General features: G+C 38.7%; 51 protein-coding genes and 1 pseudogene (2 of these 52 cut by a window edge). 43 read left to right on the plus strand and 9 right to left on the minus strand.

Annotation, left to right across the window (positions count from 1 at the left end):
- Nucleotides 1-1743: the final stretch of a DNA-directed RNA polymerase subunit beta' gene (rpoC, locus tag AB3I00_RS09145; RefSeq protein ID WP_002295965.1), read on the plus strand. Its footprint begins 1911 nt before the window's first position; 1743 of the gene's 3654 nt are visible here — the last part of the coding sequence; its start codon lies off the left edge, out of view; its stop codon occupies nt 1741-1743.
- Nucleotides 1744-1921: 178 nt separating this feature from the next.
- Here the strand turns inward: rpoC and AB3I00_RS09150 are convergent, their stop codons facing one another.
- Nucleotides 1922-3076 carry a hypothetical protein gene (locus AB3I00_RS09150; RefSeq protein ID WP_368025084.1) on the minus strand — a complete coding sequence of 385 codons (1155 nt, stop codon included), beginning with the start codon at nt 3074-3076 and terminating at the stop codon, nt 1922-1924.
- A 288-nt stretch (nt 3077-3364) separates the two neighbouring features.
- On the opposite strand from AB3I00_RS09150, the gene msrA reads away from it, so the two are divergent.
- Complete coding sequence (gene msrA, locus AB3I00_RS09155; protein ID WP_002373839.1) at nt 3365-3892, plus strand: peptide-methionine (S)-S-oxide reductase MsrA; 528 nt, start codon at nt 3365-3367, stop codon at nt 3890-3892.
- 71 nt (nt 3893-3963) lie between these two features.
- On the opposite strand, the gene AB3I00_RS09160 is transcribed toward msrA, so the two are convergent.
- Nucleotides 3964-4650 carry a prepilin peptidase gene (locus AB3I00_RS09160; RefSeq protein ID WP_368025085.1) on the minus strand — a complete coding sequence of 229 codons (687 nt, stop codon included), beginning with the start codon at nt 4648-4650 and terminating at the stop codon, nt 3964-3966.
- 79 nt (nt 4651-4729) lie between these two features.
- Here AB3I00_RS09160 and AB3I00_RS09165 point away from each other — a divergent pair, with 79 nt between their 5' ends.
- From AB3I00_RS09165 to AB3I00_RS09185, 5 genes are all read left to right on the plus strand, one after another.
- Complete coding sequence (locus AB3I00_RS09165) at nt 4730-6268, plus strand: gluconokinase (RefSeq protein WP_086286388.1); 1539 nt, start codon at nt 4730-4732, stop codon at nt 6266-6268.
- Nucleotides 6269-6387: 119 nt separating this feature from the next.
- Nucleotides 6388-6855, plus strand: a complete 468-nt coding sequence (locus AB3I00_RS09170) for a DNA starvation/stationary phase protection protein (RefSeq protein ID WP_002310545.1) — start codon at nt 6388-6390, stop codon at nt 6853-6855.
- Nucleotides 6856-7129: 274 nt separating this feature from the next.
- The gene (gene rplM, locus AB3I00_RS09175; protein ID WP_002323724.1) at nt 7130-7558 is read left to right on the plus strand and encodes a 50S ribosomal protein L13; all 429 of its coding nucleotides are present in this window, start codon (nt 7130-7132) and stop codon (nt 7556-7558) included.
- A 15-nt stretch (nt 7559-7573) separates the two neighbouring features.
- Complete coding sequence (rpsI, locus tag AB3I00_RS09180; RefSeq protein WP_002287505.1) at nt 7574-7966, plus strand: 30S ribosomal protein S9; 393 nt, start codon at nt 7574-7576, stop codon at nt 7964-7966.
- A gap of 289 nt (nt 7967-8255) precedes the next feature.
- Nucleotides 8256-9005: an AraC family transcriptional regulator gene (locus tag AB3I00_RS09185; RefSeq protein ID WP_160769826.1), complete on the plus strand. Its 750-nt coding sequence runs from the start codon at nt 8256-8258 to the stop codon at nt 9003-9005.
- Between the two features lie 39 nt (nt 9006-9044).
- Here the strand turns inward: AB3I00_RS09185 and AB3I00_RS09190 are convergent, their stop codons facing one another.
- On the minus strand, nt 9045-9533 hold the full coding sequence (locus tag AB3I00_RS09190) for a hypothetical protein (protein ID WP_070770515.1): 489 nt from the start codon (nt 9531-9533) through the stop codon (nt 9045-9047).
- A 211-nt stretch (nt 9534-9744) separates the two neighbouring features.
- On the opposite strand from AB3I00_RS09190, the gene AB3I00_RS09195 reads away from it, so the two are divergent.
- Nucleotides 9745-11874 (plus strand): hypothetical protein, encoded by a 2130-nt coding sequence (locus tag AB3I00_RS09195; protein WP_368025086.1) that lies wholly within the window; start codon nt 9745-9747, stop codon nt 11872-11874.
- A 279-nt stretch (nt 11875-12153) separates the two neighbouring features.
- On the opposite strand, the gene AB3I00_RS09200 is transcribed toward AB3I00_RS09195, so the two are convergent.
- Nucleotides 12154-13080 carry a transcriptional regulator gene (locus tag AB3I00_RS09200; protein WP_368025087.1) on the minus strand — a complete coding sequence of 309 codons (927 nt, stop codon included), beginning with the start codon at nt 13078-13080 and terminating at the stop codon, nt 12154-12156.
- A 92-nt stretch (nt 13081-13172) separates the two neighbouring features.
- On the opposite strand from AB3I00_RS09200, the gene AB3I00_RS09205 reads away from it, so the two are divergent.
- The 10 genes from AB3I00_RS09205 to AB3I00_RS09250 all read left to right on the plus strand — a co-directional run bounded on the left by AB3I00_RS09205 (nt 13173) and on the right by AB3I00_RS09250 (nt 24561).
- Nucleotides 13173-14516, plus strand: a complete 1344-nt coding sequence (locus AB3I00_RS09205; RefSeq protein WP_368025088.1) for an MFS transporter — start codon at nt 13173-13175, stop codon at nt 14514-14516.
- A gap of 162 nt (nt 14517-14678) precedes the next feature.
- Nucleotides 14679-15596, plus strand: coding sequence for an ATP-binding cassette domain-containing protein (locus AB3I00_RS09210; RefSeq protein WP_368025089.1), 918 nt, complete (start codon nt 14679-14681; stop codon nt 15594-15596).
- Nucleotides 15589-16371: an ABC transporter permease subunit gene (locus tag AB3I00_RS09215; RefSeq protein ID WP_368025090.1), complete on the plus strand. Its 783-nt coding sequence runs from the start codon at nt 15589-15591 to the stop codon at nt 16369-16371. The genes AB3I00_RS09210 and AB3I00_RS09215 overlap by 8 nt, the downstream gene beginning before the upstream one ends.
- Nucleotides 16372-17052 carry a response regulator transcription factor gene (locus AB3I00_RS09220; protein ID WP_368025091.1) on the plus strand — a complete coding sequence of 227 codons (681 nt, stop codon included), beginning with the start codon at nt 16372-16374 and terminating at the stop codon, nt 17050-17052. It begins immediately after the preceding gene.
- The gene (locus tag AB3I00_RS09225; protein WP_368025092.1) at nt 17045-17941 is read left to right on the plus strand and encodes a sensor histidine kinase; all 897 of its coding nucleotides are present in this window, start codon (nt 17045-17047) and stop codon (nt 17939-17941) included. The genes AB3I00_RS09220 and AB3I00_RS09225 overlap by 8 nt, the downstream gene beginning before the upstream one ends.
- A 196-nt stretch (nt 17942-18137) precedes the next feature.
- Nucleotides 18138-19787, plus strand: coding sequence for a DNA mismatch repair protein MutS (locus AB3I00_RS09230; protein WP_368025093.1), 1650 nt, complete (start codon nt 18138-18140; stop codon nt 19785-19787).
- Nucleotides 19788-20102: 315 nt separating this feature from the next.
- Nucleotides 20103-21038: an ABC transporter ATP-binding protein gene (locus AB3I00_RS09235; RefSeq protein ID WP_002315841.1), complete on the plus strand. Its 936-nt coding sequence runs from the start codon at nt 20103-20105 to the stop codon at nt 21036-21038.
- A complete protein-coding gene (locus AB3I00_RS09240; protein ID WP_002287492.1) occupies nt 21031-21801 on the plus strand; it encodes an ABC transporter permease in 771 nt (256 codons plus the stop codon). Before AB3I00_RS09235 ends, AB3I00_RS09240 begins: the two co-directional genes overlap by 8 nt.
- Nucleotides 21802-22215: 414 nt before the next feature.
- Entirely contained in the window at nt 22216-23199 is a 984-nt protein-coding gene (locus AB3I00_RS09245) for a tRNA-dihydrouridine synthase (RefSeq protein ID WP_086286397.1), read from the plus strand.
- Between the two features lie 324 nt (nt 23200-23523).
- Entirely contained in the window at nt 23524-24561 is a 1038-nt protein-coding gene (locus tag AB3I00_RS09250) for a zinc-binding alcohol dehydrogenase family protein (protein WP_368025094.1), read from the plus strand.
- Between the two features lie 85 nt (nt 24562-24646).
- Here the strand turns inward: AB3I00_RS09250 and AB3I00_RS09255 are convergent, their stop codons facing one another.
- Together AB3I00_RS09255 and AB3I00_RS09260 are read right to left on the minus strand one after the other, a co-directional pair.
- Entirely contained in the window at nt 24647-24970 is a 324-nt protein-coding gene (locus AB3I00_RS09255) for an AzlD domain-containing protein (RefSeq protein WP_002332245.1), read from the minus strand.
- Nucleotides 24957-25664, minus strand: a complete 708-nt coding sequence (locus AB3I00_RS09260; RefSeq protein WP_002332246.1) for an AzlC family ABC transporter permease — start codon at nt 25662-25664, stop codon at nt 24957-24959. Before AB3I00_RS09260 ends, AB3I00_RS09255 begins: the two co-directional genes overlap by 14 nt.
- Nucleotides 25665-26123: 459 nt before the next feature.
- Here AB3I00_RS09260 and AB3I00_RS09265 point away from each other — a divergent pair, with 459 nt between their 5' ends.
- The 16 genes from AB3I00_RS09265 to AB3I00_RS09340 all read left to right on the plus strand — a co-directional run bounded on the left by AB3I00_RS09265 (nt 26124) and on the right by AB3I00_RS09340 (nt 44011).
- Nucleotides 26124-27011 (plus strand): transcriptional regulator, encoded by an 888-nt coding sequence (locus tag AB3I00_RS09265; protein WP_002329812.1) that lies wholly within the window; start codon nt 26124-26126, stop codon nt 27009-27011.
- Between the two features lie 558 nt (nt 27012-27569).
- Nucleotides 27570-27863 (plus strand): WXG100 family type VII secretion target, encoded by a 294-nt coding sequence (locus AB3I00_RS09270; protein ID WP_002315847.1) that lies wholly within the window; start codon nt 27570-27572, stop codon nt 27861-27863.
- A gap of 179 nt (nt 27864-28042) precedes the next feature.
- Nucleotides 28043-31441 carry a type VII secretion protein EsaA gene (esaA, locus tag AB3I00_RS09275; protein ID WP_368025095.1) on the plus strand — a complete coding sequence of 1133 codons (3399 nt, stop codon included), beginning with the start codon at nt 28043-28045 and terminating at the stop codon, nt 31439-31441.
- On the plus strand, nt 31438-31947 hold the full coding sequence (locus AB3I00_RS09280) for a hypothetical protein (protein ID WP_070770500.1): 510 nt from the start codon (nt 31438-31440) through the stop codon (nt 31945-31947). Before esaA ends, AB3I00_RS09280 begins: the two co-directional genes overlap by 4 nt.
- A gap of 1 nt (nt 31948) precedes the next feature.
- Nucleotides 31949-32227 (plus strand): EsaB/YukD family protein, encoded by a 279-nt coding sequence (locus AB3I00_RS09285; protein WP_002320467.1) that lies wholly within the window; start codon nt 31949-31951, stop codon nt 32225-32227.
- A complete protein-coding gene (essB, locus tag AB3I00_RS09290; protein WP_368025096.1) occupies nt 32224-33354 on the plus strand; it encodes a type VII secretion protein EssB in 1131 nt (376 codons plus the stop codon). The genes AB3I00_RS09285 and essB overlap by 4 nt, the downstream gene beginning before the upstream one ends.
- On the plus strand, nt 33335-37765 hold the full coding sequence (gene essC / locus AB3I00_RS09295; protein WP_368025097.1) for a type VII secretion protein EssC: 4431 nt from the start codon (nt 33335-33337) through the stop codon (nt 37763-37765). The genes essB and essC overlap by 20 nt, the downstream gene beginning before the upstream one ends.
- Entirely contained in the window at nt 37765-38187 is a 423-nt protein-coding gene (locus AB3I00_RS09300) for a DUF4176 domain-containing protein (RefSeq protein ID WP_083314633.1), read from the plus strand. Before essC ends, AB3I00_RS09300 begins: the two co-directional genes overlap by 1 nt.
- 3 nt (nt 38188-38190) lie before the next feature.
- The gene (locus AB3I00_RS09305; RefSeq protein WP_368025098.1) at nt 38191-38445 is read left to right on the plus strand and encodes a hypothetical protein; all 255 of its coding nucleotides are present in this window, start codon (nt 38191-38193) and stop codon (nt 38443-38445) included.
- 12 nt (nt 38446-38457) lie between these two features.
- A complete protein-coding gene (locus tag AB3I00_RS09310) occupies nt 38458-38820 on the plus strand; it encodes a hypothetical protein (RefSeq protein WP_065772571.1) in 363 nt (120 codons plus the stop codon).
- Nucleotides 38811-40205, plus strand: coding sequence for a T7SS effector LXG polymorphic toxin (locus AB3I00_RS09315; protein WP_368025099.1), 1395 nt, complete (start codon nt 38811-38813; stop codon nt 40203-40205). The genes AB3I00_RS09310 and AB3I00_RS09315 overlap by 10 nt, the downstream gene beginning before the upstream one ends.
- Nucleotides 40181-40879 carry a hypothetical protein gene (locus tag AB3I00_RS09320; RefSeq protein ID WP_368025100.1) on the plus strand — a complete coding sequence of 233 codons (699 nt, stop codon included), beginning with the start codon at nt 40181-40183 and terminating at the stop codon, nt 40877-40879. Before AB3I00_RS09315 ends, AB3I00_RS09320 begins: the two co-directional genes overlap by 25 nt.
- Before the next feature lies 1 nt (nt 40880).
- Nucleotides 40881-41207: a DUF4176 domain-containing protein gene (locus tag AB3I00_RS09325; RefSeq protein WP_368025101.1), complete on the plus strand. Its 327-nt coding sequence runs from the start codon at nt 40881-40883 to the stop codon at nt 41205-41207.
- A 41-nt stretch (nt 41208-41248) separates the two neighbouring features.
- On the plus strand, nt 41249-42787 hold the full coding sequence (locus tag AB3I00_RS09330; RefSeq protein ID WP_368025102.1) for a T7SS effector LXG polymorphic toxin: 1539 nt from the start codon (nt 41249-41251) through the stop codon (nt 42785-42787).
- Nucleotides 42788-42792: 5 nt separating this feature from the next.
- The gene (locus tag AB3I00_RS09335; RefSeq protein ID WP_242423128.1) at nt 42793-43686 is read left to right on the plus strand and encodes a DUF4176 domain-containing protein; all 894 of its coding nucleotides are present in this window, start codon (nt 42793-42795) and stop codon (nt 43684-43686) included.
- Nucleotides 43679-44011 (plus strand): DUF4176 domain-containing protein, encoded by a 333-nt coding sequence (locus tag AB3I00_RS09340; RefSeq protein ID WP_368025103.1) that lies wholly within the window; start codon nt 43679-43681, stop codon nt 44009-44011. Before AB3I00_RS09335 ends, AB3I00_RS09340 begins: the two co-directional genes overlap by 8 nt.
- A 295-nt stretch (nt 44012-44306) precedes the next feature.
- On the opposite strand, the gene AB3I00_RS09345 is transcribed toward AB3I00_RS09340, so the two are convergent.
- Nucleotides 44307-45467 carry an ROK family protein gene (locus AB3I00_RS09345; RefSeq protein WP_368025104.1) on the minus strand — a complete coding sequence of 387 codons (1161 nt, stop codon included), beginning with the start codon at nt 45465-45467 and terminating at the stop codon, nt 44307-44309.
- Nucleotides 45468-45688: 221 nt separating this feature from the next.
- On the opposite strand from AB3I00_RS09345, the gene xylA reads away from it, so the two are divergent.
- The 6 genes from xylA (at nt 45689) to xylB (ending at nt 53240) form a co-directional block, all read left to right on the plus strand.
- Nucleotides 45689-46996, plus strand: a complete 1308-nt coding sequence (gene xylA / locus AB3I00_RS09350; protein WP_252707305.1) for a xylose isomerase — start codon at nt 45689-45691, stop codon at nt 46994-46996.
- Nucleotides 46997-47009: 13 nt separating this feature from the next.
- Nucleotides 47010-48620 (plus strand): glycoside hydrolase family 43 protein, encoded by a 1611-nt coding sequence (locus tag AB3I00_RS09355; protein ID WP_368025105.1) that lies wholly within the window; start codon nt 47010-47012, stop codon nt 48618-48620.
- On the plus strand, nt 48617-49915 hold the full coding sequence (locus tag AB3I00_RS09360) for an ABC transporter substrate-binding protein (RefSeq protein WP_368025106.1): 1299 nt from the start codon (nt 48617-48619) through the stop codon (nt 49913-49915). The genes AB3I00_RS09355 and AB3I00_RS09360 overlap by 4 nt, the downstream gene beginning before the upstream one ends.
- Before the next feature lie 40 nt (nt 49916-49955).
- Complete coding sequence (locus tag AB3I00_RS09365; protein ID WP_368025107.1) at nt 49956-50870, plus strand: carbohydrate ABC transporter permease; 915 nt, start codon at nt 49956-49958, stop codon at nt 50868-50870.
- Nucleotides 50863-51696, plus strand: coding sequence for a carbohydrate ABC transporter permease (locus AB3I00_RS09370; protein ID WP_002315855.1), 834 nt, complete (start codon nt 50863-50865; stop codon nt 51694-51696). The genes AB3I00_RS09365 and AB3I00_RS09370 overlap by 8 nt, the downstream gene beginning before the upstream one ends.
- 62 nt (nt 51697-51758) lie before the next feature.
- On the plus strand, nt 51759-53240 hold the full coding sequence (gene xylB / locus AB3I00_RS09375) for a xylulokinase (RefSeq protein WP_368025108.1): 1482 nt from the start codon (nt 51759-51761) through the stop codon (nt 53238-53240).
- A 709-nt stretch (nt 53241-53949) separates the two neighbouring features.
- On the opposite strand, the pseudogene AB3I00_RS09380 reads toward xylB, so the two are convergent.
- Nucleotides 53950-54774: pseudogene (locus tag AB3I00_RS09380) on the minus strand (SWIM zinc finger domain-containing protein); the annotation flags it as partial.
- A 599-nt stretch (nt 54775-55373) separates the two neighbouring features.
- Here AB3I00_RS09380 and AB3I00_RS09385 point away from each other — a divergent pair.
- On the plus strand, nt 55374-56237 hold the full coding sequence (locus AB3I00_RS09385) for an AraC family transcriptional regulator (protein WP_002315858.1): 864 nt from the start codon (nt 55374-55376) through the stop codon (nt 56235-56237).
- A 98-nt stretch (nt 56238-56335) separates the two neighbouring features.
- Nucleotides 56336-56818, plus strand: coding sequence for a GyrI-like domain-containing protein (locus AB3I00_RS09390; protein ID WP_368025109.1), 483 nt, complete (start codon nt 56336-56338; stop codon nt 56816-56818).
- Nucleotides 56819-57078: 260 nt separating this feature from the next.
- On the opposite strand, the gene AB3I00_RS09395 is transcribed toward AB3I00_RS09390, so the two are convergent.
- Entirely contained in the window at nt 57079-57546 is a 468-nt protein-coding gene (locus AB3I00_RS09395; protein WP_002314309.1) for an Rrf2 family transcriptional regulator, read from the minus strand.
- A 122-nt stretch (nt 57547-57668) separates the two neighbouring features.
- On the opposite strand from AB3I00_RS09395, the gene AB3I00_RS09400 reads away from it, so the two are divergent.
- On the plus strand, nt 57669-57671 hold the beginning of the coding sequence (locus AB3I00_RS09400) for an SDR family oxidoreductase (protein ID WP_368025110.1). It continues 849 nt past the right edge of the window; only the first 3 of its 852 coding nucleotides appear in the window; the start codon lies at nt 57669-57671; its stop codon lies beyond the right edge, outside the window.

Genomic DNA, 57671 nt, shown 5'->3' on the forward strand with positions numbered 1-57671 from the left:
AAGATGCTTGACCGTATGAAAGACTTAGGGTACAAACATTCAACACATGCCGGTATCACAGTAGGGATCGCTGACATCAGTGTACTGAATGAAAAACAAGAAATCATTGAAAATGCCCATAAACAAGTTGAAACTATTACAAAACAATTCCGTCGTGGTCTGATTACAGATGACGAGCGTTATGAACGTGTCATTGCTGTTTGGAACGCTGCAAAAGACAGCATCCAACAAAAACTGATGGAAGGTTTGGAAGCGAAAAACCCAATCTTCATGATGTCTGATTCTGGAGCTCGTGGGAACATTTCCAACTTTACACAGCTTGCCGGAATGCGTGGTTTGATGGCCGCTCCTAATGGTCGAATCATGGAATTGCCAATCATTTCGAACTTCCGTGAAGGACTATCCGTTTTGGAAATGTTTATCTCAACTCACGGGGCTCGTAAAGGGATGACCGATACAGCCTTGAAGACTGCCGATTCAGGTTACTTGACTCGTCGTCTGGTTGACGTGGCCCAAGATGTAATCATCCGTGAAGAAGATTGCGGGACTGACCGAGGTCTTGAGATCCAAGCAATCCGTGAAGGAAATGAAATCATCGAATCATTAGAAGATCGTTTAGTGGGACGTTACACTCGTAAAGAAGTACGTCATCCTGAAACAAATGAATTGATCATCGCAGGAAACCAATTGATTTCCGAAGACATCGCAAAACAAATCGTTGATGCAGGTGTCGAAACAGTGACGATCCGTTCTGTCTTCACATGTAATACAAAACATGGTGTCTGCAAACATTGTTACGGACGCAACCTTGCAACTGGCTCTGACGTTGAAGTCGGCGAAGCAGTTGGTACGATCGCCGCTCAATCAATCGGTGAACCTGGTACTCAGTTGACGATGCGTACATTCCATACGGGTGGGGTTGCCGGAGACGATATCACTCAAGGTCTTCCTCGTGTCCAAGAAATCTTTGAAGCACGTAATCCGAAAGGGCAAGCAGTGATCACAGAAGTAACAGGGGATGTCATCGATATCTCAGAAGATCCTGCAACACGTACCAAAGAAGTAACAATCAAAGGAAAAACAGATACACGTACGTATACTGTTCCTTATACAGCACGTATGAAAGTAGCAGAAGGCGATATGATCCACCGTGGTGCACCATTGACAGAAGGATCAATCGATCCAAAACAATTGTTGCAAGTCCGCGATGTATTATCTGTTGAAAACTACTTGCTTCGTGAAGTACAACGTGTTTACCGTATGCAAGGGGTAGAAATCGGCGACAAGCATATCGAAGTAATGGTTCGTCAAATGCTGCGTAAAGTTCGTGTAATGGATCCAGGTGATACAGATATCTTGCCAGGTACATTATTAGACATCGCAGACTTTAAAGATCAAAACTACAATACGCTAGTCTCAGGAGGCGTTCCTGCAACTTCTCGACCAGTCTTGCTAGGTATCACAAAAGCATCATTAGAAACAAATAGTTTCTTATCTGCTGCATCATTCCAAGAAACAACTCGTGTCTTGACGGATGCTGCGATCCGCGGTAAGAAAGATCCTCTTCTTGGTTTGAAAGAAAATGTTATTATCGGTAAGATCATCCCAGCTGGTACTGGTATGCAACGTTACCGTGACATGGAACCAAAAGAAGTCGGTGTAGCAAGTGAAAATGTCTACAGTATTTCAGATATTGAAGCGCAAATGGCTGCAGAAGACGCAATGAACAATCAAACAAAATAGAGGTTGTGAAATCAGCGTTTTGACCTGAGTATTAGAGAAATAAACGAAAAAATAGTTCCTCATATTTTGCCGTTTGTTGAGCTAATACCGAGGGTCAGCTGATTGAACACCGTTTATTCGGAAAAAGGGCGTGTGACAAGTTTTTTGTTACACGCCCTTTTTGCTTATATGAAGTAGTTTACCTCTCATCTGTTTGGTTAGAAGAAAGAGTGGGAGATGATCTTGAAGCTACAGGTTTTGCTATGTCAGCTAACTGTTTACTGCGTTTCAGTTTTTGTTCTATTTCTTTTACTGTAGTTAGGGATACGCCAAAAAACGTTGCCACATGTTTTTGTTTAGTATAGGGTATTGTTAATGCTTCTTCGATTTGATTACGTAATTTTTGTGGTATCCTTTGATTTTTTTCTCTGGAAATTTTTCCGAATTTCCCATGAAAAAGCTGATGGGTCATTTTTTCATCATAGTCTTCTTCAAAATGTTTTTGGTATATATTATTTACTGTAGAGTTGGACACGCCAAAAAATGCGGCTATCTGCCTTTGACTAAGATTAGGCAATGTTAATGCATGTGTGATCTGTTCGCGTAATTTCTGTGATAAACCCCTTTTTTCTCTTTTTCTGGAAACTTCGCCGAATTCCTTGTATAAGACTTGATATGTATGATTTTGAGCATCACCTTCTGCAAGTTGTTTGAGGTATATATTGCTTACTAAACATGAGGATACGCCAAAAAATGTGGCAATTTGACTTTGTTTAATATCAGGCATTGTTAATGCGTGTTCGATTTGATTACGCAATTCTTGTGATAGTCTCTTATTCTTTCCTTCTCTAGAAGGAATAGGACCAAATGTCTCATACAAAAGCTGATAAGCGTTATTTCCAACATTTCCTTCTACTAGATTGCTCGTTTTTTGTCTATCCACAACAAAGGAAGGCCCTGGCTCAGTAGGCGAGATGGACTCTTCGTTCGTTTGTTGATGGAAGATTGGATCGGGCAATGGTTCATCAATAAATTGTCGCTCCTCTCTTGTGAGAGACTCGTGCTCCATTAAGTTATGGAAACGATAATCTTCCCCAAAGATGTCAATAGGTGGAGATGAAAATGACTCCTCAAATGGCGAATGTTCAGGTGAATTTGGAATGACTGAAGCTAGTTCATTAACGAGTTGCTTCTCATCTTCTAGGAGAGTTAGAGCATCATTCTTTGAATGAGAATCTAATTCGTGGGAAGTTACAGGGGGCGTTTTTATTTTTTTGTTCGCTTTAGTTAATAGTTCATCAAATGCAATAAAGTCAGTGGATGTATCTGAATGTTTTCTTTTTGCTTTAGGCATAGTTATCCCTCCGATAACATGGATTTGTTTATTCGCATGAAAAAATAAAGGTACATAATTTTGGAATAAGCATACCATATAAAACTTATACACAACGTGGCTGAAAAGACAACTTTTTCTTGCCTGTGGAAAAAATGATTCAATACAATTGTTATAGTTATCCACAGCCAATTGAAAAAGAAGGGAAATGAAGAAAAACCTGCTAAAATACCGGGAGGGGGTAAAAACAAGCAAAATAATTTTAATTATCTATAAAACAGGTATGATGAGAAAAAAGGGGGATTTTATATGACAAAAAAAGCAGTTTTCGCAGGCGGATGCTTTTGGTGTATGGTCAAACCATTCGAAGAGCAACCAGGGATCATTTCTGTGACATCCGGTTATACAGGCGGGCATGTACCAAATCCAACTTACGAACAAGTAACAACAGGCACAACAGGGCATACAGAAGCCGTAGAGATCGAATATGACCCAGAAGTTATTTCTTATGATCAGTTGGTGGAAATCTATTGGCAGCAAACCGATCCGACTGACGCGTTAGGACAGTTCGCTGATCGTGGTGATTCTTATCGACCAGTGATCTACTATAGTGATGAAGAAGAACGAAGCATTGCAGAGCGTTCAAAACAAGCATTGCAAGACAGCGGGCGATTCGATAAGCCGATCGTGACAAAAATCGAACCAAGAAGCGAATTTTATCCTGCAGAAGATTACCATCAGGATTATTACAAGAAAAACAAGCTCCATTACAATCTTTATCGAGAAGGTTCTGGACGTGCCGGTTTCATTCGTCGACATTGGGGAGGCAAGAAATAAGAAGCCGAAAAAGCTACTTTTGGAACACCGTATATCAGAGGTTGTGACAAGTCGTTTGTCACAACCTTTTTTCAATACCTAAGATGAAGGACGATCAGCAAGGCACTACTCAAAAAAGGAATGAAAGGCAGCTTTTCCAACTTTTTTTTATGACAGATAAAGTAAACAGAAAAAAAGGATATTCCAAATAGGCTAGCCAGAAACAAGACCCGAAGCAACTCTTCCAGAGGCAAGCCCCCACTCCAAGAAAGCACCAACAGAGTATCGCCAGCTCCGAGATAGGATTGACCATAGCGAAGGCATGCACCGCCTACGATGAACGTTAACAGCACACTTTGCCATTGGAAAACGCCGGCCTGCAACCAAAAAATCCATAAGACTGCCCAGGAGCAGAATAGCGTGTGAGAATGGACCATGAAGTAAAACAAGTCCATCAACGAAAATAGCAAAGCCGAAAGCACCCAAATGAACGTCGAAAAATTTCTTGCGGAAGAAAAAGTAAAGAACCAGACAAAAAGACCACCACATAAGACTTCTGCCAACAAATAGTAGAAGGGCAACCGACACCGGCAATAGCGGCAGCGAAAACGTTGGACGATGATCGAGAGAATCGGAATCAATTCATACCAAGAAAGCGAATGACAGCATTTGACACAATGGGATCTAGGATAAATAATAGAGTGACCTAACGGAATCCGCTGGGCGGTTAAACATAAAAATGACCCGATACAGCAACCAATGATAAAATAAAGTAACACGCCATCTCCCCCTTTTCAAAACCAAGATACGCAAGCTTAAACTAAATTTTTGTACATACATAAAATTTGAGGTGAAAAAATGAACGTTTCAATCGGATTAGATATCGGAACCACACAAACCAAAGCAGTTGCTTTCACAGATGAAGCCCAAGAAGCAGCATCCGCTTATTTTCGCTACCCTTTGATCCAAGAAACACAAGGGATGGCAGAACAAGATCAGGAATTGATCTTTCAAGGCGTCTGCACCGTTATAAAAGAAGTAATTAAACAGTTGCCTTCAGACACGACCATTCAATTTGTCTCCTTCTCCTCTGCAATGCATAGCCTGATATTGTTGGATGAAGAGAAAACACCGTTATCTCGAATGATCACTTGGGCAGATAACCGAGCAGCGGACGAAGCAGAAAAATTGAAATATACCGTGCTTGGCAAAGAATTTTATCGGCAAACTGGGACACCGATTCATCCAATGACACCATTGAACAAAATCAAGTGGCTGCAAAACAGCCAACCTGAATTATTCAAAAAAACTGCTTATTTTGTCGGTATCAAAGACTATATCTTTTATAGATTGTTTGGAGAACTCATCAGCGATTACGGAACAGCTTCAGGAACTGGATACTTTGACATCCATGAATTCCAATGGGCAGAAGAAGTGCTTGACTACTTGGGCATTCGAACAGAACAATTGCCGCAAGTGTTTCCTTCCACCTATCAAGTAACAGGTCTACCGTCAGAAACAGCAGCAGAACTAGGTTTGCCAAATGATATATCATTTGTTTTGGGAGGGGCAGACGGGCCGCTTTCTAATCTAGGGTTAGGTGCTTTTGGTGATACGATCGCCGCTTTGACCGTAGGAACGAGCGGAGCACTTCGTTTTATTACTACTCAGCCTCAGTTCCATCCAGAAATGGAGACGTTTTGTTATGTTCTGGATCAGAAACATTGGGTAGTAGGAGGAGCGACTAGCAATGGTGCTGGCATCTTTGATTGGGCAGGGCATACATTTTTACAGGAAGTCGTTCAATCTGCTAAAGAAAAAGGAGAAAATCCATATGATGCACTGCTTTCGGCTATTGCTTTTGTGCCAGCGGGTGCCAATGGTCTGATTTTTCATCCCTATTTGCTTGGCGAGCGAGCACCGCTTTGGGACGCAGATGCGTTTGGCAGTTTTATCGGCTTACAGCGGCAACATACAGAAAAAGAAATGATGAAGGCGATTCTAGAAGGAATCTGTCTCAATCTTTATCGGATTTTAAAAGGAGTTTGCCAAGAAAATCAGCTCACAGAGATCCGTGCTACAGGCGGGTTTGCTCAATCTCCGATTTTTCGTCAGATGATGGCTGATGTACTGGGGTATCCGCTTGTTTTCCCTACTGTCACAGAAGCATCCGCATTAGGAGCTGTGATTTTAGGCTGGCGAAGCATCGGAAAGATTCAAAGTATCAGTGAAGCACAGGAATTGATAGAATTGAAAGAGCAAGTCGGAGTACAAGAAAACGATCATAAAAAATATCAGAAAATCTATCCATTATTTGTTTCGACACAAAAGCATTTAGCACAGACTTATCAGCAATTTGCTGAACTGCGAGAAGAATTAGCTGATTCTGAAAAATGATTGGCTTTACGGATAAAAAAGCGAAATGAAAATCGTTCTCAGGTAAATGATTTTGTTGTACTTTTCATTGAAAGTCTACTATTATTTTAAGTGTAAGAAAATGTTAGGAGGCAAGAAAGATGAAATTCCAACAAACCAAAGAAGTATTAAATCAATTAGTTGCAGATCTAAGCCAAATGTCTGTTGTTGTTCACCAAACACATTGGTACATGAGAGGACCAGGTTTCCTTACATTGCACCCAATGATGGATGAGTTCATGGACGATTTGAACGCTCAGTTAGATGAAGTATCCGAACGCTTGATCACATTAGACGGTTCACCTTATTCTACATTGCGTGAATTTGCAGATAACACGAAAATCCCTGATGAAGTAGGACGTTGGGACCGCACGATTCCTGAACGTTTGGAAACACTTGTTGCAGGCTACCGTTATCTAGCAGATCTTTACCAAAAAGGAATCGAAGTTTCTGGAGAAGAAGGCGACGATCCAACACAAGATATCTTTATCGAATTCAAAACAGCCACAGAAAAACGTATCTGGATGATCCAAGCTCATCTAGGCAAGGCGCCAGAGATCGACGCGTAAGCGCGAAACTTATCCTTTTATATAGAAGAAACCGCGGAACAGCATCGTTTCGCGGTTTTTTTATATTAGAAAACGACCCTTTTATATAAAAGAAAGAAAAAGAAGTAAAGTTTCATATAAATTTTTCAATCAAGCAGAAAAACGTTGACATTGACTAGATTAGCGGGTAATATGTTAAATGGTATTGTTTGCCCCACAAAGAGCCCCGGAAACTCGAAGTGTATGTCAAACATCAGAACTTAAATTGGAGGAAAATAACGTGCGTACAACATATATGGCCAAACCAGGCGAAGTAGAACGTAAATGGTATGTAGTAGACGCAACTGATGTTCCATTGGGACGTCTTTCAACAGTTGTTGCATCTGTACTACGTGGTAAAAATAAACCAACTTTCACACCTCATTTGGATACTGGCGATTTCGTCATCGTCATCAATGCAGACAAAGTGAAATTAACAGGTAAAAAAGCGACTGACAAAATTTATTACCGTCACAGCAACTACCCAGGAGGATTGAAATCAATCACTGCTGGCGAATTGCGTGCTAAAAATTCTCGTCGTTTGATCGAAACTTCTGTAAAAGGTATGCTTCCTAAAAACACTTTAGGCCGCAAACAATTTACAAAATTGAACGTATACGGTGGAGCAGAACATCCACATGCAGCACAACAACCAGAAGTTTTAGACATCACAAACTTAATCTAATAGGAGGGAATTTCATTGGCACAAGTTCAATATATCGGCACAGGCCGTCGTAAAAACGCAGTTGCTCGCGTACGTCTAGTACCAGGAACTGGCAAAATTACTGTAAATAAAAAAGATGTTGAAGAATACATTCCACATGCTGACTTGCGTGAAGTAATCAATCAACCTTTCGCTGTTACTGAAACAAAAGGCGCATATGACGTATTTGTTAACGTAAACGGCGGAGGATACGCTGGACAATCAGGAGCTATCCGTCATGGTATCGCTCGTGCATTGCTAGAAGTTGATCCTGACTTCCGTTTAGCTCTTAAACGTGCTGGGTTACTTACTCGTGACGCACGTATGGTCGAACGTAAAAAACCAGGTCTTAAAAAAGCTCGTAAAGCTTCTCAGTTCTCAAAACGTTAATATCGTTCGAGCAAAACACACCTTCTATTTGGAAGGTGTGTTTTTTTTGATTATGAAAAAATACAGAGCGAGGCGTAAGCAGAGTAAAGTAGTTTTATTTAATGGATGCGACTTCATTTGCTTATGAGTACTAGTTCAATTCTATCACTACAAGGCACTTTCAAAATTTGGAGAGTGTCAACTAATAGAAATAAAAAATGTATGTATTTTTTGCCAAAGTCAATTTTTCCTCTTTACTATGATATGATTTGATTGGTATATGATTGAAGTGGACAAGAAAGGAGTACAAATGTTTATCAATAGTGTAAATGATGCTGTTTTTTCTTGCCAAGCGTGTGTGAATGTCTATGTGTTAAAGTTGTCTAGAACTTATTTTATTCCTGTTGATGTTTTATTTATAGACCAGAGAAACAGAGCATGGGAATTAAAAAAGAAGTACTTTGAAAAGCAGATAAAATCTAAAGTGAAACAAAGGCAATTGATTGTTGCATTCAATGAAATAATTGATAAGGTGATTTTAAGAAGAGAGAAGCAACATTTTCAGTTCTCACTATCCAATCAACATTTTTTAATACGGGTAGAAAAAATAGAGGATAAAGAACATTTGATTATTTTAGGTCCTTTCTGTACGAGTGAAACTATTCAGTCCCATATAGTTCTACGTAAATGTATTCGTAAACTAAGAAAATTCTATTCCAAAAAGGTCAATAAATATCTGTACTTAGTGATAGATGAAATATTGGCTACTGAGAATTTCTATAGACATTCTTTAGGATTTTGGGCGAAGAAAATTGGGTATGATTATTCGTATTTAAGTAGAGAATTCAAGAAATATGTTGGCTGCTCATATAGTTATTATCGAGAAAAGTATAGAATTGAACATGCAAAGAATGACTTACTTATGACTCAGTTATCTATCGAAGAAATTTCTAACTTTTTAGGTTTTTATGATTCAAGTCATTTTTATAATAGTTTTTTTAAAGAAGAAAGAACTTCACCAACTTTTTTTAGAAATCGATATAAAAAATTAAATAAATAAAGGCTGGAATATTAATCCAGCCTTTATTTATTGTGTTGATTAAAAAATATAGTAAGAAGGAGCATGTCTTAAATTATTTGAACCTGTAACGCGTGCAGTACGAGTTTGTCCGGCATTACCAGTGACATGATTAGCTTTAATCACTGTTCCATTTGAGTTTAGTAGCACGGCTGAAACTCGATAACGACGTGTACGATGATGAATAGTTGAGTTTAGTCTTACGTTTCCCCAAGCAACAAAAGGAAAACCATCTGTTGAAATTGTCCAAAAGCCCCAAGGGAAATGAGTTTGTCGTCTAGATAAAGGATCATCTGTGCTATTGCTTTTTTCTAACAAAATTTCATTTGAAACATCAAGAACTCTTCCGTTTTCATCAAAAACAATGCTTCCGCTATTTGGAAATGACTCTGTTATTGGCATTGTTAGTGCATCATTTTGAAATCCAACTTCATCAGCATTTACTGATACAGGCATAGCAAGGGGCAAGAGAGTAATTGCAACAAATGATACAGAAAAAATTTTTCTCATAATGCAGAGCACCTCTTTCTTTTTGTGGAAATAGATTATTCCCACATTTAAAATACTATGAGGTTAGTCATATTTTCTATGTAATATCATGACTATATACCTATATCTATTTGTAATAATATGACTTCTTAACAAACATAGATTGTTGAATGTTTAGTGTCCATCTATACTTTTAATTGACTAACTACGTTAAAAACAAGGAGTTTTGCCGATGACTAATATAGTATTGAAAAAAATCGTTTTGCTGTTGTCTATACTCTCAAGTCTTGCATTAGCTGTTGCCATTAGGAATGTGAATAGGGAAGAAGATTTCCAAAAAAAGGTAAACACGGCCGAGTATTTTACACCGTTCAGATTTCCAGAATTTATCGTAGATCCTCAGCAAGAAACTAGGGTTCTAGAAATACTTGAATCAGTCTCAGAAAAATTGAATGTAAACTATATGGCAAAAGTTTCATTCTATGGTGTGAGAGACCATACCTTTTCTGAAACAGGAGAAATCTCTTTTGATCGTTTAGGTGAAACACATACATTTTTTCTTTCCAAGCAAACAGAAACACATCTTTTGAACAATTTTTACATAGAGCCTCAAATAATCAGTGAAAAAAATTATTTTGCATCTGACTTAGAAAAATATCCAGATGCGGAATATTTAGAAAATAGACAACTGAAAAACGAAGATTTTTTTATACTACCGATACAAATGGCTGAGGTGCTAAATCCAGCTGATTTTTTTGTGGAAACGAAAGATCAAAAAACTCTAGATAGTTTCCTATCAAAATTATCTGATGAATACAATCTCTCCTTTGAGACAGCGTACGAACCCACATCTTTTCAATATGAGAATGACATAGAAACATTTGCGCCATCTCGAACATTAGAAGCATCTACTTTTGTGATATTTACTCTTTTCTATAGCCTTTCCTTGATTTTATGGATACTAGAGAACAATAGACACATTGCGATCTATCGTTTAAATGGTTTAACTAGTAGAAAAATTTTAAAAAGATTATTATTAAAAGAATTAGTCATCCTTTTTCTCTTGAATCTATTGATAGCTTTCTTCTTTGTTCTACATTCAGTGAATCATTTGTTTGTTCTAGTGCAACTGTTCTTGCTTATTTTTAGTCTAATCATTTCTTTTTTTGTGATTGATTTACTAGGCAATCTTTCATTGAATAAGCAACTAAATCGCCAAACTTTTGGTAAAGGATTCTTTTATACTATCTATTCTGTCAAAATGTTGATTTTATTTTTTAGTGTGGTACAACTTGTTCCGTTAGCTGAATATGCTCGCACATTCGTTACACCAGAAGCAGTACCTGAAGAAATAAAAAATCATGCCGTTTTCTATCCAAGACTTGGTGGCAATGAAGCGACTTTGACAGATCTTTCTCAAGATATGAGAGGATTAGATAAAACAAAGTTGCTTTCGCAACTGTTGGATGATGGAGCAATCGAGGTTGATACAAGTGCTTATTTTGAAGAAGAGAATCCTTTGATCCATCAATCTATTTATGTAAATACAAACTATTTAGACAAGTATCCGCTCATCAGCATAACAAATCAGCCTATCCAAATTGATAAAAATGAGGATCGAGAAATCATATTAATCCCAGAACGAATGATGCCCGATTTTGTTCAACTTCGTTCTTGGTTTTTGAATGAAACAAATCCTGATAGACGAACAAAAAAAGAAGAGGATGTTTTGTTTTATACCATCCAAGATGAACAAGAAATCTTTGCCTTTGACCAAGAACAGGCAATCATCATCAATCAGCCGAATATCATCCATGTATTCACTTTGAACAATCTACCCATTTCTCATAGAAATATTCTGACAGGAAATAGTTTTGCTGAACCATTAAAAATTCCATTGATTGGGACTGCACAAGAAACCTATGATAGATATCTTCCGTTATTGAAGGAAGCAGGATTGGAAGACAACTTTCCTTTTTTGATCCCAATGGAACAGTTAAGGAAAACAGAATTGCAGTTGATTTATTTGTGGGACATAAGACAAAGGATAACTGATTTATCGATTACTATTTTATTGGTTATTGTTTTGATTACCTATTCCACACTGAGCTATTTCCGCCTTTATCGGCAAAAATTTGTTGTTTGGCGGTTAAATGGTGTTTCTTTTTTCAAAACTTATAGAAGAATTTTTCTGTTGTTTGGCTTACAATATCTTTTGTTTTTTATCTATGTAGCTGTCCATTCATTTAGAATAACGGATGTCTTTATTTTTTCGTTATACATACTAATCGAATGTATTGTGCTGTTGTCTACATTTTTTTTAATCGAGAAAAAACAGAACAGATTATGTGAAAGTAAATGATTTTTTAGTTTCACAAGTAAAAATACCTTTTTCACTGTCTTTGGAAAAGTCAAACATGGTGGTTGTGACAGAAGTGGTCAGCTTCAAGAAATAAGAAGGAATTTACGAAAATTGCTTCTCATGTTTGATAAATATTGTGACTTGTGACCGAGGAGTTGGCAGAAGAACGCCGTTTATTCGGAAGAAGGGGTTGTGACAAAAGTCTTGTCACAACCCCTCTTATTTTGCAGCTAATGTCAAATTTTCAAACAGCATATATTATTTTTCATAGGTCCGTTTTTAAGGATGAGTGCTTTTCTTTTCCTTTTGCTTTTTATATACTCTGGCTCTTTTGACGTGTTCTGCGGTGATTCGAGGGTAGGCCATACGTACTTCTTCATCTAGGAAGCAAAGATCACAGATTGTCTGGATTCGTTGGGTCTCTGAACGAATGAAATCATCGTCTTCTCGAAAAACAGCAGCAATCAATTCAAGTTGAGAAAGACGCAATGTGATGACTAAGCGTCCTTGTAAACTCGGATGTTCTTTCACTAAAGTTTGGAGGTCGGGAACTAAAGACAATGCTTCTTCATATCTATCAAAGAGTAGCTGGATCAAGGCATAGTTAAGTAGATGATTGGCATATTTAAAAGACCAGTCTTCTTCAAAATCACGGTAGTTCTGATAATTCTTTTTAAAGCGTGAGAGGAATAAAGGGCGGATATCATCTGCCAACATTGGCAAAATGATGCTTGCGTTATTCATTTCCTTTAGCGTCCACGTCTCCATCTGCATCAAATAATCTTCCATGAACTTCATTTCTTCGGTATTGACTTCGCTTGTCTGTGCATCGATTCGATCAATAGTAGCGAGTAAGTGGATGAGGTACGCATAAAAACGTTCTTCTTTTTTCTTACTATCTTTGTACTTCAAATAAAACTTAGGTTCTTTTTCCACATGTTGGAATCGTTGGGTTTCTTCTGCTATTTCTTTTAAGAAACTTTTCTGTCCGCGATATTTTTCTCCATAATGTAAAAAGAAAAATTCATCGGGGTTTTCTAATTCTAAATTATCGAGAACGGATAAAAAATCCTCTAAAGCTAGATTTACTTCCCCCCGTTCAAAACGATAAGCAAAGGTCCGTCCAACGATTCCTCCATACACTTCCTTCATCAGCAACCCTTTGTCTATCCTAATGCGATGCGCTGTCAATCCATATTTCTCCATATACTTCCCTCTTTTATGTTCATTATAGTGAACATAATAACATAAAAAATTGGTCTGCTGATAGGATGAAAAAAACGAAGGGAGCATGGAGCATGAATACACTCACTCTTGAACAGCAATCAAAGAAACAAGTTATGAAAGCAGCAATTTCTTCTCTTATCGGGACATTTGGTTCTTCTATCTTTACATTTGGACTTAGTCTGATGCTACTTGAAAAAACCGGGTTAGCTATTTCATTTGTTTTAGCATCTGTCATTCAGCCAATACTTGCCATTTTTCTAACACCCATCGTTGGACCCATCGTGGATCGATACGATCGTAAAAAAGTGATCATCATCAGCCAGCTTGTAACGTTAGTTATTTTAGCCATATACGGTTTATATTGGGGGCTGTCTGCTCATCCGCAAAAGGGGATCCTTTTGCAATCAATCTTGCTGATTATTGTATTGAAAGCCACCGACCAATTTACTTATACTGCACAACAGGCGGCAAAACCTGATCTAGTATTGTCGGATGATTTGATGAAACTTGCCAGTTACTTGAGCATGGCTACGAGTATCTCGAGTCTACTAACAGGAGTTTTAGGTGCGGTACTTTATACACTTCTTCCATTCTGGCTTTTTGTTTTTATCGAGATACTGACTGAGATCATGACGTTATTCATTACATTGACAATGGATTTTTGCCTTGTTCATTCACAAGAAGACCAACTGAAGAGAGCTACCGAATCAGATAAAGGTTCTTTTCTTGAAGGGTTGCGTTACATCAAACATCAAAAATATCTTATCTATTCGTTGGTTTTTGCTTTACTGATGAATTTTTTCAGTTCCATCATCAATGTAGGGCTGCCCATCATCATGCTTCGTACTTTGAAGGTATCTAATGTTCTTTATGGGTTGACTGAAACATTCTTTTTTGTCGGGATGTTAGTAAGTGCCTGGTTAGCAGGAAAAATAAAAGATCCATCGGCTCCTCTTGAACGATCTCGTAAGCTTTCTTATGGCTATGCAGTTGGTTATGTAGGCATTAGTTTAATGGTTCTTTTGGTCCACGGAGAGATTCTTGCAGTTATCATTGATGGCTTGCTTCTTTTTGCGATTGCTATCGTGAACAATCTGATGAATATCCCAACTATGGTCTGGCTTCAGCGAGAAGTTCCAACGCATATACAAGGACGTCTGATGTCAACGATAACAACGATTACCATGGTGGCCAGTCCACTTGGATTAGCACTGTTTGGTGCGCTCTTTGATTGGCAGACAACGCAACCACGTCTGCGAGATAGTCTGATTTTTCTGGGAGGGAGTCTTGCTATAGTTATCCTTATAACTGGTCTGGTAAAATTACTCAAGCTTGATCTGAAAGAAGCAAAAATTTTCAGTGAAGAGGAATACAGAGAAACGACTTTGGTCGAAAAGAAAGAATCAGGAAACTGATACAAGCGTATAACAAACTGCCTGATAATAGGAAAGACACGTATTGTCAGATTGTTTTTTTGACATTCAATTGGAAAATTTACACTTTCTTTATACATTTCTGGCTGCTTTCTTTATACCCGTCAACTATACTTCACTTATCAATAAGAAAGAAGGATAAGTATGGATTTTGGAAATGAAACGGTCTTGAAAGCAACTGGTATAACCAAAAAATACGGTGCTGCCAAAGCATTAGATAAAGTATCAATCGAAATCAAACGTGGAATGATCTATGGATTGATTGGGGAAAATGGAGCGGGGAAGTCTACCTTTATGAGAACTATTATGGGTTTGATCTCGATTGATGAAGGTTCGATCGAATTATTTGGAACGACGGATTTGCAGGCAGCAAGACGACGTATGGGTCAATCGATTGAAACCCCTGCTCTTTATCCAGAATTAACTGCAAGAGATAACCTACGTATCCAAGCAGCGAACGGCGGTGTGTCGGATAGAGAAATCGAAGACCTGCTGAAAATGATGCGATTGGAAAATACAGGGAAAAAGAAAGCAAAGAATTTCTCTTTAGGTATGCGCCAGCGTTTAGCTATTGCAAATGCACTGATCACGAATCCGGAATTTTTGATTTTGGATGAACCGACGAATGGGATGGATCCAGCAGGGATGGCAGAAATGAGAGAAATCATCCAACGTTTGGTAAAAGAACGGAGAATCACCGTCTTGCTTTCTAGCCACTTGCTAGATGAATTGTCACAGATCGCCACCCACTATGGTATTTTGCATGAAGGACACTTGATCAAAGAATTATCGAAAGAAGAATTGGCACAAGAATCTCGTCAATTTATAAAAATTGACACTTCGGCGACGGAACAAGCAGTAACGGTTCTCGACTCTCTTGGTTATAGGGATTATTTTGTCCAATCTAGTCGTGTTATCCAGCTTTTTGAAGGAATTAACCAAGTAGCAGCCATCAATCAAGCATTGGTAGAGGCAAAAGTTCCTGTGGATGGCATCCACCTAGTTGGGCAAAAACTGGAAGATTATTTCCTACAATTAACTGGAGGCAAGACACATGTTTAATCTATTAACTGCTGAAAAAATAAAAGTATGGAAGAGCCGTAAAATGTGGGTCTCACTAGGACTGATGGTCGTACTTCCGCTTTTTTATTCTTGGAACGAATGGTATATGCATACAAAATACGGCAATGAATTAAACCAAGCAACGGATACAGTCATCAACGGTGCAACAGGGATTTTAATGGTGGAAAAAATGGCTGCATGGATTCTTCTGGCTTTCGCAGCATTTGCGTGTTTTTACATTGGGGAAGAATTTCAAAACGGTACGATTCGCAATACGCTATCTTTAGGACGGAATCGAATGACTTATTATGTGTCGAAACTTCTCGTTACGCTTTTGATCACAACACTTGGCGTAGTTTTGATCACGGGTCTAGCCATGCTTGCTTACACACTTGCTTTCGGATTTGGTGAAATCGAGGGAATCCAAAACTATGGAAATTATGTTCTGCAAGTATTTCCTGTCTTGCTTCTGCTGACATTAGGGACAATATCTGTTCCAGTGGCTTTGACATTCATCACTAGAAGTACCAGTGTCAGTTTGCTTCTTTCTTTTCTTTATATCATGGGAACGGCCTTCGTTCCCGGTGTTTTCGCAAAAATCAAAGGCTTGGAATTTCTAACGGAGTGGTTTACGGAAACGTGGCTCATGTATACGGACTTTGCGCAACAAGCAACTTATTCGCAAGCACCGAAAATGATTCTGCTCAGTCTAGTAACAATCGTGGTATCATCAGCTCTAGGAATGTTTATTTTCCAAAAATCTGACATTAAGTAGGTGGTCCTGCTGGAAACTATTTTGATTATCGAAGACGATGAAGCTGTTCATTCCTTACTGGAGGAGGTTCTTGAACAGAGATACAAACTTCTCGATGCTTATTCAGGTACGGAAGGAAAATTATTGTTAAGCACATATCCTGTCGATTTGATCCTTCTAGATCTCATGCTTCCAGGGCTTTCAGGAGAAGCAGTGTTAGCAGAAATCCGACAGACATCGAATGTTCCGATCATCGTTCTTTCAGCAAAAAGCAATCAAAGAGATAAAGTTTCCTTGTTGGCAGCAGGAGCGGATGACTATGTGACAAAACCATTTGATATCGAAGAACTGTTGTTACGAATCGGCATCCAACTTCGTCATCAGACTTCTGTCCAAGTAAAAGATCTGTCGCAACGCATCTATTACAAGGAAATCTTACTGGACAAAGAATCAAGGGATGTAAATGTGAATGGTGTGGCTGTCCATTTGACAGGAAGAGAATTCGATCTGCTGAAGCTTTTTTTAGAACATCCGAAAAAAGTATTTTCGCGAGCAAACCTTTATGAAACAGTTTGGCAAGAACCATATTTTGATAGTGAGAAAACAGTGAATATGCATATTTCCAATCTTCGAGGGAAACTAGCAAAGGCACATGCTGTGTATATTCATACGGTGTGGGGAGTGGGGTTTAGATTTGATTAAGTGGCTGTTGCTTCTCGTTGTTATCTTTATGGGAAGTTTTATTTTCTTCCTGCAAAGGGAAATCAAGCGATTGACTAAGAAAATCGCCACTCTTTCTGAACGACAAAAATATGGTGGTCGTCTTTCAGTCGAGTTTCGAGAAAAGAATCTAATGGACCTAGTAGATGCACTGAATACATGGGTGGATGAAAATGAACAAAAAGGACAAGTATTTCAAGAAATGGAAGAAAACATCAGACTATCGATCGTCGGCCTTTCTCATGATCTCAGAACTCCTCTGACTGCTATTAACGGTTATGTACAATTACTGGAACAGGTAGAGGATACGGAGAAACGGGAGAAGTATTTAACGATCATCAAACAATCTGTTGCAAGATTACTCAGTATGACGGATCAGTTTTATGATCTTGCTCGAATAGAGACGAAGCAAAAAGAAATGGATCTCCATACGCTTTCTTTTTCTAAAGAGGTGGAAGAAGTATTTTTCTCTTTTTATGAACAATTTTCTGTAAAAAATATCGAGGTAGCGTTCGCTGAACACTCGATAAATACAACTGTATTAGCAGATCCGCTCATGTTGTTGCGAGTGCTGCAAAATATCATACAGAATTTATTGCGTTATGCAGATGGACAAGCAAAGGTGACATTTTCAAAAGAGGACCCATTCATTCGATTAACAGTGGCCAATCCTATCAAAGCAGGAGCGCAAACCTCTGTTGAAAAAGTCTTCCAGCGTTTTTATACCGAAAATACCAGCCGCACAAATACGGAATCTAGCGGAATCGGGCTTTACCTGTCAAAAAAATTGGTGGAAGGAATGGGAGGAGAGATGACCGCTAAATTAGACGGGGGCATCTTCTCCATCTCTGTCAAGTTGCGGAGGGTTTAATTGGCTCTAATTTACCTGAAGTGAATGACAAAAAAATTGTATCTCGTTTTAAAGACATCTTCTTTTTTTGGAAGGTGTTTTTATTTTGGTGTGATTGATACGAATTAGGTAACGAAGACAGTTATTTTTGTACCCCCTTTTCAAATAGCGCAACAGTGCTATACTAAAGCTAACAAATAAAGGAACGGAGAGGGATATGGGTCAAAGAGAATTTATCGTTTCAATCATTATTGCAGTTGTTATTTTATTGGTCATTTTAGACATTTTTTCACGTTTGAAATTAAAGGAAACAGTTCGTAGCAAATGGGGAAAAATTCCTTATCAACCGAGATTTGATAAAGAAGAAAGCTTGAAGGAAGCATGGCTCACGGAGAAGAAGTTCCGTTCATGGGATAGCGAAATCGACGATCTTACTTGGTATGACCTGGATATGTTCGAAGTATTCGAAGGGATCAACAGTACCTATTCTAGTGTAGGTTCAGAAGCGTTGTATCAACGTTTACGCAGCTTTGATTTTGGCGAAGATCAGCAGTTAGAAAAACTGATTGCTTTTTATCAGGAAAATCCTCAACTGAGAGAAAAAATCCAATATCAATTCGCTCGTTTAGGAAAAAAAGATCATAATTTTGCAAAACAATATCTAGCGGATGGAAAAAGTAAAAAGATTGGACGCGTAGGTTTATTTATTTTTCTTGGCTTGCTTCCGCTGGTGGGTGTAGGTTTGCTTCTTTTAGGTCAAGTACTAGGAATCTATTTGGCAATCGGTGGGTTAGTATTCAATACGGTCTATTATCTAGTGAAGAAACAAACACTAGAAACAGAGCTGAATAGCATGAGTTATTTGGTTTCAACGATTTCAGCCGCCAATCAGTTAGCAAAACTGCCGACACCACTTCAAGAAGAGCTGAAACAGCAAACTAAACCATTAAGAGACATCCCTAAATTAGGTTTTTCATTTCGTATGAAGAGCGGGAGTGAAGCAGAGTTGATTTTTGAATATGTCAACATCATGTTCATGCTGCCATTTATCTCCTATCATTTCGTTCTCACTAAATTAGAAAAGCATTCAACTGAAGCCATCAAGCTGTGGGAATTGCTGGGAGAACTGGAAGTAGCCGCCGCAGTATTGAATTACCGTACTTATATGCCCATCACTTGCCGTCCGGAATTTACTGAGGGCGGTGTGACAGCGAAAGATATCTATCATCCATTATTAAAAGAAGCGGTAGTGAATCCAGTCAACTGGCAGAAGAATACATTAGTCACGGGTTCCAATGCATCAGGAAAATCTACGTATGTCAAAAGTATAGCTATCAGCTGTATTCTAGCACAGACGATCCAAACAGTGATTGCAGAACAGTTTACCCTGCAACCTGGACATGTGTTGACTTCCATGGCAATCGAAGATGATTTATTTGAAGGCGACAGTTATTTTGTTTCAGAAATCAAATCGATCAAACGTTTGTTGGACCAAGTGGCTTCCAAAGAACGCTGCTACTGCTTCGTAGATGAGATTTTAAAAGGAACAAATACGATTGAACGGATTGCTTCTTCCGCTTCAGTCGTTCGGTGGCTTGCGGAGTATCCATCTTTAGCATTTGTCGCCACACATGATATCGAATTGACAGAGATTTTAAAGAATTATTGTGAGAATGTCCACTTTGAAGAACAAGTAACAGAAGGAAAAGGAATCAGTTTTGATTTCAAATTAAAAGAAGGACCTTCAAGGACCCGAAATGCGATTGCCTTGCTGAAAGTTTTGGATTACCCAGAGACTTTAGTAGAAACCGCAAAAACGGAAGCCGCGTCATTTGATGAAAAGCGGCAGTGGCATGTATTGGGATAGGCGAAGTGATCGAAAGTATTTATTGGATCAAAAATCTTGGCTTTTGCTTCCGCCGTTTATACGTGTTTAGAGCGTGAGACAAAAGTGTTCTTTACTTTTGTCTCACGCTCCTTTTGTTGCACATATGAATAGTAATCCTTTATCTTCGATTTGTTTTTTCTGAAAAGGTTGTCTGACTTCATCCGATTGATGTCTTTTATTAGAAGATTTTCCTGAGCCCAGCAACCTGATTTTTCGCTGGAACCAAGTTGTTTTTTCATCTGCTGTATTCCATGATACAATAAAGAATCATGTCTATAAGGAGATAGGAAATAAATGGCAAATGCGCTTGAAATAAATAATTTGAAAAAGGTTTATGGAAGTGGGGTCGAAGCATTGCGAGGAATCGATCTTTCCGTGAAAGAAGGAGATTTCTATGCGCTATTAGGACCAAATGGAGCTGGGAAGTCTACAACGATCGGAATCATTACTTCTTTAGTCAATAAAACATCTGGAAAAGTGAAAGTCTTCGGTTATGATCTGGATACGGATCTAGTCCGAGCAAAGCAACAGATTGGATTAGTCCCGCAAGAGTTCAATTTCAATCCCTTTGAAACGGTCCAGCAAATCGTCGTGAATCAAGCAGGTTACTACGGTGTCTCTCGCAAAGAAGCGATGAAACGCAGCGAAAAATATTTGAAGCAGTCCAATCTTTGGGAAAAGAGAAATGTCCGTGCACGTATGCTTTCCGGGGGAATGAAGCGAAGACTGATGATTGCTAGGGCATTGATGCATGAACCACGTTTGCTGATCTTGGATGAACCAACAGCAGGAGTCGATATTGAATTGAGACGCGAGATGTGGGAGTTTCTCCGAGAATTGAACGAACATGGTACAACGATCATTTTGACAACGCATTATTTAGAAGAAGCTGAAATGCTTTGTCGCAACATCGGGATCATCCAATCAGGTGAACTGATCGAGAATACTAGTATGAAAGAGCTTCTATCCAAATTGCAATTTGAAACATTTATCTTTGATTTAGCGCCATATGAGACCAAACCTGTGATTGAAGGATACGCTTGTACATTTGAAGATGAACAGACAATCGCTGTCGAAGTTGAACGAAATCAAGGGGTGAACGGAATCTTCGATCAGCTGACAAGACAAGGAATCAAAGTTCTTTCTATGAGGAATAAGTCGAATCGTTTAGAAGAACTGTTCTTGAAAATCACAGAAGAAAATGATCATACGGAGGAGAAAAATGTTTAATCTTTATTTTACTGCATTAAAAAGTTTAGCTATCAAGGAAACGAACCGCTATTTGCGTATCTGGGTCCAAACACTGGTTCCGCCAGTGATCACGACATCCTTGTACTTTGTTATTTTCGGAAAAATGATCGGTGGTCGGATCGGTGACATGGGTGGTTTTTCATATATGGAATTCATCGTGCCTGGTTTGATTATGATGTCTGCTATCACTAGTTCGTATGCCAACGTTTCTTCGTCCTTCTTCTCTCAAAAATTCCAGAAAAACATCGAAGAAATCTTGGTAGCACCTGTTCCTACCCATGTGATCATTTGGGGCTTTGTGATTGGCGGAGTGGGTCGTAGTATTCTCGTCGGCTCTCTCGTAACGATCATTTCCTTGTTCTTTGTACCACTTCATGTGTATTCATGGTTCATGGTCATCATTACATTATTGATGACGGCAATCTTGTTTTCGTTAGCAGGACTGCTCAACGGGATTTTTGCTCAGTCTTATGATGATGTATCAATCGTGCCTACATTTGTCTTGCAGCCGTTAACTTATCTAGGTGGCGTTTTCTATGCCATCTCGATGTTACCGCCCTTTTGGCAAGCTGTTTCGAAAGTCAATCCGATCGTTTATATGATCTCCGGTTTCCGTTACGGATTCCTTGGAACGATCGATGTGCCAGTAGCAACATCGATGATCGTACTTGTGTTATTCATCGTTGTTTTGTACGCCGTTACTTGGTATTTGATCAATAAAGGAAGAGGATTGAGAAGTTAGAAAAGAGGTTGTGAAATCAGCGTTTTGACCTGAGTATTAGAGAAACAAACGGGAAAATAGTTCCTCATATTTTGTCATTTTTTGAGCGAATACCGAGGGTCAGCTGATTGAACACCATTTAAGAAAGAGGTCGTGAGCCTGCCGTTCAACTCCGAGTCACAAGGAACAATTTCAAAAAACAGTTTCTCATGTTTGTTGAATATTGTGACTTGTGACCGAGGAGTTGGCAGGAGAACACCATTTATTCCGGAAAATGGACTGTGATAAGATTTTTGTCACAGTCTTTTTTTTGTTCAATCAGAAACATCTTTTAAGCTGTTCACTTTGCTTCTTTTTTTGTTTCCTAGTATAATGACAATGTTTTTGAGAAAGATTGCGACTTCACTGCTTGATAGAATGGAGAGTAACAAATAAATGACTACTAATTTTTGGAAAGAGCTGCCAAAGCCTTTTTTTGTTTTAGCGCCAATGGAAGATGTAACAGATGTTGTATTTCGCCATGTCGTAAAGCATGCAGCAGCACCGGATGTCTTCTTTACTGAGTTTACAAACTCAGACAGTTTCTGTCATCCAGATGGAAAAGATAGTGTACGAGGAAGATTGACCTTTACAGAAGATGAACAGCCGATGGTTGCCCATATCTGGGGAGACAAGCCAGAATTTTTTAGAGAAATGAGCATTGCTATGGCAGAAATGGGCTTCCAAGGAATCGATATCAACATGGGCTGCCCAGTTCCTAATGTAGCAGAACGTGGAAAAGGCAGTGGCTTGATCCTTCGTCCAGAAGTAGCGGCACAATTGATTGAAGCGGCTAAAGCTGGTGGTTTGCCTGTCAGCGTCAAGACGCGTATCGGCTATACGGAAATGTCTGAGATGGAAGAATGGATCAGTCACCTACTTCATCAAGATATAGCCAATCTTTCTGTCCATTTGCGTACGCGTAAAGAGATGAGTAAAGTAGATGCACATTGGGAAGTCATTCCTAAAATCATTGCTTTACGTGATCAAATCGCTCCGCAAACACTAATCACGATCAATGGAGATATCCCCGATCGCCGGACAGGAGAAGAATTGGCCGAAAAATATGGCGTAGATGGCATCATGATTGGCCGGGGGATTTTCAAGAATCCTTATGCATTTGAAAAAGAACCGAGGGAACATACAGAAAAAGAACTGATCGGACTACTTCGTCTGCAACTAGATCTGCAAGATCATTATTCAGAAATCATCCCGCGTTCGATCACAGGACTGCATCGTTTCTTTAAAATCTATATCAAAGGATTTCCAGGAGCAAATGACTTGCGTGTTCAGTTGATGAATACGAAATCTACCGATGAAGTACGAGAGATCTTAGACACCTTTGAAACAGAACATCCAACACTTTTCAGTGAACAATGATTTCTTGCTTGAACACCGTGAATCAGAGGTCGTGAAAAAGCTGTCCTGCATCAAGTCATAAGAACAGCCAAACAAAAATAGCTCCTCATATTTTATGAATATTGTAACTTGTGACCGAAGAGTTGGTAGGAGAACACCGTTTATAAGAGGTTGTGACAAAAGTCTTGTCGCAACCTCTTTTTTAACCAAAAAAGTACAAATAGTTTACTTTAAGTAAGAGAATAATTATGATGGATAAAAAAGGTGGAACAAATAACATACTATATATATTGAAATGAACACTGTATGGATGCTCCAACTTGATGAAGCTAAGGAGGAATTCGTATGTCAGAAAAGGAATTAATGAAGGTAGTCGGTTTTTATGAAGGGTTGCCGATCGATGATCCAAAAAGCTTTATGGATGAAAAAGAACAGGTACCTGTACTCAGTTCACAGGATCTTCTGGTAAAAGTCAACGCAGTATCTGTCAATCCTGTCGATACGAAACTTCGCCAAGATAATGGGATAAGAAATGCTTTGCGTATCTTAGGGTTTGATGGGGTCGGGAAAGTCGTTGCTGTAGGCGATGAAGTGCAAAAATTTTCTGTCGGCGATCGCGTGTTTTATGCAGGTACAACAACAAGAGCAGGAAGCAATCAAGAATACCAACTGGTTGACGAACGTATTGCCGCTCTTGCACCGAAAAATCTGTCAGATGAAGAAGCCGCAGCGTTGCCATTGACTTCATTGACCGCTTATGAATTGTTATTTGAAAAATTTGGTCTGATTCCAGAAGAAAATGCCAACCGCGGGAAAAAAATCTTAGTGATCAACGGAGCTGGGGGCGTCGGTTCGATTTTGAATCAACTAGCGCATTGGGCTGGTCTAGAAGTCTATGCGACTGCAAGTCCGAAGAATTTTGAATGGCTGAAAAAAACAGGCGTAGACTATCCAATCGATTATCATCAAGACTTAAGTAAAAGTTTTCGTGAATTGGGAATCGATCAAGTAGAGTATGTCGCTGTATTATTCGATATTACCCGCTATTTTGATCAAATCAAGCACCTTGTCCGACCATTTGGACATGTGGGAACGATCGTAGGGATCAAAGAGCCGTTAGATATAGGTGTTTGGAAAAACCAATCTATCAGTTTCGACTGGGAGTATATGTTCGCTAAAACAGACTATAACTATGAAATCGAAACGCAAGGAGAAGCTTTAGCGCACATTGCTGCTTTAGCAAACGAAGGGATTATCCGCAGTACATTGAGCAAGGTCTATTCAGATGGGATCAATGCGAAGAACTTGAAACAAGCAACCAAAGACGTAGAAACAGGACATATGTTAGGAAAAGTCGTTGTTAGTGGTCCGTTCAACGGATAAGCAGGAATACGCCGATTTTCTTCTTATTATAAATAAAAAACAAGAGCGCATGACAGTAATTTGCCATAAGCTCTTGTTTTTTTATTTATAATAAGCGAATCAATGAAAGGGAAAGAATACCTACCAAGACGATCACCAATAAGCTTTTTGAAAGAATAGCAGCTAAAAGAGTAGGAACCGAAGCCAAAGCATTTTCGAGATTGATCTGCGGCAGATGTCCGATGTTTTGGGTAAATAGACTGCTGAACCATAAAGCAGACATAATGACGATTGGAACAAAACTTAAATACTCAAGCAACGGTTGCGGTAAGTCGAATTTTTTCAGTAAGACAAACGGTAGGACCCTAGAAAGCCAAGTCGCTAGAGTACAACCTAAAATAGTCAGCAATGTAAACTCAAAAGAAGGCATGTTTGATCCACACCCCCAATCCGCACCCGATAAGTGTCACAACTACGATCACTAAGTTGCTTGGGATAAAAATCAGTCCGATATATACCAGAATCAAAGTGAGACCAATCAGAATCAACTGTAATCGTTTAGAGGTGTTTCTATCAGAAATGACTTGAAGATAAAGTAAGCCGATAAACATAGCGACGATGGCGAAATCCAAACCAAACTTTTTCGGATCAGTAATAAAATTACCTAAAAGTGCGCCAACAAGAGAAGAACCCACCCACGTCAAATAAGAAATCCAATTAGCTGTATTCATCCAACGAAAATTTAACTTTTGTCCAGTATAGTTCAATTTATTCATTCCCAGTGCGAAACTTTCATCTGTCAGCAATGTGCCAATGAGCAGATTTTGAAGCAGCCGATTTTTCTTGAAATAAGGGGCAATCGTCATACTCATCAAAATCATTCGGGAATTGACTAGAAAGGTCGAGAGAACGATGGAAAGCAACGGACTGTGGCTAGCAAGCATGCTGACCGTGATAAATTGAGCGGAACCAGCATAAATCAGCAGGGACATCAACGTGACGACCAGCGGATGAAACCCGGCAGCTTTCCCAACGATACCAAATGCAAGTCCAATACCGATATAACCAAAAACGGTAGGTAACGTGTCTTTGATCGCAGTTTTTATATCTAACTTTTCATCCAATAACAAAACTCCTTTAGCACGACATAAATTTTCATAATTGTCGTCAAACTTGTGAATATTCTAAATTTTTGTTTAACGTTTGTCAATGGTAAATAGTTCATACGAGGGGCATACTTAGAAGATAAAATTCTACTAGAAAAAATAAAAATGAGTATTTTTCATATAGCGAAAATAAAATAACGTATTATATGTATTGCTTTACCGCTTATTCTTTATCCCCTAATGGATTGCAAAATTATAAAACAACTATTATGATTAAGTTTTTTTAAAAATACTGGTAAATGAACAATTGGTTTTAACAGCGATGATATCATGAAAAATAAGGAACGTCTTACGAAAAAATGATTTTTAGAAATGAAAAATGAAGATCTGATGGATTGGTATATGTTATTTCATACAAAATCATGTTGCGATTGTTTTCAACTGAAGGAGAGCCATATTTATAAAGGAGTTGGCAAAATGGAAGTATGGGAGATCATCGAATTTGTTCGAAAGCAAAAAGGTATCTCCGTAGCAGAATTATGCGGAAAGGAAGTCAGCCGATCCGTTTACGAACGGTTTGTAAAAAATCAAGCAGACACGACAGTTAGCAAATTTTCATATTTTTTACAAAAACTCAATCTTGGTTATGATGAACTGAGGATATTCGATTATCCGCCGGAAGTGGCAAACATGGACCGGATGATGAAAGAAATGGTTTTAGCATTTATGAATCAAGATAAAGAAGAATTGCAACATTTGATCAGCCTGTGCGAAGAAAAAGGAGACATCACTCAAAAGGAGAGACATCTAGCTAGTTTATGCAAATTACTGATTGCTCGTATAGTAGATGAGCCAATTGATGTTGCTGATTCAGAAGTTTATCAGTATCTGATTTATGCACAGACATGGACGAACTATGAGTTGGTGTTATTCAATCATTGTATGTATGCTTTTGATCCATTCTTTATTGATTTAGTGTTAGATAAAGCATTAGTCAGTATTTCCGCTTATCAAAACAGCAAGGATCGAAAGAATGAGAGCTTTCGGATGCTGGCAAATGCGATTATCCATTTTATCCAGCAGCAACAACGCGGACTAATTTGGAAATATATCTCAAAACTTGAAGCAGTCTTTTTAGAAGAAGATATGTTCTTTGAACGAAATCAGTATTCCCTACTCACTGGAATCTGGGAGATGATCAAAGGAAATGAAAAAGGAAGACAAAAAGTAAACCAAGCGTTGCAGATTTGTCAGCAACTTGGTGCAACGAAATATCATAAAATGAATCATGAACTTTTGAGAAATGTAGAAAGAATCTATGAAATCGATTTTCAATTAGACGAATTACTAGTAGTAGACAAATAAAAAGAGAGACAGCCGAGGTGTTACATCAAATACCTTGGCTATTTTTTTGCATGAAAAATATCAAAAGGATAATGAGACAATAAAAAATCAAATCAAAAAAATTTTTTCAAATGTTTACGTACTTAATAAATGGGAGAATATTCACCACATATAAAACGAAGGAGGATCATCTGCATTTACAAGAAGGAATATTCGTTCCGGATAGAAAGAAAAGGGGGATAGAGGAGTATTGTCAAGTAAATATTAGCCGTTTTTTTTATATTTTTTTGAGAAAGAACATAAAACATTAAAATATCAGCCAGTTTTTAAGAATTATTTCAAAGTGATTTGTAATAAATTTAAAAAGGTCATACTTAGAAAAATATGTGAGATTAGAAATAATTTGTATAGTTATTTTTCTTGGATTTTTGACCAGTCAAAAAAGGAGGAAGAAGGAGGCAAAATAACACGTCGTATACGACACATGATGTGCGTGAATGCTACATTTTGACCACAGAGACAAAAAATAGTTTATGATGTACGCGTAACAAAAATAACTTTTTATTAGGAGGAACAAACATGGCAGGAGCAATTGCAGTCACACCCGAACAGCTTAAATCACAGGCAAAGGTCTACCAGCAGGCAGCATCTCAAATCCAAGATGCGATCAGAAAGGTCAATTCCATGAACCAACAAATCGCTCAACAATGGAAAGGACAAGCCTTCCAAGCATATTTAGAGCAATACAATCAGCTGGAAGGAAATGTCAAACAGATGGAGCAGTTATTGGAAAGCATCAATCAACAGTTGAACAAGTATGCTGACACTGTGGCAGAACGGGATCGTCAAGACGCTAGCTCATTTGGATTTTAAGCAAATGGAAGAGGCAGTGAGAACCCTCATCGCCTCTTCCTTTCAATAGGGGCTTGTTCAACACAGGTATTAGGACCAATTTTTGTACAAATTTTTCAATAAGTTTTCACAAAAATTTGCCCTATTACTTGAAGCAAAAAAGTTTCGTCATTCATTGGGAAGGAGTGGACGTTTTTGATATGAAAATAAATTTAAAAAGAAAGGTTTCTTTATTCCTGACAATCATTGCCAGTCTATGTCTATTGCTTTTCTTCATCTATCTAGGATTCAAAGATGATAATGTCACGATCAGTACAACTGATCCTACAGGGAAAATGCAATATGCACTAGTCAACGAAGATAAAGGAGCAGTATTTGAAGGCAAAAATTATTCATTAGGTTCGGATTTTGTGACATTGATCAATAAAGACAGTAAAAATCGCTGGGAAACCACCACTCGAAACATCGCTACAGCTGGTGTAGAAAGCGGGCAATTTGATGCGCAAATCATCATTCCCCAAGATTTTTCTGAAAAATTGCTCTCGCTGCAAAGTATCAATCCGGAAAAAGCATTGATCGAATATCAAGTTCGAGATGGACAAAATGAAATCACGAATCAAATGATTCAAGACAATGTCAACATGATCTTAACGGACTTCAATCAGCGGATTATCCAAATGTATTTTTCCAGTATCGTCGGGAATTTATTTGAAGCACAGCAAAACGTGAATCAAATCGCCGGAACACAAGTAAACTATCAGACGAATTTGGAATCATCTATTTACAGTCCATTCAAAGAAATCCCAGGCAATTATACGAATGTGCTGGAAACAGCCAGTATTTTAGACACAGACAATCAGTCTTTTACTGCCCAGCAGCAAGCCTTTGTCCAGTCGGTCAAAGAGTTGCTGGACAGAAACAATCAAGGATTAGAAGGAGGCAGCCAATCGACTGAAGCAGTCAAAGAATCGGTCGAGGACTACACAAAGCAGGCAAATGAAAAACTGAAAGAATCGATCAGACAATTCAATGATCAAGTAGCGATGCAAAAAAAGCAGCTCAACGAACAATGGGAAACAGATACGGCAGACTATAAAAAGCAGCACGATCAATTGAATGAAACAATCTTGTCCCAGTTGGGTGATTTTTATACCAGCAATGAACAAGAAAGCACAGGTGTGTACGCCGGTTTTTTATCAGAATCGGTTCTTTTCCAAGTGACACAAATAAAAAGAATCACGGAACTTCAGGCAGAAATCGGTGAGCTACAAGCCCAGACAGAACAGTTGACCCAGTTGAAAAGCCAGATTGCAGCGACTTATTATAACGATCCTACAGCTACTCCTGATACAGCAACCACCGAGCAAGTGAAAACAGCTATCCTCCAGCTGATTTCCGATTTGGGAGGGAACGCACCCAAATTGAACGCTGAGTATCAAGGAACACTAGAGACCTCATTGGCTCAGATCCCAGACAAGAGCTTGGAACAGTTAGTGGACGAATTAGCAAAACAGCAAGTAATCACACCTGATCAAGCTTCCCTTTACTTGGATGAACTGGCAATCGTCCGAAAATACGCCAATGATTTGAACAAGCCATTGGGAAAAGAGGTCCATTTCACGTATTTAGATCCTAGACAAGGACATCCTGAAATGATCACCATTCCGCAGCAAACAGTCACGCTTTCCATGGACCCGACAAAAGAGAATACTTATTCGATCCAATTACCAGCTGATTCGCAAGAACAAGTCAGTGTGATGCTAGATGGTCCCAAGCTGCAAGAAATCGAACAGTTAGTGAATGATGAACTGCATCCTTATCGCTATCAAACTACGATCATCGACCATTCAGATCATCAATTTACATTCGCAGCACCTGAAAAAATCGAAGAAACGGAAGAAAGTACGCAAGATTCAACAGATGACCCGCAAGAAAAAGAATTGCCGAAACAGGTGACATTCACGGTCAACCTGCCGATCATCTGGCATTTGAACTCAATAGAACAAGCGACATCTTATAATGAACTTCACTATTCATGGTGCAGGAACGAAACGGTCCAAAGCGATCATCACTATGCCGTCTATCTCCCGATGGATCAGCCGCTGATCGATGATGTGCCTAAAATTCTGACACATTTACAAGCACTGGATACTGCTGCGCAGCAAATCGCGACTCTTTTCGGTAATCCGAACCAGTCGTTATCAGTCCAGTCTTATGCTGCCATGATCCGTGCGTCAGAAAATCAAGGGAAAACAGTTCTGGAATTAGCTAAAGACCAATCGATCTATCGTCGGTATGACAATATTACGAATGCTGAGAAACAAACGGTCATTACCGATAAATTATATGAAGAATACAAGAAATCAGGAGACAGGATCTACAAGGACACCGAGACTCAGATCAATCGACTGCAAGCGGTCATTGGGCATGAAACAGATCAGAATAAAGAAGAAGCCAGCCCTACGCTTTACGGCACATTGAATCTGATGACCATCCCGGAAAAACTGCTACAGGAAGCAGATAAATTGAATCGATGGTTCACAGATGCCAACCGGCAAATCAAGGATTCATACAATACATGGGGCGAAACAGCAAAAATCGAAGCCGCATCAGTGATCAATGAAGAAAATCCGCATCCTGAAGAAAACGAGACGAAACAAATTGCCACCCAAACAGAGTCTTTAGTCCAAACGATGCAAGAACTAATGCGATCATCCAAAGAAACGGTTGCTAGCACCGAGAAATCTGCTGCAGAAGTCAAAGATATCGCGCCGGTAATCGAAGAATTAAAAACAACGACAGCTGATGTTCAGACAAATGCAACAACGATCCTCACCAATCTGGATCAATCGATTCAACAATCGAAGCAAATAACGAAAGAAAACGAAGAATATGCAAAGAACTTTGAAAAAGTGTTGTCCAACACGAAAAACGGCGGAGCAGACAATACACAAGTTTTTCATTTTCTGTCACGGCCGATCCAAGGAAAAGGTGTGTTCGGACAAACAAGACAAATCTCGTTAGTTCCTTATTACGCAACATTAACTGGCGCGATTCTGCTTATGGTCGCAGGGCTTTCATTACTAGGATTTATGAAAAAACGTAAAGTGACAGAAGCCAATCTGCTGGTTCAGCCGACAAGGATATGGCTGAACGTTCCTAATGTCTTTCTTCTTTCGTTTGTGACGATCTTACTTGCCGGTTTTTATGCTGGTGCTACCAGTGCAAGTGCTGGCACGGCGAATCGCTTGTTGTGGTTCAGCTATGCCTTTTTGACCTTTGCCAGCATGCAGCTGCTTGTCACAGGCTGTTTACGGCAATTCAAGAAACTTACCTTATATGGTTACGGCATCGTTCTAGGATTGTATTTCATACTCACACCATTATTAGGAGTGACGGTCAAAATAGGTTCATTCACCGAGTTTCTCTATCGGCTGTCACCGCTCCAAAATATCCAAAATGGTTTCACAGTCCTGCTGAATGGCGGCCGTATCAGTTGGGTCAGTTATCTTGTGATCGCCATCCTTCTTGTTTTAGGACTGTTTCTGAATCTCATTGTTCTTCCTGAAGAACAAGATAGAAAAGAGCGTGAATCATGAATAAAAAAAGAAAAATCTGTTGGATCATCGGTATTTTGAGTGTTCTTTTTCCTATTAGCTTCGACGGAACACGTGTGCATGCTGAACAAGGGTCTCTTACAATCAACAATCAGGTAATCTATGAGGATCAGCAAACGGAAGCAGGCGGAAACGAGGTCTCATTTGCCATCAACGACTTGTTTTTGGCGGAGAAAGAAGCGAAAGATCAGCAATTGAAAGCAAAACAAAAAGAACTGGTCTCAACTGCACAGGAAAAAGTATTTTTTGAGGAAACGACTGAGCCAGAAGCTCTTGACCAAAAAGTAATGCCTTATCTCTTCAAAGAAGGAGACACTGTTGCTTCAGTCCAAAGTACTTCTTCTTCGACCATGCAGCAAAGGAAAGTAAATCAGCTGGTTACCTTTAGCGGCTATGTTCTTGGCGGAAGCCTATGCATAGGAATCGGTCTATTTTTAGGGAAACAATTAGCTTATCACAAAAATAAAAGGAGCAGGAGTGGCGTGTAGCATGGAAAAAGGTACAACAATCAGTATCAGTCTGCATACAGCTGATCGGATCATCGATCTGAAAGTCCCAAGCCAAGTCACTGTGGCACGACTGAAAACAATTTTACAAGAGTCGTTTCCAATCATTCATATCCGACTTCCCGAAAATTTTGAATTGGCTCTTTTGAATAAACCCATCCATTTGAGAAATGAGGCTATCTTAGCTGATTATTCTTTAGGCAATGGCGATCAGTTACAAGTGATCGAAAGACAAAAAAACAGGGAGGAAAACCCACTGTGAGAGAAATACAGAACATCGACCAAACCATTGGATTTATGAATGAGACTAACGCTGTAGAGGTGACTCTGCAGGCCAATCAGTATAGGCTGGACAAACTGACACAGTATCAGCACTTTTTAGCACATGGTATCCGAATGCTGTCAGGAGAGATTATAGAAGCAACAGAAGAAAAGCTGGTTATTCGCTATAAAAAAGAAGAACTTTTCCAACGTTTGCTGCTGGCACAAAAAATCCATTTCTTAACGGATTTTCTACACCGTCCAGCTCAGCCTTTTCTCCATCCTGCTAATCTATTCGTTCGTGGAGAAGAACTAGTTATCGGGCACCGAGGATTTATGGAAACGATCGTCCCTTATATCAATGAAGAAGATGATTTTATCAAGCAATATCGGGCATTGGTCCTTTATATCCTGCATCCTAGATTAAACTATGAACTGCTGATCGAAGGCAGCGGTACGCTGAAAGATGCCTTTACAAAAAAAATAAACGAAGCAGATACGATCGAAATCATCGATCAGTTGCTAGCAACGGAGATTCTGAAGCAAAAGCAAAAACGAGCCAAAGAAACACAAGTGGTCAGTAAAAGAAATCATCAGATTTTTAAGTGGAGCAGCTTGGTATTGGGGGTATCGACAATCGGATTTGCTGTTGCGACAGGGATCTATGCTCTGGATAAACTCCCGGCACAAGAGCGTATCAGTTCTGCTGAGACACAATATATCGCCAATGATTACGCTGGTGTTTTGAATACGTTGAAAGAAGACGAACCTGAAAAACTGCCCACTGGTGCTAAATATGTTGCCGCAGTCAGTGCCGTACAACTGGACAATTTGTCCAATGAACAAAAGGCAGCTATTTTAAATAACTTGTCCCTTAAATCGAGCGACAACACATTGCTTTACTGGATCTATGCTGGAAAAGGGAACTTCGATAAGGCACTGGATGTCGCTAAGAATCTTGGTGACAATCAATATATCTTACACGCTTATACCAAGTTATACGATGCAACAAAGACCAACAACAAGATGAAAGGTGAGAAAAAACAAGAATTGCTCACAAAGTATGAAGAAGAGATCAATAAATACATGAAGTTGTTAGGAGGAGAAGATGGAAATGAAGCCAACTGATCGGTTCGTCCCATTAAGTGATCAAATCCGGACATCTGTAAAGATCCTCTTTGATATTTTTTATTTTGGTGAAACGTTCGTCCATGAACAACTCACCGAGAAACAGCGTCAAGTCGTACTTAATGGTCAAAGCTTCACTTATGAAGACCAGAAGTTATTGTGTGACGGAAAACCAATCAAGTCAGATGAACACTTGCTGATTTTAAGACATGAAGAGCTGGAAACTGTTTTTACGAATAAACCAAAAAAAGATTTTCTGATCTCCGGAGCGAAAAAATCGGCAGTTTTTTTAGAAACAGATGCATTGATCTCAATTCCTATCGATCCTAAAACCAAAGAATATCAGCTGAAGATCTATCCGAGTAAGGAACGTGTTTACTACAACGATCAGCTTATACAAGAAGGTACATTTTCGTTTGGCGTAGGAGATCGGTTGATGGTCGATCGTTTAGTGATCGAAGTCCGGGAAAAGCAGCTGCGTTTCACCAGTCTGGGCACAAACTATCAGCTGGATCCATGGAAACTGGTAGAAGAAACGTTTCTTCCCGAATATCCGGATGATTTCCCATTTTTTAGAAGAAGCCCGCGTATCCATTTGAAAGAACCAGCGAATGAAATCGAGATCCTTGCACCGAAACCAAAAGAAACAGAAGGCAGGAATGACTTATTGAAAACAATCGTGCCACCACTTGGTATGGTCGTTTTAAGCGGTGCCACAAGTTTTCTTAGCGGAGGAAACCCGATCATGATGCTGAGCATGGGTGGTGCGAGTCTATTGACAGCTGGTTTTTCAGTTTCCAGTTATCTGACCAATAAAAAAGAAACGAAACGAACAAACGAGGAACGGGAAACCACCTACCGCCAGTATATGCTTCAAAAAAAATCAGAACTGAACAAGCTGCAGCAAAAACAAAAAGAAGCGTTGGCGTACATGAATCCTTCTATAGATGATTTGGCTGTGATGGCTAAAGAATATCATGCGCGGATCTATGAGCGTATGAGCCGCAATGAAGATTTTTTGAATATTCGAGTGGGCACAGGAGAAATCATCTCCAGTTTCAAGACGAACTACCAGCCAGCAGAAGAAGATGATTTGAGCAAAGAAGCAGAAGAACAGCTCGTCTGGCCTTATAAACAGTTGGACGAAGCGCCAATCGTCGTTCCGCTAAAGGATCAGACGCTAGGATTAGCAGGACCATCTGCTGTACTGCGAACCGCCGTCCAAACCATCCTTTTCCAATTATCGGTTCTTCATTCGTATCGAGATGTCGAATTCATCACATTGGTTCCGGAAGCGGATTATCAAAAGGAGTGGAGTGCCTGGCGCTGGCTGCCCCATACGAAGATCCGACATTTGAATCTTCGGGGAATCGTCCATCACGCACAGTCACGGGACATGGTCCTGAATTCCTTTTATCAAATGCTGACAAAGCGACGCCAGCAAGTCAAAGAAGCCGGAAATGAAACAGTTGTTTTTCAGCCGCATTACATTTTTTCGATCCTTGATGAAAGCTGGCTTTCAGGTCATGGATTGAATGAATTTCTGGCTGAAGACATGAGTCTTTACGGTGTGACAGTCATTTGGGGAAAAGAAGCCTTGAACATGCTGCCGGAGACAACGACAACGCTCATCGAATATCAAAGTAGTGAATCTGCTACCCTGATCAATCAAAACAGCGAATACATCAATCAGACCTTCTTGCCAAATCATCTGCCAACTAGCTATCCACTGGAGCAAGCCATCCAGCGTTTAGCGAACCTGCAGCACGTGGAAGTGGAGAAGAATGCGGTGCCGGAAAGTCTTAGTTTATTAGATCAATACGAAGTGAAAAAAATAGAAGAACTTTCTATTCGGACTCGCTGGTTGAAAGCTGAACCAAACAAATCAATTCGTTCTTTGATTGGCTGGAGAGGAAAATCGGAGTATGTCTATTGGGATCTGCATGAGCGGGTTCATGGTCCACATGCACTCGTTGGAGGAACGACTGGTTCAGGAAAATCGGAGTTTTTGACCACCTATTTGCTAGGTTTGGCGATTAATTTTTCTCCAGAGGATATCGGAATGCTGATTATTGACTGGAAAGGTGGAGGAATTGCAAATACATTAGAAAAATTACCTCATTTCATGGGGGCAATTACTAATCTAGATGGTGCAGGGACGGCTCGTGCATTGGCAAGTATCAAAGCAGAACTGAACAAAAGACAAAGAGAGTTTGCTAAATATGGAGTAAACAATATCAATGGATACATGAGTTTATATAAACAACGTCTAAACCCTAATCCAGCTATCACTTATCCTAGTAAACCATTACCACATTTGATTTTAGTTTCAGATGAATTTGCTGAATTAAAAGCAAATGTTCCTGAATTCTTAGAAGAATTGACCTCAGTAGCACGAATCGGCCGATCGCTAGGAGTCCATTTGATTCTAGCCACACAAAAGCCATCTGGTGTGGTAAATGACCAGATTGAAGCAAATAGTACAAGTAAAATCGCACTTAAAATGGCTAGTGTCCAAGATTCGAATGAATTACTAAAAATCCCAGATGCTGCTCAAATCATAAATCCTGGTCGTGGTTATCTTAAAGTTGGCGAAAATGAAGTATATGAATTATTCCAAAGCGGTTATGCCGGTGTTTCATATGATCCAGACAAAATAATCGAAGAGAATGTGGACGAACGGATTTTTATGATCAATGATTTAGGGCAATCAGAGGTGCTCTATGATCCTGGTGAGGAAGTGATTCAAGGAAAAGATACTAGCGAATTACCAACGCAACTAGAGGCAGTGATTGACAAGATCGATCAAATTTTTCAACAGTCGGATTATATCCTCCCCGAGAAGCCTTGGTTACCCAATCTGGAAGACCAGATCGTGACGCCGTCTGTGAAAGAAACGAAAGAAAGAAAAATGGATATCCCGCTTGGAGTAGTAGACATACCGTCCAAACAAACACAAGAAATCTATAATTATGATTTGGTAAAAGCTAGCCACACTGCTATATTTGCAAGTCCGGGGTACGGAAAATCAACAATATTGCAAACGATTACGATGAATCTTTCACGTCAGAACACGCCGGAACAGATTCACTTTCATTTATTGGACTTTGGGAATAATGGTCTATTGCCATTAAAAAATTTGCCTCACACAGCAGACATTGTCACTTTGGAGGAAGACGAAAAGCTGCAAAAAATGTTGGATAGGATTTCTCTTGTATTAACAGAAAGAAAACAGTTATTCAAAGAATGCGGCGTAGCAAATCTTGAACAATATGAAACGAAAAGGCAAATAACATTACCAATCGTTATTACAGTCCTTGATAGTTATGATGGTCTAAGCACGGATGATACGCGTAAGGAAAAAATCGATGGACTACTCCTGCAGCTACTTCGTGATGGTGCGAGTTTAGGATGCTATCTTATTTTTACTGCTAATCGAGTAGGTAGCGTTCGTATGAATATGCTGAGTAATATTTCTACCAAAATAGCTCTATATTTGAATGATGAAACGGAAATCACCAGCTTAGTAGGTCGTGCAAGCCTTGTTCCTCAAGCAATTAATGGGCGTGGCCAAGTTGTGCTCGATAAACCCGCAGCTATCCAAATTTATTTACCAGTGGCAGGAGAAAATAATGCAGCAATTCTTGAACATTTAGAAAAAGAAGTATCTTCGATGGAACAAGCATGGAATGGCGTAAGACCAGAAAAAATTCCGATGGTTCCAAGTGAATTGACGTATGAAACATTTAATGGATTTGTACCGAAAAAAGAAAGAGATGCGTTTTATTTAGGATTGAATAAGTTATCATCAATACCTGAGTCTTTCCATTTATTTCAAGGAAAAACATTGGGGATTTTCACAGAATCCAATAGACAATTCCAACTATTGACTCCTTGGTTTATCCAACAAGTCACAGGGTTTCAATCAGAAGCAGATATTGTCATCATTGATGTTTCAGGTACTTTAGAGAAAATAGCTGACAAGGTAGCAGTTTACATTGATCGAACACAAATCAGTCACCAAAATGTCGAATTGAAAGAAGCGATAGACGCTATGTTAGAAAGTAACGTGAAGAAGCGCTTGGTGGTTGTGAATGGGTTAGTGAATTTTACAGATAAATTATCTTTGGACGCTGAAGAAGTTGCGCAGGTATTAGCCAACGGGAAAGAGCAGTTACAAGTAATCGTTTTTGATAATTTAACAAAAATCGATGCAACTTATGGTAGTTTTGTCACCTTACTCAAAGAAAATATATCTCAAATACTTTTTGGAGGTATTTTGCAAAAGCAGTCTTTTGTGGGAAACATCCCGTATAACCAACAAAATTTACCTGTACCAATAAATGTTTTACATCGTTTAGAAGAAGATAGTTTAGCACAAATTGTGATTCCAACGGAGGTAAAAGATTGATGGAACAATTAAGTACAGCATTTTTACCATTAGGGAGTATGGTACGTTTAGACAACGAAGAAATATACGGCACAAGGCTTTATCTAGTTGTGGCACGAGCTATTGCTAAAAATGAACAGGGAAAGATCATCTCAAGATACAAAGTAGCACCACATCCTTTTGGAGATATACCCAGTGAGGAGATCTTTTCTATTGAATTTGGAGATATTTTAGATGTTGTTTTTGAAGGCTATTCAAATGAAACAGATTCTCAGTTTTTAGAAGAGTTGATTAGGCGAATGACTAACGCAATGGCAAATCAAGCTTCTTCTGTAGAGAAGATGACTCCAGAACCTCAAGAAACAGAAGAAATCCAAGATGAGTATGAAGATGAGAAGCTAAAAGAAGATCCGTTCTATAAATTTAGAAAGCAAGAGGGATAGTTTATGGTAAAAATCGCTTCAAACCAAGGAGCAACTCAAGCAGCAGCTTCGGGGATAAATAAAGTATCTGTTAGCAGTGGGTACCAATGCACATTAGAAAAAAGTAATCTTTCTGGAATGAAAAAAGGAGCGCAAGTGAGCAACCAGATGCTAACGAATTTATCGAAACTTGTCGACTGTATCAATATACAAGCAAATAAATTTCCGAAATTAGCAGCTGCTATTGCATCACGAGATAGCCAGACAAAATTTAAATAAGAGGTTATTAATATGGAACAAACAAATAATTCTAAGTTAAGAACCGAATATAATCAAAAAATTATAGAAACAGAACAACAAATAGACGTATTGACCCATACAAAAAGACAATTACAAGATTTATCTGAGTTGCTAGAAGGTGACTTAGTGCGAGACTTGCGTAACTTACAAAACTTGAATCAAGAACTAGTTAGCGGTGGCAATAGAGAAGCTAGCTGGTTTCAAGAAGAGTTGACTGATAGGCAAAGGAAATTGAAACAATATTTACAACAAAAGAATCAAGAGTTCAACCAAGAATGCTTTAGTATGACAGAACAGTTAAACGAAGAACGAATACAATTTCAAGAGGAAAGGAATAAGCTTCCATGGGATTAATCTACTCCAGCAAAGACGCTTCAACTTTAAAAAGTTCGCTGTCTGCCAATCTATCCATCGCTCGAACGACTATCAGGCAACTGAATGCAGGAAGCCAACAACTGATCGCTGCCATTGATGGTCATACCTTGTCCGGAGCTGCCTACAATGCAGGAAAAGGGCTGTTTTCGGACTTGATCCTGCCGACGATCAAACGTGTGTCTAGCGCCATAGACACGATCCAACAGGAGCTGAACCAATTTTCAGCAGCCAACAGCTTCATTGCTAGTGAAGGCTATTTGGATGAAGAGAATCTGAAACAACAATTGACCATCTTACAACGCTCGAAAGCTTCATTGGAAAACGCAGCTCACACAGCAGGAGCCTTGGCCAATATCCCGCTCCCGACAATCGCGGAAATGTTAAGAAACCAGCAACAAGATTTCTTGAGAAGAGCCGAAAGCTATCAGCGAGATATCGTACGGATACAAAAGAAATTGAACCAGTTAAAAGAATTCGATGCAAAAACGAAGCATTTGTTTACAAGCAGTCTAGAAGAATTTGAACTTGCGATGCAAGCGGTGATGGTATTGAACAACACTACAGTCAATCGTGATGGTTCGTATGTATTGCCGAAAGGGATGGATAAAACATGGTTTAAAAAAATAAAAAATTCAGTAAAAAAAGAAGCTTCATCTTACGGAATAGAAGAGACAGTAAAAGACTTTCGGAAGGGGTTAACTCCAGCAGAATTCTCGAAAGAATCTTTAGGTAAATTTTTAGAAAAAACGGAAGAAAAAATATTAAAAGAAGGAAAAAATATAGGGAAATCTTGGGCAGCTAAATTGCGTCCAAGATCTGCTTTAGGAACTTTTGTAAAAGATACATTCAAACCGCGAAAATGGATGACAAGTAAATTAAGTTCTATGTCTAATTCTACCAGTAGTTATATAGGTAGTATCAGTAGAGTAGGAGGAAAAGCCCTAATAGTAGCTGGAGCGTATGGAGAGTTTAAAGAATTTAATAGCGAGCATAGAAATGTGGGTAGGGCGATAACTTATAGTGCTGTATCTACATCGCTAGGTTATGTAGGTGGAGTAGTTGGAGCAGCTGCAGCAAGTTCCGTTTCAGTGTATGCGGGTGCTGCAGCTACTGGATTTATAGCTACAGTTGGTGCCCCTGTAGTTGGAGCTGTTGTTGCAGGTGTTGCGATTTCTGTAGGTGTAAGCGCATTATATAAAAATTCAAAAGAATTTAAAAATGCTGTTGATACAATTGGAGATGGGATAAATGATATTGGTAAAAAAGTTAAAGAAGAAATAGCAGATGTAGGCAAAGCGTTTTCTAGTTCTTTAAAATCATTGAAAGGGGCATCTTGGTGGTGGAAAAGAGGAATAAATACTTAATTGAAGAAGCAGAGAGAATAGATCTTCGTTACTATAAAATTAAGGTGCATGGTAAATATTATATAATAGACTATTCGAATCCCAGAGATATTAGAAATTATTTTCCGGGGTTATTTCCAGAAGTGACTAGAAGTTGGAAATTATTTCCTGTTGAATCGATAACGTACTCGACAAGCTTAGATGATGCTAAAAAAGTGAGAGAGAGTAAAATACGTTGGGAGGTTGTTATTTTTTTAATATATTTATTCAATGTAATGTTTTTTCCAGATAAATATAATTTTTCAAGCCTAACATACAATTCTAATATTATTAAAAATTGGTTGTTAACTATAACTATTGTTTTTTTGGGTGCAATCGTTATTTTAGTAAGCTTATACACTAAAGGATCAACACATGTATTTATTACTAAAGAATATGTTTGGTTGAATAAAATAGAAAAGGACCATCAGAATTCCAAAGCAAGATTAAGTGTATTAATAATTTGTAAATGGTTTCTTTCGTATCTTGTATGTATAGTGATGTTTGGTCTTGTAGGCTTGGGTTCTTCCAGTTACTCTCAACTGTTTGTTTTTTTTATTATTCCCGTATACGGATTACTATTCAGTAAATTTATAACGTTTGAACCAATCAAAAGTAAAAATAAATATCAAATTTTAAAAGAAGAGAGGGAATAATATGTTACCAATCGGAAGTATAGTTTATTTATCAGAAGGAAATCAAAAAATTATGATTTTGAATCGAGGGCCGCTAGCAGAACAACATGGGAAAAAAGTCTTTTTTGACTATACGGGAGCGCTATATCCGCAAGGACTTGACCCTGAACAAGTGTATTATTTCAATGATGAAGATATTGATGAAGTTGTTTTTGAAGGATTCAAGGATGAGGATGAAGAACGTTTTGTAAAATTGTATAAAAAATGGGTAGCCAAGAATTCAAGAAAAATCAATCGGGGAAATGTAGATGTACCGAGTAGTATAGAAGATACGACTTATGGATTTTAAAAAAATGTTTATAGAAAAAATTAGAAGAAAGGAATCATCCCATGGGACTAATCTACTCCAGCAAAGACGCTTCAACTTTAAAAAGTTCGCTGTCTGCCAATCTATCCATCGCTCGAACGACTATCAGGCAACTGAATGCAGGAAGCCAACAACTGATCGCTGCCATTGATGGTCATACCTTGTCCGGAGCTGCCTACAATGCAGGAAAAGGGCTGTTTTCAGACTTGATCCTGCCAACCATCAAACGTGTGTCTAGTGCCATCGATACGATCCAACAGGAGCTGAACCAATTTTCAGCAGCCAACAGCTTCATTGCTAGTGAAGGCTATTTGGATGAAGAGAATCTGCAGCAACAATTGACCATCTTACAACGTTCGAAAGCTTCATTGGAAAACGCAGCTCACACAGCAGGAGCCTTGGCCAATATCCCGCTCCCGACAATCGCGGAAATGTTAAGAAACCAGCAACAAGATTTCTTGAGAAGAGCCGAAAGCTATCAGCGAGATATCGTACGGATACAAAAGAAATTGAACCAGTTAAAAGAATTCGATGCAAAAACGAAGCATTTGTTTACAAGCAGTCTAGAAGAATTTGAACTTGCGATGCAAGCGGTGATGGTGTTGAACAACACCACAGTCAATCGTGATGGTACGTATGTATTGCCGAAAGGGTTTGATAGAAGTTGGTTTGAGCAAATAAAACCAAATGCAAAAGAACAGATCGATGCATACAGCAGTAATGCTTTCCTGGAATTATATCAGCAAGTAGAAGAATTAATGAATCCATTGAAAAGTGGAAAAACAGAAAATATGAAACGATTAGATCAATTATTAGCACTATATCCAAAGGCATTGGTAGATAAATTAATGAAAAATGACGAATTTTGGATGCTTGCGGATAAGTTGCCTTCGAAAGCACAAACCAAGTTAATCAATGGATTAGCTAAATATGAATCATTTGGACAAGCTATAACCCAAGGAAAATGGATTCCTAAAATAGATACCCTTGGTAAAGGGTATCAATGGTTCAACAAAATGACGAATCCTATAAAAACTTATGTCAATGAAAGTTTGAAAAATTCTCAATTTATACAAGGAGCTAAGAATTGGGGAGTGGCGAAAGGATTAGGTTCAGCAGCCCAAATAGCGACCTATGCACAATTAGGTGTGACGTTTGTCTCGAGTGGAGTCAATGAATATGGAAAAACAGGTAGTATCGGCAAAGGAGTGATTGGCGGGGCGATTGATACCGTGAAAAGTATCGGACTGCTGGAGGGGATGACGATAGGAGGAGCTGTGGTAGGTCCATTTGGAGCGATTGTGGGTGGAACTATGGGTTTAATTAATAAAGGTGCCCAATTTTTATGGCCGAATATGTATGATGATATTAAAGATGGAGCTTATAAATTATATGATAAATCGATTAAAGTTGTAGATGATGTATCTAAAAAAGTGGGGAAAATAACAGAACAGAGTATTAACACAGTTGAACAGGTATATGATGATGTTCAACAAGTTGGAAAAACAATTGGAAAGGCACTATCTTCGGTTGAAATACTTAAGATTCGATTTAGTTGGTGATGGACATGAAAAAATTATTCAATGCAACCTTTGAGCAAAGCTTAAACTTATTAGACGATCAACTAGTTATGTATATGATAAAGGATACTGAAAAGAGATCATTATACAATGGAAAAAGAAAAATCTTATTAGTATTCATAGCTATCATTATGGTGGCTATTCAGTACGGGTTTGTATTAGCCACTGATTATGGAATGAATCATCCAGACAAAGACAGTTTTGTTCCAGCAGCCGAAGTAAATTTGTTGCCAAAAGCCATTTTTTGGATATTTTTATTTGGATACTTGTGTATATGGTTATATACAAGATATAAGAATGACAGAAATGTTAGCACAAAAATCTTTGTTACAATGAGTACCTGTAATAACTATTTACTTTGGTTACTATTAGAGGCAAATTTATTCTTCATTACTTTTTTTCTAAAGGCACTAAGTTTAATTGGAATGGGAATTTATTTAGCATTAATATGTATAATTGGATATATAGTTATCAAAAGTAAGATGAATTCTCTAAATAAGAATATGCTTGAAATGAAATTAAATGAAAAAAATAAAATAGATAACTTTATAGAGAAAATTATTCAATTAGTAATGAAATACGGTTGGATAATAGTCATAGTGGTTATTGTATGGAAGTTTTTCTTTCCTAGTGACGATGGGATAAAATCAGATATATTTGGTTTTGTAAGTGTTTTAGGTATGTGGTTTGCGTGTAATATAGGATTCATTGTAGCAGAAGCCTACTTATTCTTCCCATATCTATTACACGGTTATTACAAATATAAATATCCTGAAGAATATCGCGAATGGGAAGGCAAAACACAATTGGAATGGTACGGAGAGAAATATTTTAATAAGCATATAAAAGGTACAGAAAAAGAGGAGAGAGAAGATGACTAAAAAACAAGAATTATTACCATTAGGAAGCATCGTGTTATTGGAAGACGGATTACAGAAATTAGTAGTAGTAGGGCGAGGTGTGGTATACACAGATCAAGTGACTGGAAAAGATACCTTTGCAGATTATATGGCTGCCTTATATCCAACGGGCTTGAATCCAGAAACGACTATTTTCTTTAATCATGAAAACATCGATAAAGTAATATTCAAAGGATATTCGGATGAAGAAGAGGAACGATTTTTAGAGATATACCAAGAATGGAAAAACGACCTTGATTCTTCTGCAAAAAAAGAAAGCCAAGCGACTGAAACATTTGGTTTCTAATAGTTTTGCAAAATGTTTTAAAGAAAACAGTACTGCAATTCTTTCTAAAAAGAGGAAGGTTTCCTCTTTTTAGAAGTACATAGTAGGACTTCAAACATTAGAACAAATTACTAGCTGTTCAAATGAAAAACAATTATACCGCGAGAACATCCATTATGATCATTTGGGACGTAAAAGAATGCCATTCGATGAGGAATTAGGAGATAGCTAATTGGTTAATAGAAAAATAACATTCAATCAAAAAAAGGTCAGTCCTCATTAAAGCAAGACTGCCCTTTTTTTGATTATAGAAAAGTTATTTTTCTTTTCCCAACTTCAACTTCCGTATATTCAAGAAGTGCTGAGCAGTGACTGCCAAGGCACCGTATAAAATCGCATTGCCTTTCAAACGGGTGTTGCGTACCAAAATGTCTTTCGTAAACTGGCTTGTCAAGTTCGCATGGATTTGTTCGATCATTTGCGGATTTTTTTCGTAAAGCTTACTGTTGATGACGATCACATCTGGGTCATACATCATGATGATATTATTGATCCCGATGCTTAACAGGGCAGCGTTTTTCTTGAGTAGAGCTGTGGCATCTGTGTCTCCCTTTTTGACATAATCAGTCAAGATATCTGAGTTGACATAGTCTAACCCTTTTAACTGGGCGAATTCTTCATAAACAGCTTTGCTGGAAGCATATTGTTCCAAGCATCCTGAATTCCCACAAGGACAAGGCCGACCATCAGGGTATAAAATCGAGTGACCAAGTTCCCCAGCCTTTCCATGTTTACCGACTTGCAATTTCCCAGATGCCACGATCCCGCAGCCAATACCACTGTGTATACTAATACTTACAAGGTTTTGATAATGGGAAGAGAAGGTGTATTCTCCCAAAGCAGCCAAGTTTGCTTCGTTATGTAAGTAAACAGGAAAGTCATAATGATCAGCTAATTCTTTTTGTAAATCGATTTTGTGCAGATCATAATAGGGCGTAAAAATTGGATGGTCTTCGAAAACTACGCCGTGGATACCGATCGTCATCCCGACAATTCCATGTGGCGTTTCTGGCAAGTCTCTTATCAATTGATGGATTGACTCTTGAATGTGATCAAACACGTTTGTAGCATCAATCGTGATCCGACGCTTAGAGATCGAAGAGAGGACAGTGCCGTCGATATAAGAAAGCATTCCTTCTAAATAATTATAGCCAATATCAAAAGAAAGAGCTGTGGCAGATTGGGGATTGAAAGTCAACATGATCGGCTTTCTTCCTCCTGCAGTGGAGGCATCTCCGACACGGGTTTCAACAATCAGCTGATCATCTAGAAGTTTTTTAGTGATGTCTGACACAGATGCTTTGTTCAACCCTGTTGCAGTGGCTAATTCTGCGCGAAATACTTCTTTTTTGTCAATAATCGTTTTTAAAAGCGTTGCTTGGTTCAATTCGCGAATCGTATATTTACTTGAGATCATAGAAGTTCCTTTCTTGGTCCTCTGCTAGTAAAACCAACGTTATATGTTAAAGTATAGCGTGTCTTATTCCATTCGACAATGAAACATTTGTTATAAAAAAAGAATCAATTAAATGACAAATGAATTTTTTGAAAGCGCTTGACAAAGATAAAGAAAGTCGCTTATGATGCAATTGTAAATTAGTTTAGTGTACTAATCAACTAAAAACAAGGAGGAACAAGATGAGTTATTTTCCGATGATCAAAGAAGTAAAGTATGAAGGGCCAAGAACAGAAAATCCATTTGCTTATCGTCATTATGATCCTGAACAAGAAATTTTGGGGAAACCAATGAAAGAACATTTACGATTTGCAGCTGCTTACTGGCACACGATGACGCAAGACGGCTCTGATCCATTCGGCGACCCTGTGAATATTCGCTCTTGGGAAGGTGAGAATCCATTAGAAACAGCGAAAAACCGAGTAGAAGCATTTTTTGAACTTCTTGAAAAATTGCATATCGAATATTTTTGTTTCCATGATGTAGACATTGCTCCAGCTGGGGATTCTTTAGAAGAATTTTTCCAAAACATAGATACCATCACAGATTTGATCAAAGAAAAAATGGAACAGACTGGGATCAAGTTGCTTTGGAATACCGCCAATTTATTTTCACATCCGCGTTTTGTCCATGGAGCAGCTTCGTCAAGCAACGCAGAAGTTTTTGCTTATGCTGCAGCTCAAGTAAAGAAAGGATTAGATGTCAGTAAAAAGTTAAATGGAAAAAACTACGTCTTCTGGGGCGGACGAGAAGGTTATGAGTCTTTGCTGAACACAGATATGAAATTCGAACAGGACAATATTGCACGGTTATTCAAAATGGCGGTGGCATATGGTGAAAAAATCGAGCATAAACCGCAATTTTTGATCGAACCTAAGCCTAAAGAACCTTCGAAACATCAATATGACTTTGACGCTGCTACGACAATGGCATTTATCCAGAAATATGATTTATCAGGAGACTTCAAACTCAATCTTGAAGCAAATCATGCGACTTTGGCAGGCCACACCTTTGAACATGAATTGACTGTTGCCCGATGCTATGATGCTTTGGGATCAATCGATGCCAATCAAGGGGATCTTCTTCTAGGGTGGGATACAGATGAATTTCCAACCAATATTTATGACACGACGCTAGCCATGTACGAAATTTTGAAAAATGGCGGGATCGCACCAGGAGGAATCAACTTTGATTCGAAAGTACGACGTTCTTCCTTTGAGATGGAAGATCTGTTACTTGCGCATATTGCTGGAATGGATACCTTTGCACGAGGGTTGAAAGCTGCCGCCCGATTGATAGAAGAAGAGTTTTTCGAAACAATCAAAGAAAAACGTTATGCAAGCTATAAATCAGGTGTGGGAGAACGGATCGTCATGGATCAGGAAGATCTTGAAACACTGACGGAGTATGCTTTAGCACATGACCAAATAAAGAATGAATCAAGTCACTTAGAATGGATTAAGTCGCGTTTGAACGATTACCTAGTATAGAAAGGAATTCTTTATGATAAATAACCCGATTTTAACTGGATTCCATCCAGATCCTAGTGTTTGTCGTGTTGGGAAAGATTATTATATCGCTGTTTCTACTTTTGAATGGTTCCCAGGTGTCATGATCTATCATTCAAAGGATTTAAAACATTGGCACTTGGTAAGTACGCCTGTCAACCGAACAAGTCAGCTGAATATGTTAGGGAACCCGGATTCTGGAGGTGTCTGGGCTCCTGCTTTGAGTTATCACGATGGGAAATTCTGGCTGATCTATTCCGATGTCAAAGAATTGAGTGGTAGTTGGAAAGACGTGAACAATTATTTGATTACATGTGATACCATCGACGGAAAATGGACAGATCCAATCTATTTGAATAGCTCAGGATTCGATCCTTCCTTGTTCCATGAGGAAGATGGGAAAAAGTACTTGGTCAATATGGTTTGGGATTATCGTCCTACTCGTCATTCTTTCTATGGAATCGCCCTTCAAGAATATTCACCAGAAGAAAGAAAATTGATTGGTCCATCAAAGATCATCTTTAAAGGGACGAATCGAAAATTGACAGAAGCACCTCATCTTTATAAAATCAACGGCTATTACTATTTACTGACTGCAGAAGGTGGCACGAAGTATGAACATGCGGCAACCATTGCCCGATCAAAGAAAATCGAGGGTCCGTACGAAATCCATCCAGAGAATCCGTTGATTACTTCTTGGTCATATCTCGAACTGCCTTTGCAAAAAGCAGGTCATGGGTCGTTCGTTCAGACACATACAGATGAATGGTATTTTGTCCATTTGACAGCTAGACCACTAAAATACAAAGAAACACCGCTTTTAGAAAACAGAGGGTATTGCCCCTTAGGAAGGGAAACTGCGATCCAAAAAATAGAGTGGAAGGGGGGATGGCCGTATATAACTGGAGGGAATTTTCCAAAAAATAGAGTGGAAAGCCCGTCCATACCAGAACAGATGTGGGAAAAAACACCTATCAAAGAATCATTCGATCAAGAACAGCTCCCTCTGCATTTTCAAACATTAAGGATTCCCTTTACCGAAGAAATCGGTAGTTTGACTGAGCGGAAAGGTTATTTGAGACTGTTTGGTCGAGAATCATTCCATTCGCTGTTCACCAAATCTTTAGTTGCTAGACGATGGCAGCATTTTTCATTTGAAGCCGTGACGAAAGTAGAATGTTCACCTGAGAATTTTATGCAACTAGCAGGAATGACGAATTATTACAATACTAAGAACTGGTCAAGCATCCATCTCACACATGATGAAGAGAAGGGACGGGTCATCGCTCTTTTAGATTGTGACAATGGACAATTATGTGAACCAGTCGGAATTATCCCCACACCCGATAATGTAAGCGCTATATATTTAAAAACTATTGTTTCTTATGAGACATATCATTATTCTTATTCATTCGACGGGAAAGTATGGATAGACGTTGGTCATACTTTTGATAGCTTAAAACTTTCCGATGATTATACTGCTGAAACCCAAGAAGGATTTTTCACGGGAGCATTTGTCGGTATGTTTGCCATCGATACTTCCGGCACAAGACTGGCTGCAGATTTTGATTTCTTTTCGTATGAAGAAAAAGGAGGGAAGCCATGAAACAATGGAAGAAGCTGAGTGTCGCTTTATTAGGAGTCAGTCTGATAGGCGTACTAACTGCTTGTGGAACGAGCTCTGAACGTTCTTCAGAAGACAATTTAGAATTGACTGTGTGGACGTTCACAGACGAACTTTCGACGATGATTAATGAGTATTATTTGCCAGCTCATGAATCTTTGGATTACGAGATAAAGATCGTAGAGATTCCTTCTGATCAATTTGAGACAAAATTAGATCCAGTGTTAGGAACAAGAAATGCGCCTGATGTCATTGCCTTAGAATCTGCGTTCGTAAAGAAGTATGTCGAATCGGGATTGATGGCTGATCTAGGAGAATACGGTCTGGAAGAAGCGGTAAGTGATACCTACTTATATGTCAAGGATGTCGGAACTAGCAGAGAAGGGACTTTACATGCTTTAGCTTGGCAAGCAGCGCCTGGCGGATTTTATTATCGTGCTTCTCTAGCAGAATCACTTTTAGGGATTACAGATGCAGACCAGATGCAAGAGCAAATAGGGGATTACGAGAAATTTTATGAAGTGGCAAAAGAAATCAAAGAAAACAGTGGTGGGACTGTCCAGATGATCTCCAGTGTCCAAGACTTAGCAAAACCATTTTTTGGCATGCGGGAATCAGGATGGGTGGAAGATGAAAAGCTAATCATCGATGATAAACTTCATGAATTAATGGATATTTCACGGCGATTTGTTGAAGAAGATTTGACGAAAGATACAGAAGGTCAATCAGAAGCATGGTTTGCTGGAATGAATGGCGAGACAGACTTTGGATATAGTCTGCCTACATGGGGATTACATTATTGGTTGAAACAAAATGCTACTTCGGCAGACGGCTCTAGAACAACAGAAGGGGATTGGCGGATGATCCAAGGACCTTCTTCTTGGTTTTGGGGTGGTACATGGATCGGTGCCACGGACACCTCAGAAATGAAAGAAGAAGCGGCAGCGCTGATCCAATATCTAACTACTGACCCAGAATTTTTGGAACAATGGGCAAAAGATACGGGAGACTTTGTATCGAATGAACAGGTAGTAGAAGCAATCAAATCGTCTTACCAGGAAGACTTTCTGGGCGGGCAAAACCATTATGATGAATTTTCTGAAATGGTCCAATCAATCAATGCAAAAATTCTGACTGAATATGATCAAACAATCGAAACGTTGTTTATCGACCATTGCTTGACACCTTATTCTAAAGGAGAGACGGACAAAGAATCGGCTATCCAAAATTTCAAAGATGCCGTAGCGAATGCTTATCCTGATTTAGAAATCGATTAGCTGGGACAGTTGTCTAAAAGGTACAAGAAAGGAGATTCGAGTGAAAAAAGCTAGATTTGAGCGCTACAATCGTTATGGTTTATTATTCATTGCCCCATTTTTCTTAGCATTTCTAGTATTTCAGCTTTATCCAATCTTCTATACTATTTTTTTAAGCTTCACAGATTTGAAAGGATGGAATACAGAAGCCTCGATCGTCGGTTTCGAAAACTATGTCAATCTTTTGAACAATGCATTGTTCCTTCAATCAATCAGAAACACGTTGATTCTTTGGGGTGTGAATTTTGTCCCTCAGATTACGTTGGCGCTCCTTTTGGCTGCTTGGTTTACAAATCTCAAATTGAAGTTGAAGGGGACAGGTTTCTTTAAAATCATTTTCTATTTGCCAAACATTATTACAGCAGCGTCTGTAGCCGTTCTATTTTTTGCATTGTTCAGCTTTCCGATGGGGCCGATGAATTTGGTCCTGACTCATTTAGGCGTGTTGGAGCGACCGTTTGATTTTTTCCGAAGTGTGACAAGTACACGCTTGATTGTCTCTTTTATTCAGTTTTGGATGTGGTATGGGCAGACAACGATTGTACTTGTTTCAGGGATATTAAGTATTGATCAGTCACTTTTCGAATCTGCCATGGTTGATGGCGCAAGTGATGCTCAGATTTTTCGAAAGATCACGTTGCCGTTATTGAAACCTATCATGCTGTATACTTTAGTGACGTCATTGATCGGGGGTCTGCAGATGTTCGATATCCCGTTTTTATTGACTAACGGAAATCCTGACAATAGTGTCAATACGATCACGATGTTCATCTACAAACAAGCGTTTACTGGTAGTCGGAATTTTCAGATTGCTGCGACAGCTTCAGTCATTTTGTTAGGGATGTCGATTCTTTTGAGTACATTGCTTTTCCGGTTTTTCCAAGAAAAGAGCAAAGTGAGGGGAAGAAATGGATAAACACTATCGGTTGCAACGTCTGCTGATTTATGGATTCATGTTGTTACTTACGTTTTTGAGTATTTTTCCCTTTTGGGTCGTTCTGGTGAATTCCACACGTTCAGCAGAGCAAATACAACAAGGGCTATCCTTACTTCCGGGAACACAGTTAGCAGCGAATTGGCATGTTTTGAGGAATAAAGGATTCGATGTGTTCAACGGATTCCAAAATAGTTTGGTGATCTCAGCTGGTGCTACGTTATTGAATGTCTATTTCTCTGCCTTGACTGCTTACGGATTGATTGCTTATCGCTTCAAAGGAAAAAGACTTGCTTTTGCCGTTATTCTTGGTTTGATCATGATTCCTCAGCAGATCAGCATGATTGGTTTTTATCAATTTATGAATCGGTTGGATTTGCTGAATAGCTATATTCCATTGATCTTTCCAGCGATTGCATCGCCTACGACTGTCTTCTTTTTAAAACAATATCTGGAGACTGTTTATCATTCCGATTTGGCAGATTCAGCGCGTTTAGATGGTGCAGGAGAGCTGAAGATTTTCCATAAAGTGATGCTTCCTTTGATGAAACCGGGATTAGCGACGATGGCTATATTTTCATTCGTGACTACTTGGAACAATTTTTTGATGCCGCTGATCTTGATCAACGATACTGACAAATTTACCTTGCCGATGTTGATCCAGCTGTTAAAAACCGATGTCTATCGTACAGAATTCGGCAGTATGTATCTAGGGATTTCTCTCAGTATCGCACCGCTTCTGCTGATTTATCTGTTTTTATCGAAGTACATTATAGGTGGCGTGACTGCAGGTGGGATCAAAGAATAGGAAAAACGGACATTGTCAGCAATCGTTTTTGATAGGATAATAAAAACAAGGCAGGTGGTTAAATGTATATTTTAGGTATTGATCTAGGAACTAGTTCATTGAAGGGATTAGTAATGGATAGGAATGGGACGATCCAGGGTGCGGCGAGCGAAGACTATCCGTTGCTACAACCAGAAGCTGGATTTAGTGAACAAGAACCTAAAGACTGGATCCAAGCTTGTGGTCAAGTGATCGAAGAATTAGCTGAAAAAGTGCCTGATTTTACTCAAAAAATAGAAGGAATCAGTTTTTCTGGTCAAATGCACAGTTTAGTCGTACTAGATGAAGCGAACCAACCGTTAAGAAATGCGATTTTATGGAATGATGTGCGTACAACCAAAGAATGTGAAGAAATAATGGAAAACTTTGGTGATCGATTACTTGAGATTACCAATAATCGCACATTAGAAGGTTTTACGTTGCCTAAAATGCTATGGCTTCAAGAAAATGAGCCGGAATTATGGGCAAATGTTCGTCATGTTTTATTGCCGAAAGATTACCTTGGGTTTTGGCTGACAGGAAACCAGCAGATGGATTATTCAGATGCTGCAGGTACGTTATTACTTGATATGGAAAGAAAAACATGGTCTGAGGAGCTCTTACAGACTTTCCATATCTCTCCTAAAATATTGCCTCCGCTTGTATCTTCTACTACTTGCATTGGATCGGTACGCAAAGAACTAGCAGAACAATTTGGTTTTCACAAAGAAGTAAAGGTATTTGCTGGCGGAGCAGACAATGCATGTGCTGCTTTAGGTGCTGGGATCATCCAAGATGGCGCAGCTATGGTCAGTATTGGAACCTCAGGAGTATTTTTGTCTTATGAGAAAAATAACCAAAAATCTTATGAAGGCAAACTTCATTTATTCCATCATGCAATAAATGATGCTTATTATTCTATGGGAGTGACATTAGCTGCGGGACACAGTCTCAATTGGTTCAAAAAGACTTTTGCCAAAGGACTTTCTTTTGACGAACTGCTGCAAGGAATCGAAAAGATCGAGCCAGGTTCAAATGGATTATTGTTTACACCCTATCTCTCAGGGGAACGAACACCGTACGCCGATAGCCAGATACGGGGGAGTTTCATTGGTATGGATACTCGACATACACTTAGCCATTTTACCCGAGCGGTGTTGGAAGGGATCACTTTTTCATTGAAAGATTCGCAACAGTTGATGGAAGAACTAGCGGGTCGCAGATTTACACGTATTGTTTCGGTGGGAGGAGGCGCAAAAAATCTTGCATGGCTACAAATCCAAGCAGATATTTTTGATGCAACGATCTATTGTTTAAGTGTGGAGGAAGGACCTGCATTAGGCGCAACAATGATTGCTGCACTAGGATTAGGGTGGTTCGATACACCTGAAAGCTGTTGTCAGTTTTTTATCCAATATACAGATGCAGTGGAACCTCTCTCACAAAATGTAGAAAAGTATCGCAAAATCTATCAACAATACCGAAAAATCTATCCAGCAACGAAGGAAATCTGTCATAACTTATAAATTATAAAACAGAAGGGCTGTGACAAAAGTTTTGTCACAGTCTCTTCTTCTTATTTCTTGAATCTGACCACTTCTGTCACAATCTTTTCCATCTTCTTTACTTCAACCTTGGTTCAATTCTTTTCATCTCAGCAATCAATGCTTTTCTGCGCGGATATTTTTCTCGAAGTTCTTTGGTCAACAATTTAGCTGTCACAAGTCCGTTTGGCAAGCTAGCCATTTTTTCTATTTGGTTGCCAAGTTTTTGGTATTCCAATTTTGTCGCAAAATTAGCTACGTTTTGACGTAATTCAAATTCATATTTTTGTAATAACTGTTTAGGACAATAGTTTTTCAAGATATCAAAGTACCGATCGACCATGATCAATCTGTCTGTACTTTTTACATAATCCCACAATAAATCATAACAACCTTCTGCTGCATAAAAACGATCCACATTTTTATGATATTTAAGAGCTGAAAACAGTTCATTACGTATGATCGGCCATGTTTCAGGTGGACATGCGTTTTTTAGTTTTTCCAATGTAGGGAAGTGGATACTGTCAGATGCTAATAAACGTTTTTTCAAATTTTCTATTTTACTTGTATCATCCGTATTTTTTAAAGTAGAGCCAGTTGTTTTTTTGAGGGATTCAGACTGCTTGTCTGCGTGTGTTTGTCCTTTTTTGTGGGGCTCGCCTTTTTTTACAGATTCTTTTCGTATTTTGGCTATTTTTTTCTTTTGGCTAGAAAACTCTTTTTCCTGAAATTCTTCTTTCAGGATTTTTATGGAGTAGTTTTTTGAATAAGAGGCGTCAGTGTGATCGACTTGGCAGACGAACCAAGAGAACATTTGCCTTTTTTCTGCACGGGGTGCTTCTGCTAATAATTCTTTCCATAAATAATAACAGTCCTCTATCAGAAGAAGTGATCGTTCGTCCGCAGGCTCCAAATAGCATGTTTCAAGAGTAGCAATCACTTCATTGATCAATTCGAATGCGGGAAGATAGGCATTTTGCTGTATAAGCGACTCAACAGCTTCTTGAATGAACGTTCGCATCTCCATGATGAACTTCGCTGTTTTCCTGTTTTTGTTTTTTCCGATAGGATGATCGTATTTGTGGATGATTGTTGCTAATTTATCTGTGTAGTTTACTGCATGGAGCGGGATCTTCTCTTTGAAGCGTTCGATAAATTGCGGATGTTCTATAAGAATCTCTGTTAAAAGTTCCCGTACAAGAGAGGAACTAGTGGAAGAAACAAGGGAAGAGAGTTCGGAAAGCGAGTAGTTGGATTTTTTTATTGGACGTTCTTCGTAAGCGAATAAGACAGCAGCCATGTGCTTGCAGTTTTTTCCTTCTATGGCATATAGACAATCGCAAGTCATATTCGTCTTTTCATCCCATGTGATCACTACCTTATAATCTTCCGTGCCAGAAACTGTTGCGGTCAAGTGTCTGCTCGTATAGTTCAAATGACTGACAAACCCGTGCAGATGATAGCTATACCCGCGTTCCAAAATGTTTTCAGGAAAAAGCTCAAGCCAATTATTCATATAGTTCTCCTTTCATGAAACATTTGTTTATATTTAGTATAAAGAATCGTCAAAGAAAAAAGTAGCTGATTTTACCATATCTGTGAAGCAACTTTTTCTCGAATTGTCAAAAATTAATTCTGCGTTCCTTTTCTTAGAGAAGGGGAGAAAAAGTAAAAAAATAGCGTATTTTAAAGATGGAACTTTTTGTTTTTTTATTTATCTGGCAAAAATGAAGGAATTTTGTTGGAAATAAATAATGGTTTCAATCAATAAAAGAGGTATGATGTAACGCAAAGAAAGATTCAAGCAGCGTTCGTATCAACAGTCCGAATAGCTACTTGCTTTGTACAGTAGATAGTAAGCGGTTTAACGAAGGGGATAAAAGCTATTTTTCCTGCTTTGTTAACTTAGAATGTGTCTTCCCCAAAATTCATTTTTTCTAAAAGTAAAACATAAGTAGGCAGATACTACCAATTATCCGTTACAAAACGCTGCTTGAGAATTTTCTTTAAATCCATACAAATTTTTCTATACCCGACTAAATTGGTTCCTGATTCATCAAGTAATTGACTTTCTTTGATAATATGATAAAAAGGCAAGCAAGGAGGAAGATAAACATGCTTAAAGATCTGAACCAATTGATTGATTACATCGAAGAACATTTGACAGAAAGTCTTACCTATAAAAAAATAGCCGAAAATACAGGAATCTCTGAATATCAGTTAAAGCGCATCTTTACGTTTATTGCAGGGATGTCTCTGATGGACTATATCAAAAACCGTAGATTGGCTTTGGCTAATCGCGATCTTCTAGGTGGGGAAAAAGTAACAGAAACGGCGTTTAGATATGGATATGAAACAGTCGAGGGTTTTTCAAGAGCTTTTCGTGATTGGTCAGGTTATCTGCCTTCAGAAATCAGCAGATATGGCATACAAAAATCTTTTCCACGCTTGACATTTTTTATTGATGTCAGAGGAGGAAAATCGATGGAATTTCGTATCGAAAAGAAAGAACAGTTTTATGTGGCAGGTGTGGCGAAAAAAGTCCCTGTCCAATTTGAAGGAGTTAATCAAGAAATACAAAAGTTAGCGCAGACGATCACGGAGACTCAAAGGGAAGAGATGCATAAGTTAGGAGATTTATATCCACATCAAGTAATCAACGTTTCTTATGGATTTGATGGAGACCGCTTGGAAGAAAAGGGTAGTTTGATGCACATGATCGGCTTTGCTACGACAAAAGAAAATCCGTACGCTGATTTAGAAATGTTTGCTATAGAAGAACACACTTGGGCCATTTTTCCTAATAAAGGACCATTTCCCCAAACTTTACAAGACACTTGGGGGAAAATCTATGCAGAATGGCTTCCTTCTTCAGATTATGAGTTAGTTGAAGCTCCCGAGATCTCTTTTACAAAATGGGGAGAGGACTTCAGTCATGTTTACAGTGAAATTTGGATTGCAGTGAAAGCAAAAAAATAGTTAAAAAATGAAAGTATCCCTACAAGAAGAGCGTAATCGTGTCATTTCTCTTTAATTTTATGTAAGATGAACTTAACATAATAGAAAGGGTGGGAGAAATGGCAAAGTATAAGATTGAAGAAAAACCAGAGTTTGCAGTGACAGGTATTGGTGTGGAATTGAAAAGTAGCAATACAGATTTTGTCGGTTTGGCAGCAGAGAAGCAAGCCTTTGAGCAAAAAGTCATCAGTGACGGAACAATAGACACCTTGAAACAAGCTGCTGAAAATCATTATTTCTTTACAGTCAACGAACCCTATGACGGGAAAATGATGTACTATGTCGGTGTTCAAACGAGCCAGTATATTCCTAACACTACGAGAATCATCCCATTTCCAAAAGGAACCTATCTCATTGTAAGCGCTTCTGCTGAGTCGTCTGAAGAGTTGAGAAATGATTTGACGAATACGGCCTTTGGACATGTTTTAAGAGAAGTAGAAGATTACGCCTATGTTGGGGGACCGAATGCTGTCGTTGAAATGGGTGTTGCCGATGGGAAATACATTGGAGAAATCTGGATACCGGTAGTCAACAAACCATGATAATATAGAGGTCGTGAAAGTAGCGTTTTGACCTGAGCATTAGAGAGGAAAAATGGAAAATAGCTTTCCATATTGTATTTTTCAGAACTAATGCCGAGGGTCAGCTACTTGAACACCGTTTATCAAGACGTCATGACTTCAGCGCTTTGACCTGAGCATTAGAGAGGAAAAAGAGGCATGACAAGGATTTTGTTCCTGGGAGAATAAAAGAATTTATGTAGACGATTCCGATCAGAAAAATGCAGGCCCAATAGAGAGAATTATAAAAATCTCTCTACGAGGCCTGTGTTTTCTGGTCTTTTTTCTTTTTCCAAAACGGCTATTTTATGTATCAGACTATCAAGTGTAATCTTAGCCATTTCTTCTTCTGCTTTTTTCTGCAGCCGAGCGTAGCTTTCTTCTAAAGCTTCCTGGATATTTGCACCAACGACGCAATTTGGGTTTGTTTTTGGATCGACTTGGATAAGCTGTGTATTACCTTCAATGCTACGATAGACATCTAGTAAAGAAATCTGATCTGGTCTTTTGGCAAGGGAAGGTTGCGGTTTTCCGGTTTTTGTAAGGATCAAGCCGGATTTTTTGAGCTGACTCATGATTTTACGTACATTTGCTGCATTTGTTTCGATACTACTGGCAATCATCTCACTAGAAAGCAATCGGGTATCTTGAAACATTTCAATATAAGCAAGTACATGGATTGCATCACTAAATTGCAGAGAATACTTCATCAATTGTCATCCTTTCATTTTTTTTGCTTGACTTATCTTACCACACTCTTTATGATAAAGGTGTAATTTATAAATGTACAGCTATAAATCTTAACAAATAAAAAGAATAAGGAGTGGGAAAGATG

The organism is Enterococcus sp. C76, assembly GCF_040886985.1.
Lineage (GTDB): Bacteria > Bacillota > Bacilli > Lactobacillales > Enterococcaceae > Enterococcus_B > Enterococcus_B lactis.

Coding starts and splice junctions, on each gene's coding strand:
- AB3I00_RS09150 (WP_368025084.1), bottom strand. CDS start 3,076: ATGCCTAAAGCAAAAAGAAAACATTCAGATACATCCACTGACTTTATT.
- msrA (WP_002373839.1), top strand. CDS start 3,365: ATGACAAAAAAAGCAGTTTTCGCAGGCGGATGCTTTTGGTGTATGGTC.
- AB3I00_RS09165 (WP_086286388.1), top strand. CDS start 4,730: ATGAACGTTTCAATCGGATTAGATATCGGAACCACACAAACCAAAGCA.
- AB3I00_RS09170 (WP_002310545.1), top strand. CDS start 6,388: ATGAAATTCCAACAAACCAAAGAAGTATTAAATCAATTAGTTGCAGAT.
- rplM (WP_002323724.1), top strand. CDS start 7,130: ATGGCCAAACCAGGCGAAGTAGAACGTAAATGGTATGTAGTAGACGCA.
- AB3I00_RS09185 (WP_160769826.1), top strand. CDS start 8,256: ATGTTTATCAATAGTGTAAATGATGCTGTTTTTTCTTGCCAAGCGTGT.
- AB3I00_RS09190 (WP_070770515.1), bottom strand. CDS start 9,533: ATGAGAAAAATTTTTTCTGTATCATTTGTTGCAATTACTCTCTTGCCC.
- AB3I00_RS09195 (WP_368025086.1), top strand. CDS start 9,745: ATGACTAATATAGTATTGAAAAAAATCGTTTTGCTGTTGTCTATACTC.
- AB3I00_RS09200 (WP_368025087.1), bottom strand. CDS start 13,080: ATGGAGAAATATGGATTGACAGCGCATCGCATTAGGATAGACAAAGGG.
- AB3I00_RS09205 (WP_368025088.1), top strand. CDS start 13,173: ATGAATACACTCACTCTTGAACAGCAATCAAAGAAACAAGTTATGAAA.
- AB3I00_RS09210 (WP_368025089.1), top strand. CDS start 14,679: ATGGATTTTGGAAATGAAACGGTCTTGAAAGCAACTGGTATAACCAAA.
- AB3I00_RS09215 (WP_368025090.1), top strand. CDS start 15,589: ATGTTTAATCTATTAACTGCTGAAAAAATAAAAGTATGGAAGAGCCGT.
- AB3I00_RS09230 (WP_368025093.1), top strand. CDS start 18,138: ATGGGTCAAAGAGAATTTATCGTTTCAATCATTATTGCAGTTGTTATT.
- AB3I00_RS09235 (WP_002315841.1), top strand. CDS start 20,103: ATGGCAAATGCGCTTGAAATAAATAATTTGAAAAAGGTTTATGGAAGT.
- AB3I00_RS09240 (WP_002287492.1), top strand. CDS start 21,031: ATGTTTAATCTTTATTTTACTGCATTAAAAAGTTTAGCTATCAAGGAA.
- AB3I00_RS09245 (WP_086286397.1), top strand. CDS start 22,216: ATGACTACTAATTTTTGGAAAGAGCTGCCAAAGCCTTTTTTTGTTTTA.
- AB3I00_RS09250 (WP_368025094.1), top strand. CDS start 23,524: ATGTCAGAAAAGGAATTAATGAAGGTAGTCGGTTTTTATGAAGGGTTG.
- AB3I00_RS09255 (WP_002332245.1), bottom strand. CDS start 24,970: ATGCCTTCTTTTGAGTTTACATTGCTGACTATTTTAGGTTGTACTCTA.
- AB3I00_RS09265 (WP_002329812.1), top strand. CDS start 26,124: ATGGAAGTATGGGAGATCATCGAATTTGTTCGAAAGCAAAAAGGTATC.
- AB3I00_RS09270 (WP_002315847.1), top strand. CDS start 27,570: ATGGCAGGAGCAATTGCAGTCACACCCGAACAGCTTAAATCACAGGCA.
- esaA (WP_368025095.1), top strand. CDS start 28,043: ATGAAAATAAATTTAAAAAGAAAGGTTTCTTTATTCCTGACAATCATT.
- AB3I00_RS09280 (WP_070770500.1), top strand. CDS start 31,438: ATGAATAAAAAAAGAAAAATCTGTTGGATCATCGGTATTTTGAGTGTT.
- AB3I00_RS09285 (WP_002320467.1), top strand. CDS start 31,949: ATGGAAAAAGGTACAACAATCAGTATCAGTCTGCATACAGCTGATCGG.
- essC (WP_368025097.1), top strand. CDS start 33,335: ATGGAAATGAAGCCAACTGATCGGTTCGTCCCATTAAGTGATCAAATC.
- AB3I00_RS09300 (WP_083314633.1), top strand. CDS start 37,765: ATGGAACAATTAAGTACAGCATTTTTACCATTAGGGAGTATGGTACGT.
- AB3I00_RS09305 (WP_368025098.1), top strand. CDS start 38,191: ATGGTAAAAATCGCTTCAAACCAAGGAGCAACTCAAGCAGCAGCTTCG.
- AB3I00_RS09310 (WP_065772571.1), top strand. CDS start 38,458: ATGGAACAAACAAATAATTCTAAGTTAAGAACCGAATATAATCAAAAA.
- AB3I00_RS09315 (WP_368025099.1), top strand. CDS start 38,811: ATGGGATTAATCTACTCCAGCAAAGACGCTTCAACTTTAAAAAGTTCG.
- AB3I00_RS09325 (WP_368025101.1), top strand. CDS start 40,881: ATGTTACCAATCGGAAGTATAGTTTATTTATCAGAAGGAAATCAAAAA.
- AB3I00_RS09330 (WP_368025102.1), top strand. CDS start 41,249: ATGGGACTAATCTACTCCAGCAAAGACGCTTCAACTTTAAAAAGTTCG.
- AB3I00_RS09335 (WP_242423128.1), top strand. CDS start 42,793: ATGAAAAAATTATTCAATGCAACCTTTGAGCAAAGCTTAAACTTATTA.
- AB3I00_RS09340 (WP_368025103.1), top strand. CDS start 43,679: ATGACTAAAAAACAAGAATTATTACCATTAGGAAGCATCGTGTTATTG.
- AB3I00_RS09345 (WP_368025104.1), bottom strand. CDS start 45,467: ATGATCTCAAGTAAATATACGATTCGCGAATTGAACCAAGCAACGCTT.
- xylA (WP_252707305.1), top strand. CDS start 45,689: ATGAGTTATTTTCCGATGATCAAAGAAGTAAAGTATGAAGGGCCAAGA.
- AB3I00_RS09355 (WP_368025105.1), top strand. CDS start 47,010: ATGATAAATAACCCGATTTTAACTGGATTCCATCCAGATCCTAGTGTT.
- AB3I00_RS09360 (WP_368025106.1), top strand. CDS start 48,617: ATGAAACAATGGAAGAAGCTGAGTGTCGCTTTATTAGGAGTCAGTCTG.
- AB3I00_RS09370 (WP_002315855.1), top strand. CDS start 50,863: ATGGATAAACACTATCGGTTGCAACGTCTGCTGATTTATGGATTCATG.
- xylB (WP_368025108.1), top strand. CDS start 51,759: ATGTATATTTTAGGTATTGATCTAGGAACTAGTTCATTGAAGGGATTA.
- AB3I00_RS09385 (WP_002315858.1), top strand. CDS start 55,374: ATGCTTAAAGATCTGAACCAATTGATTGATTACATCGAAGAACATTTG.
- AB3I00_RS09390 (WP_368025109.1), top strand. CDS start 56,336: ATGGCAAAGTATAAGATTGAAGAAAAACCAGAGTTTGCAGTGACAGGT.
- AB3I00_RS09395 (WP_002314309.1), bottom strand. CDS start 57,546: ATGAAGTATTCTCTGCAATTTAGTGATGCAATCCATGTACTTGCTTAT.